The organism is Bradyrhizobium sediminis (assembly GCF_018736105.1).
Classification (GTDB): Bacteria; Pseudomonadota; Alphaproteobacteria; order Rhizobiales; family Xanthobacteraceae; genus Bradyrhizobium.
In genome coordinates this window covers 3,309,857-3,364,924 of sequence record NZ_CP076135.1, presented here as the reverse complement: position 1 = coordinate 3,364,924, position 55,068 = coordinate 3,309,857, and the positions used below count along the sequence as shown (strand labels likewise).

General features: G+C 64.1%; 58 protein-coding genes (2 of these 58 only partly in view). 29 read left to right on the top strand and 29 right to left on the bottom strand.

Annotated elements, in window-relative coordinates:
• The 4 genes from mgtE to KMZ68_RS16125 all read left to right on the top strand — a co-directional run.
• Nucleotides 1-1,110 carry the 3' portion of a magnesium transporter gene (gene mgtE / locus KMZ68_RS16140; RefSeq protein WP_215612237.1) on the top strand. It extends 312 nt beyond the left edge of the window, so 1,110 of the gene's 1,422 nt are visible here — the last part of the coding sequence; the start codon falls outside the window, past its left edge; its stop codon occupies nucleotides 1,108-1,110.
• A gap of 85 nt (nucleotides 1,111-1,195) precedes the next feature.
• On the top strand, nucleotides 1,196-1,498 hold the full coding sequence (locus KMZ68_RS16135) for a helix-turn-helix domain-containing protein (protein WP_215612236.1): 303 nt from the start codon (nucleotides 1,196-1,198) through the stop codon (nucleotides 1,496-1,498).
• A gap of 192 nt (nucleotides 1,499-1,690) precedes the next feature.
• On the top strand, nucleotides 1,691-2,509 hold the full coding sequence (locus KMZ68_RS16130; protein WP_215612235.1) for an aldo/keto reductase: 819 nt from the start codon (nucleotides 1,691-1,693) through the stop codon (nucleotides 2,507-2,509).
• Entirely contained in the window at nucleotides 2,506-3,351 is an 846-nt protein-coding gene (locus KMZ68_RS16125) for a hypothetical protein (RefSeq protein WP_249779374.1), read from the top strand. Before KMZ68_RS16130 ends, KMZ68_RS16125 begins: the two co-directional genes overlap by 4 nt.
• 284 nt (nucleotides 3,352-3,635) lie before the next feature.
• On the opposite strand, the gene KMZ68_RS16120 is transcribed toward KMZ68_RS16125, so the two are convergent.
• The gene (locus tag KMZ68_RS16120) at nucleotides 3,636-4,517 is read right to left on the bottom strand and encodes an AraC family transcriptional regulator (RefSeq protein WP_215612234.1); all 882 of its coding nucleotides are present in this window, start codon (nucleotides 4,515-4,517) and stop codon (nucleotides 3,636-3,638) included.
• Between the two features lie 191 nt (nucleotides 4,518-4,708).
• Complete coding sequence (locus KMZ68_RS16115; RefSeq protein ID WP_215612233.1) at nucleotides 4,709-5,386, bottom strand: DUF599 domain-containing protein; 678 nt, start codon at nucleotides 5,384-5,386, stop codon at nucleotides 4,709-4,711.
• Nucleotides 5,387-5,516: 130 nt separating this feature from the next.
• Here KMZ68_RS16115 and KMZ68_RS16110 point away from each other — a divergent pair, with 130 nt between their 5' ends.
• The 4 genes from KMZ68_RS16110 to KMZ68_RS16095 all read left to right on the top strand — a co-directional run bounded on the left by KMZ68_RS16110 (nucleotide 5,517) and on the right by KMZ68_RS16095 (nucleotide 8,208).
• Nucleotides 5,517-6,176, top strand: coding sequence for a glutathione S-transferase family protein (locus KMZ68_RS16110; protein ID WP_215612232.1), 660 nt, complete (start codon nucleotides 5,517-5,519; stop codon nucleotides 6,174-6,176).
• 221 nt (nucleotides 6,177-6,397) lie between these two features.
• Nucleotides 6,398-6,601: a hypothetical protein gene (locus tag KMZ68_RS16105; RefSeq protein WP_215612231.1), complete on the top strand. Its 204-nt coding sequence runs from the start codon at nucleotides 6,398-6,400 to the stop codon at nucleotides 6,599-6,601.
• Nucleotides 6,602-6,757: 156 nt separating this feature from the next.
• A complete protein-coding gene (locus tag KMZ68_RS16100) occupies nucleotides 6,758-7,729 on the top strand; it encodes a hypothetical protein (protein WP_215612230.1) in 972 nt (323 codons plus the stop codon).
• Nucleotides 7,730-7,767: 38 nt separating this feature from the next.
• Entirely contained in the window at nucleotides 7,768-8,208 is a 441-nt protein-coding gene (locus KMZ68_RS16095) for a DUF1489 family protein (protein ID WP_215612229.1), read from the top strand.
• 113 nt (nucleotides 8,209-8,321) lie between these two features.
• On the opposite strand, the gene panC is transcribed toward KMZ68_RS16095, so the two are convergent.
• A complete protein-coding gene (gene panC, locus KMZ68_RS16090) occupies nucleotides 8,322-9,173 on the bottom strand; it encodes a pantoate--beta-alanine ligase (RefSeq protein WP_215612228.1) in 852 nt (283 codons plus the stop codon).
• 281 nt (nucleotides 9,174-9,454) lie between these two features.
• On the opposite strand from panC, the gene KMZ68_RS16085 reads away from it, so the two are divergent.
• From KMZ68_RS16085 to KMZ68_RS16070, 4 genes are all read left to right on the top strand, one after another.
• A complete protein-coding gene (locus KMZ68_RS16085) occupies nucleotides 9,455-10,378 on the top strand; it encodes a division plane positioning ATPase MipZ (RefSeq protein WP_215612227.1) in 924 nt (307 codons plus the stop codon).
• Between the two features lie 365 nt (nucleotides 10,379-10,743).
• Nucleotides 10,744-11,619 carry an alpha/beta fold hydrolase gene (locus tag KMZ68_RS16080; RefSeq protein ID WP_215612226.1) on the top strand — a complete coding sequence of 292 codons (876 nt, stop codon included), beginning with the start codon at nucleotides 10,744-10,746 and terminating at the stop codon, nucleotides 11,617-11,619.
• A gap of 121 nt (nucleotides 11,620-11,740) precedes the next feature.
• The gene (locus KMZ68_RS16075) at nucleotides 11,741-12,508 is read left to right on the top strand and encodes a VWA domain-containing protein (protein ID WP_215612225.1); all 768 of its coding nucleotides are present in this window, start codon (nucleotides 11,741-11,743) and stop codon (nucleotides 12,506-12,508) included.
• 77 nt (nucleotides 12,509-12,585) lie between these two features.
• On the top strand, nucleotides 12,586-13,314 hold the full coding sequence (locus KMZ68_RS16070; RefSeq protein ID WP_215612224.1) for a DnaJ domain-containing protein: 729 nt from the start codon (nucleotides 12,586-12,588) through the stop codon (nucleotides 13,312-13,314).
• A 229-nt stretch (nucleotides 13,315-13,543) separates the two neighbouring features.
• On the opposite strand, the gene KMZ68_RS16065 is transcribed toward KMZ68_RS16070, so the two are convergent.
• Entirely contained in the window at nucleotides 13,544-15,370 is a 1,827-nt protein-coding gene (locus KMZ68_RS16065) for a serine hydrolase (RefSeq protein ID WP_215612223.1), read from the bottom strand.
• A 407-nt stretch (nucleotides 15,371-15,777) separates the two neighbouring features.
• Between KMZ68_RS16065 and KMZ68_RS16060 the strand changes: the two genes are divergently transcribed.
• Nucleotides 15,778-16,119: a phasin family protein gene (locus tag KMZ68_RS16060; protein WP_215612222.1), complete on the top strand. Its 342-nt coding sequence runs from the start codon at nucleotides 15,778-15,780 to the stop codon at nucleotides 16,117-16,119.
• 75 nt (nucleotides 16,120-16,194) lie between these two features.
• Here KMZ68_RS16060 and KMZ68_RS16055 read toward each other — a convergent pair whose 3' ends face one another.
• Entirely contained in the window at nucleotides 16,195-17,553 is a 1,359-nt protein-coding gene (locus KMZ68_RS16055) for a vWA domain-containing protein (protein WP_215612221.1), read from the bottom strand.
• A gap of 504 nt (nucleotides 17,554-18,057) precedes the next feature.
• On the opposite strand from KMZ68_RS16055, the gene clpS reads away from it, so the two are divergent.
• Entirely contained in the window at nucleotides 18,058-18,390 is a 333-nt protein-coding gene (gene clpS, locus KMZ68_RS16050; RefSeq protein WP_215612220.1) for an ATP-dependent Clp protease adapter ClpS, read from the top strand.
• A 234-nt stretch (nucleotides 18,391-18,624) separates the two neighbouring features.
• Nucleotides 18,625-21,045 (top strand): ATP-dependent Clp protease ATP-binding subunit ClpA, encoded by a 2,421-nt coding sequence (clpA, locus tag KMZ68_RS16045; protein WP_215612219.1) that lies wholly within the window; start codon nucleotides 18,625-18,627, stop codon nucleotides 21,043-21,045.
• 86 nt (nucleotides 21,046-21,131) lie between these two features.
• On the opposite strand, the gene KMZ68_RS16040 is transcribed toward clpA, so the two are convergent.
• Together KMZ68_RS16040 and KMZ68_RS16035 are read right to left on the bottom strand one after the other, a co-directional pair.
• Nucleotides 21,132-21,491, bottom strand: a complete 360-nt coding sequence (locus KMZ68_RS16040) for a PilZ domain-containing protein (RefSeq protein WP_215612218.1) — start codon at nucleotides 21,489-21,491, stop codon at nucleotides 21,132-21,134.
• Between the two features lie 160 nt (nucleotides 21,492-21,651).
• Complete coding sequence (locus tag KMZ68_RS16035; RefSeq protein WP_215612217.1) at nucleotides 21,652-21,825, bottom strand: hypothetical protein; 174 nt, start codon at nucleotides 21,823-21,825, stop codon at nucleotides 21,652-21,654.
• Between the two features lie 45 nt (nucleotides 21,826-21,870).
• On the opposite strand from KMZ68_RS16035, the gene KMZ68_RS16030 reads away from it, so the two are divergent.
• From KMZ68_RS16030 to tsaA, 5 genes are all read left to right on the top strand, one after another.
• Nucleotides 21,871-22,170 (top strand): hypothetical protein, encoded by a 300-nt coding sequence (locus KMZ68_RS16030; protein ID WP_215612216.1) that lies wholly within the window; start codon nucleotides 21,871-21,873, stop codon nucleotides 22,168-22,170.
• Nucleotides 22,171-22,474: 304 nt separating this feature from the next.
• Entirely contained in the window at nucleotides 22,475-23,473 is a 999-nt protein-coding gene (locus KMZ68_RS16025) for a lytic transglycosylase domain-containing protein (protein ID WP_215612215.1), read from the top strand.
• Between the two features lie 96 nt (nucleotides 23,474-23,569).
• A complete protein-coding gene (locus tag KMZ68_RS16020) occupies nucleotides 23,570-24,307 on the top strand; it encodes an AzlC family ABC transporter permease (protein WP_215612214.1) in 738 nt (245 codons plus the stop codon).
• Nucleotides 24,304-24,648, top strand: coding sequence for an AzlD domain-containing protein (locus KMZ68_RS16015; RefSeq protein WP_215612213.1), 345 nt, complete (start codon nucleotides 24,304-24,306; stop codon nucleotides 24,646-24,648). Before KMZ68_RS16020 ends, KMZ68_RS16015 begins: the two co-directional genes overlap by 4 nt.
• Nucleotides 24,649-24,693: 45 nt before the next feature.
• Nucleotides 24,694-25,185 carry a tRNA (N6-threonylcarbamoyladenosine(37)-N6)-methyltransferase TrmO gene (gene tsaA, locus KMZ68_RS16010; RefSeq protein ID WP_215612212.1) on the top strand — a complete coding sequence of 164 codons (492 nt, stop codon included), beginning with the start codon at nucleotides 24,694-24,696 and terminating at the stop codon, nucleotides 25,183-25,185.
• Here tsaA and KMZ68_RS16005 read toward each other — a convergent pair whose 3' ends face one another.
• The 4 genes from KMZ68_RS16005 to KMZ68_RS15990 all read right to left on the bottom strand — a co-directional run bounded on the left by KMZ68_RS16005 (nucleotide 25,186) and on the right by KMZ68_RS15990 (nucleotide 28,254).
• Nucleotides 25,186-25,614 carry an HIT family protein gene (locus tag KMZ68_RS16005; protein WP_215612211.1) on the bottom strand — a complete coding sequence of 143 codons (429 nt, stop codon included), beginning with the start codon at nucleotides 25,612-25,614 and terminating at the stop codon, nucleotides 25,186-25,188. It lies immediately after the preceding gene.
• A gap of 48 nt (nucleotides 25,615-25,662) precedes the next feature.
• Entirely contained in the window at nucleotides 25,663-26,916 is a 1,254-nt protein-coding gene (locus KMZ68_RS16000; RefSeq protein ID WP_215612210.1) for a GNAT family N-acetyltransferase, read from the bottom strand.
• Between the two features lie 106 nt (nucleotides 26,917-27,022).
• Complete coding sequence (locus tag KMZ68_RS15995; RefSeq protein ID WP_215612209.1) at nucleotides 27,023-27,775, bottom strand: glycerophosphodiester phosphodiesterase; 753 nt, start codon at nucleotides 27,773-27,775, stop codon at nucleotides 27,023-27,025.
• Nucleotides 27,776-27,786: 11 nt separating this feature from the next.
• Nucleotides 27,787-28,254 carry a RidA family protein gene (locus tag KMZ68_RS15990; RefSeq protein WP_215612208.1) on the bottom strand — a complete coding sequence of 156 codons (468 nt, stop codon included), beginning with the start codon at nucleotides 28,252-28,254 and terminating at the stop codon, nucleotides 27,787-27,789.
• A gap of 257 nt (nucleotides 28,255-28,511) precedes the next feature.
• Here KMZ68_RS15990 and KMZ68_RS15985 point away from each other — a divergent pair, with 257 nt between their 5' ends.
• Entirely contained in the window at nucleotides 28,512-29,390 is an 879-nt protein-coding gene (locus tag KMZ68_RS15985; RefSeq protein WP_215612207.1) for a cell envelope integrity EipB family protein, read from the top strand.
• A gap of 376 nt (nucleotides 29,391-29,766) precedes the next feature.
• Here the strand turns inward: KMZ68_RS15985 and KMZ68_RS15980 are convergent, their stop codons facing one another.
• The 5 genes from KMZ68_RS15980 to KMZ68_RS15960 form a co-directional block, all read right to left on the bottom strand.
• Nucleotides 29,767-30,519: an SDR family NAD(P)-dependent oxidoreductase gene (locus KMZ68_RS15980; RefSeq protein ID WP_215612206.1), complete on the bottom strand. Its 753-nt coding sequence runs from the start codon at nucleotides 30,517-30,519 to the stop codon at nucleotides 29,767-29,769.
• An 80-nt stretch (nucleotides 30,520-30,599) separates the two neighbouring features.
• Nucleotides 30,600-30,764 carry a hypothetical protein gene (locus KMZ68_RS15975; RefSeq protein ID WP_215616485.1) on the bottom strand — a complete coding sequence of 55 codons (165 nt, stop codon included), beginning with the start codon at nucleotides 30,762-30,764 and terminating at the stop codon, nucleotides 30,600-30,602.
• A gap of 298 nt (nucleotides 30,765-31,062) precedes the next feature.
• Complete coding sequence (locus tag KMZ68_RS15970; protein WP_215612205.1) at nucleotides 31,063-31,809, bottom strand: cytochrome b/b6 domain-containing protein; 747 nt, start codon at nucleotides 31,807-31,809, stop codon at nucleotides 31,063-31,065.
• 916 nt (nucleotides 31,810-32,725) lie between these two features.
• Nucleotides 32,726-34,012, bottom strand: a complete 1,287-nt coding sequence (locus KMZ68_RS15965) for a DNA polymerase IV (RefSeq protein ID WP_215612204.1) — start codon at nucleotides 34,010-34,012, stop codon at nucleotides 32,726-32,728.
• 8 nt (nucleotides 34,013-34,020) lie between these two features.
• Nucleotides 34,021-34,320, bottom strand: coding sequence for a DUF3572 domain-containing protein (locus KMZ68_RS15960; protein ID WP_215612203.1), 300 nt, complete (start codon nucleotides 34,318-34,320; stop codon nucleotides 34,021-34,023).
• Nucleotides 34,321-34,550: 230 nt separating this feature from the next.
• On the opposite strand from KMZ68_RS15960, the gene KMZ68_RS15955 reads away from it, so the two are divergent.
• Together KMZ68_RS15955 and KMZ68_RS15950 are read left to right on the top strand one after the other, a co-directional pair.
• Nucleotides 34,551-34,916: a response regulator gene (locus tag KMZ68_RS15955; protein ID WP_215606327.1), complete on the top strand. Its 366-nt coding sequence runs from the start codon at nucleotides 34,551-34,553 to the stop codon at nucleotides 34,914-34,916.
• 12 nt (nucleotides 34,917-34,928) lie between these two features.
• Nucleotides 34,929-36,302, top strand: a complete 1,374-nt coding sequence (locus KMZ68_RS15950) for a PleD family two-component system response regulator (RefSeq protein WP_215606328.1) — start codon at nucleotides 34,929-34,931, stop codon at nucleotides 36,300-36,302.
• An 87-nt stretch (nucleotides 36,303-36,389) separates the two neighbouring features.
• On the opposite strand, the gene KMZ68_RS15945 is transcribed toward KMZ68_RS15950, so the two are convergent.
• Nucleotides 36,390-36,989: a TetR/AcrR family transcriptional regulator gene (locus KMZ68_RS15945; protein ID WP_215612202.1), complete on the bottom strand. Its 600-nt coding sequence runs from the start codon at nucleotides 36,987-36,989 to the stop codon at nucleotides 36,390-36,392.
• A gap of 162 nt (nucleotides 36,990-37,151) precedes the next feature.
• Here KMZ68_RS15945 and KMZ68_RS15940 point away from each other — a divergent pair, with 162 nt between their 5' ends.
• The gene (locus KMZ68_RS15940; RefSeq protein ID WP_215612201.1) at nucleotides 37,152-38,384 is read left to right on the top strand and encodes an MFS transporter; all 1,233 of its coding nucleotides are present in this window, start codon (nucleotides 37,152-37,154) and stop codon (nucleotides 38,382-38,384) included.
• Nucleotides 38,385-38,453: 69 nt separating this feature from the next.
• Here the strand turns inward: KMZ68_RS15940 and ccoG are convergent, their stop codons facing one another.
• Nucleotides 38,454-39,893, bottom strand: coding sequence for a cytochrome c oxidase accessory protein CcoG (ccoG, locus tag KMZ68_RS15935; protein WP_215612200.1), 1,440 nt, complete (start codon nucleotides 39,891-39,893; stop codon nucleotides 38,454-38,456).
• Nucleotides 39,894-39,908: 15 nt separating this feature from the next.
• Nucleotides 39,909-40,079: a hypothetical protein gene (locus tag KMZ68_RS15930; RefSeq protein WP_369810103.1), complete on the bottom strand. Its 171-nt coding sequence runs from the start codon at nucleotides 40,077-40,079 to the stop codon at nucleotides 39,909-39,911.
• Between the two features lie 227 nt (nucleotides 40,080-40,306).
• Here KMZ68_RS15930 and KMZ68_RS15925 point away from each other — a divergent pair, with 227 nt between their 5' ends.
• Nucleotides 40,307-40,825 carry a YeeE/YedE thiosulfate transporter family protein gene (locus KMZ68_RS15925; protein WP_215612198.1) on the top strand — a complete coding sequence of 173 codons (519 nt, stop codon included), beginning with the start codon at nucleotides 40,307-40,309 and terminating at the stop codon, nucleotides 40,823-40,825.
• Nucleotides 40,826-40,842: 17 nt separating this feature from the next.
• Nucleotides 40,843-41,460, top strand: coding sequence for a YeeE/YedE thiosulfate transporter family protein (locus KMZ68_RS15920; RefSeq protein ID WP_215612197.1), 618 nt, complete (start codon nucleotides 40,843-40,845; stop codon nucleotides 41,458-41,460).
• Nucleotides 41,461-41,532: 72 nt separating this feature from the next.
• On the opposite strand, the gene rpmG is transcribed toward KMZ68_RS15920, so the two are convergent.
• The 6 genes from rpmG to KMZ68_RS15890 form a co-directional block, all read right to left on the bottom strand.
• On the bottom strand, nucleotides 41,533-41,700 hold the full coding sequence (gene rpmG / locus KMZ68_RS15915) for a 50S ribosomal protein L33 (RefSeq protein ID WP_045008041.1): 168 nt from the start codon (nucleotides 41,698-41,700) through the stop codon (nucleotides 41,533-41,535).
• Between the two features lie 212 nt (nucleotides 41,701-41,912).
• Nucleotides 41,913-42,665 (bottom strand): NUDIX hydrolase, encoded by a 753-nt coding sequence (locus KMZ68_RS15910; RefSeq protein ID WP_215612196.1) that lies wholly within the window; start codon nucleotides 42,663-42,665, stop codon nucleotides 41,913-41,915.
• Nucleotides 42,666-42,701: 36 nt separating this feature from the next.
• A complete protein-coding gene (locus tag KMZ68_RS15905) occupies nucleotides 42,702-43,130 on the bottom strand; it encodes a DUF983 domain-containing protein (RefSeq protein ID WP_215612195.1) in 429 nt (142 codons plus the stop codon).
• Nucleotides 43,131-43,134: 4 nt separating this feature from the next.
• A complete protein-coding gene (gene rnr / locus KMZ68_RS15900; protein WP_215612194.1) occupies nucleotides 43,135-45,477 on the bottom strand; it encodes a ribonuclease R in 2,343 nt (780 codons plus the stop codon).
• Nucleotides 45,478-48,228 carry a type I DNA topoisomerase gene (gene topA / locus KMZ68_RS15895; protein ID WP_215612193.1) on the bottom strand — a complete coding sequence of 917 codons (2,751 nt, stop codon included), beginning with the start codon at nucleotides 48,226-48,228 and terminating at the stop codon, nucleotides 45,478-45,480.
• A 233-nt stretch (nucleotides 48,229-48,461) separates the two neighbouring features.
• Nucleotides 48,462-48,938 (bottom strand): winged helix-turn-helix transcriptional regulator, encoded by a 477-nt coding sequence (locus KMZ68_RS15890; RefSeq protein WP_215616361.1) that lies wholly within the window; start codon nucleotides 48,936-48,938, stop codon nucleotides 48,462-48,464.
• A 107-nt stretch (nucleotides 48,939-49,045) separates the two neighbouring features.
• On the opposite strand from KMZ68_RS15890, the gene KMZ68_RS15885 reads away from it, so the two are divergent.
• Nucleotides 49,046-49,819 (top strand): SDR family NAD(P)-dependent oxidoreductase, encoded by a 774-nt coding sequence (locus tag KMZ68_RS15885; RefSeq protein WP_215612192.1) that lies wholly within the window; start codon nucleotides 49,046-49,048, stop codon nucleotides 49,817-49,819.
• Between the two features lie 169 nt (nucleotides 49,820-49,988).
• Nucleotides 49,989-50,132: a hypothetical protein gene (locus KMZ68_RS15880; protein WP_215612191.1), complete on the top strand. Its 144-nt coding sequence runs from the start codon at nucleotides 49,989-49,991 to the stop codon at nucleotides 50,130-50,132.
• Between the two features lie 33 nt (nucleotides 50,133-50,165).
• Here KMZ68_RS15880 and dprA read toward each other — a convergent pair whose 3' ends face one another.
• On the bottom strand, nucleotides 50,166-51,281 hold the full coding sequence (dprA, locus tag KMZ68_RS15875; protein WP_215616360.1) for a DNA-processing protein DprA: 1,116 nt from the start codon (nucleotides 51,279-51,281) through the stop codon (nucleotides 50,166-50,168).
• 232 nt (nucleotides 51,282-51,513) lie between these two features.
• Between dprA and KMZ68_RS15870 the strand changes: the two genes are divergently transcribed.
• Entirely contained in the window at nucleotides 51,514-52,755 is a 1,242-nt protein-coding gene (locus KMZ68_RS15870) for an amidase (protein WP_215612190.1), read from the top strand.
• 130 nt (nucleotides 52,756-52,885) lie between these two features.
• Here the strand turns inward: KMZ68_RS15870 and plsY are convergent, their stop codons facing one another.
• The 3 genes in view from plsY to KMZ68_RS15855 are tightly spaced (at most 41 nt apart) and all read right to left on the bottom strand, a layout consistent with a single transcriptional unit that may run on beyond the window.
• Nucleotides 52,886-53,479 carry a glycerol-3-phosphate 1-O-acyltransferase PlsY gene (gene plsY / locus KMZ68_RS15865; RefSeq protein ID WP_215612189.1) on the bottom strand — a complete coding sequence of 198 codons (594 nt, stop codon included), beginning with the start codon at nucleotides 53,477-53,479 and terminating at the stop codon, nucleotides 52,886-52,888.
• 41 nt (nucleotides 53,480-53,520) lie between these two features.
• Nucleotides 53,521-54,822, bottom strand: coding sequence for a dihydroorotase (locus KMZ68_RS15860; RefSeq protein ID WP_215612188.1), 1,302 nt, complete (start codon nucleotides 54,820-54,822; stop codon nucleotides 53,521-53,523).
• A gap of 4 nt (nucleotides 54,823-54,826) precedes the next feature.
• Nucleotides 54,827-55,068: the 3' portion of an aspartate carbamoyltransferase catalytic subunit gene (locus tag KMZ68_RS15855; protein WP_215606344.1), read on the bottom strand. It continues 712 nt past the right edge of the window; only the last 242 of its 954 coding nucleotides appear in the window; its start codon lies beyond the right edge, outside the window; the stop codon is at nucleotides 54,827-54,829.

Here is a 55,068-nt window from a genome sequence, read left to right as displayed (position 1 = left end):
CCGGAGACGGTCGCGGAGGGCGTCCGTGAACTGGAATCCGACGACGCCGTCGAATTGCTGGAGGCCCTCGACGAGGAGGACCAGGAGGAAATCCTCGAGAAGCTGCCGCCGTCGGAGCGCGACGCGCTCGAGCGCAGCCTGGATTATCCGGAGAATTCCGCCGGCCGGCGGATGCAGACCGAATTCATCGCGGTGCCGCCCAATTGGACCGTGGGGCAGGCGATCGACTACATGCGCGAAACGCCCGACCTGCCCGAACGGTTCTACGAAATCTACGCCATCGATGCCGCCCAGCACTGGCAGGGCGCGGTGTCGCTGGATGCGCTGTTGCGCGCGCGCCGGCCGGTGTTGCTGGCCGAACTGATCGACGAGAACCGCCGCCGCGTCTCGGTCATGGACGACCAGGAGGAGGTGGCGCGGCTGTTCGGCAAATACAATCTGGTCGCGGCTCCCGTCGTCGATACCGAAGACCGGCTGGTCGGCGTCATCACCATCGACGACGTGGTCGACGTGATCGAGGAAGAAGCGGATGAAGACCTGAAGGCGCTGGGCGGCGTCACGTCGGACGAAGAACTGTCGGACAGCGTCTGGACCATCGCCAAGGGCCGCTTCAACTGGCTGCTGGTCAACCTGGCCACCGCCTTTCTGGCCTCCTCGGTGCTCGGCCTGTTCGAAGGCCAGCTCGAAAAGATGGTGGCGCTGGCGGTGCTGGCGCCGATCGTCGCCAGCCAGGGCGGCAATGCCGCGACCCAGACCATGACGGTCGCGGTGCGCGCCCTGGCGACCCGCGAACTGGGCCCGAACAACGCCTATCGCGTGGTGATGCGCGAAGGCTTGGTCGGCCTCGTCAACGGCCTTGCCTTTGCCGTCATCACCGGGATCGCCGCGGTGGCCTGGTTCCAGATCCCGGGGCTTGGCGTGGTGATCGGCCTTGCGATCATCTGCAATCTGGTTGCCGGCGCGCTCGGCGGCATTCTGATTCCGATGGTGCTGGAGCGGGTGCGCGCCGATCCGGCGGTGGCATCGGGCACCTTCGTCACGACGATTACCGACGTGGTCGGCTTCTTTTCGTTCCTCGGCATCGCCACGCTGTGGTTCGGGCTGAAATAGCGCGTTTTCGGGTCGCCGCACGGTGCCGGTATCGTTAATCAAGACTTAACGCGCATCGCCGACAATCCTGCGCAGGGGATCGGACATGCGGCGCTTACGGCTGAAGGCGGACGGACGGATCGTCGAATTGCGGGACGGGCAGGAGTTTCCGCTCGCGCCGGCCTTGCTCCCGGCCGGGCCGGCAGAGGCGGCGCCGCCGGTGGTCCGCGACCTTCGCCAGCGCGCCCGCCTGACCCAGCTTGAATTCGCCGCGCGGCTCGGGGTGCCGGTCGAAACCATCCGCAACTGGGAGCAGGGCAAACGCATGCCACGCGGACCGGCGCGGGCGCTGCTCGCCGTGATCGCCGCCGCTCCCGAGACGGTTTTCGCCGCCTTGGCAAGGACCTGATCGAGACCTGATCGAGACCCGATCAGGGCGTGATTAAGCAGAGCTTGATCACGGCAGGCGATTTCAACGGACGATCGCCCGCACAATCTTAAGACCGCGTTCGGACAATCCATCGCAACTTCGCGGGCCGATGTTGGCAGCGCGATCCCGGCGGGACATAATCGCGGTCGGATTTGGCATGAGTATCGGTCCATGCAATTCATCGAGGCCAACGGCGCCAAAATCCCCGCGATCGGGCTCGGCACCTCGGAATTGCGCGGGAGGACCTGTGCGCGCGTGGTCGAGCAGGCGATGCGGCTCGGTTATCGCCACATCGACACCGCGCAGGTCTATGAGAACGAACGCGAGGTCGGCGAGGGCCTGCGCGCGTCGCGGATCCGCCGCGACGAGGTGTTCGTCACGACCAAGATATGGACCACGCATTTCGCGCCGAACGATCTCGAGCGCTCCACCAAGGAAAGCCTGACCAAGCTGCGGCTGTCCGAAGTCGATCTCTTGCTGCTGCACTGGCCCAATCCGCAGGTGCCGCTTTCGGAGACGCTGGGCGCGCTGGCGCATGTCAGGCAACTCGGCATGGCGAGGCATATCGGCGTCTCCAACTTCACCGTGGCCTTGATCGATGAGGCCGTCGCCAAATGCCCGGAACCGCTGGCGTGCGATCAGGTCGAATACCATCCCTATCTCGACCAGACCAAGGTGAAGGAGGCTTGCGCCCGTCACGGCATGGCCGTCGTCGCCTATAGCCCGATCGCGAAGGGCCGCATCAAGACCGATCCGGCGCTGGCGGCCATCGGAAAAAACCACGGCAAGACGCCGGCGCAGGTTTGCCTGCGTTGGCTGGTGCAGCAGAATGTCGCCGCGATACCGCGGACCTCGAAAATCGAGCGGCTGTCGGAGAATATCGAGATCTTCGACTTCGTGCTGTCCGATGACGAGATGGACCGGATCTCCGGGCTGGGCAGCGCCAGCGGCCGGCTGACCGATTATGGCTTCGCGCCGAAATGGGATTGAGCCTGCCGCGGCGTCCGCTATTCTCCGGTACGGTGGAACCCAGGCAGACCATACGCACAGGCATCGCGGCATCGGCAATCGCGCATCTGTCGGTTCTGATACTGGTGCTGCTGTTTGGCGAGGTGCATCCGTTCGGCGCGGTGACGGCCGAGCCGATCGCCGTCGATATCGTCACCGCGGAGGAAGTCGCGGAGAAAAAATCGGAGCCGGCTTTGGCGCCCGAGGCAAAGCCTTCCGATGCCTTCGATCTTGCGGCGAAATCCGCCGCTGAGAACTCACCGGCGCCGGCCGCCGCCCCGCAAGAGGCGGCCGCTCGGTCTAAAGAGCCAGCGGCGCCGTCGCCGCCGCCTTCCGCCGGAAAGATGGCGGCAGCCCAGCCGCCACCGCAGCCGCCATCGAAGCCGGCCTACGCGCCTGCCGAGCCCGATCTGTCCGTCAAGTATCAAGTGGTGCTTGGCTTGCCGCAGGACCTGTCCCCGGCGGGATCCGGCAGCAAGCCCGGCGATTCCTTCGACGCTCCCGCGTCAATATCGGCCGACATCGCATCCAATCTCGTCGCGGAGTTCCGGCGGCATCTGAGGACATGCTCGAGGCTGCCGCAATCGATCGCGCCATCGGACCGCCTCCGGATCAAGCTGCGGGTGTACCTGTCGCCCGAAGGCAGGCTCGCGGCGGATCCTGTGCTGATCGAAGCCAGCGCGTCGGCAAAGGGGCCGGCGCTGATGCAAGGCGCCATCGGCGCGCTGCAGGCATGCCAGCCCTATGCGATGCTGCCGGCGGACCGCTACGGCGAATGGAAGGTGCTCGACCTCAGTTTCACGCCGCAGGATTTTTCGGGCTAGGCGAGCTGGTGGGTTGGAGTTGAATTAATTCGCCGCAAGCGCGAAGCACCAACGATATGCGCCGCGGACGCGGCGCAGCGCCCACCGCAGCGCCGCTACAAAAAATCGCGAAAACAACCCCATGCAAAGTAGAATTCCTCGGCTCGCAGCACTCGTACCGCTTGGCGTCCGGGCCCGCGACGAAGGTCCGCCGTTGTGCGGGGAAGCCGGGAACGGCGAGGGGTGGTGGATAGCGGCCTGTTCGCTTCTCGCGATCGGAAGGGACAAGCCGCCATCCGAGGGCGTTATTTCAGCGGCAGAAACAGTTCCGCGACCGCTTCATGCTCCGGCACTTCCGGGAAAAACCTGAGCCGTTGGCAGTAGATCGGGAAGTCTCGCGCCTCTTCGCCGCTCGCCGGCAGCCAATCGTGATAGAGGTAGAGCGCCGCGGGCTCCAGATTGTCGGTGTTGCCGACGATGCGCAGCACCGCGCAGCGTCCGCCAGGGATCTCGCCGGCTTTGATCTGTTCGCCGTTCGCCTCAATCGGCCGGTCGGTCCCGACACACAGGTCCATGCTATAGTCGGCAGGCGACGCAGGACGCCGCTCGGAACGCCAGACATTGAAGGTCGGACTTGTCTTGGGGTGCAGGCCAGCGGCCTTGCGCCACGCGATGAACCGCTGGATGGTGGCGCTGATCGTCGCCGGGTCGCCCCGATGCTCCATGATGGCCACCGGCGTCGGTGCCACATCGCGGATCGTCACGTCGTCAGTGGTAAAAGTCTTCTGCATGAGCTTGCTCCTCGCGTTGTCGAGAGGCCCGAAGGCCGCAAGCCACGGCTCCCAGTCGGGAGACTTCCGGAACGACGAAGGCGATTGCCCAAAGCGTTGCCGAAAGGCGCGGGCGAAGGCATCCGGTGCGTCATAACCGGCGTCCATCGCTATGTCCGTGACGCTTTCGTCGTCCCTGTAGGCCAGCCGGTGCGAAGCACGCTTCAAACGGGCAAGCTGGACATAACGATGCAAGGACAACCCGAAGGTAGCCGTAAACTGCCGGTGGAAATGGAACTTGGAGAAGGCCGCGACGCGGCTCACCGTTTCCAGGTCAAGATCACCGTCAAGATGCTGGTCTATGTAGTCCAGCACCCGCTGCATCCGGGCATGGTAGTTTTGAACCGCCGCCTTCATCGTTCCTCCGTGGCGGCACCAGCTAGTCGCTCATGGCCATAACGTGCTCGACCGATATTGCGGTTTGGGATGGGTTGACTGGAAACCTCCCACGACCGCTTGCAGGCGAGCATCGGCATTCGCGGAATGACCGCAACTGGGTTGGCAGCGCTCGGAAAGGGCGCGGGGTACCAAGCGTCGGATTTTGACCACTAGCTGCCCATCGCGCGCCAGGCGTTCGAGGCGAATTGGCGGCGCCAGGTGACGATCACGACCGCCGCGGTCGTGACGAACAGCACCCAGGGGCTGACGAACCAGCCGAGATAGCCCAGTGCAAAGAAGAACGCGCGCTGCCCGCGGTTGAAATGCCTGCCTGCGGCTTCGAACAGGCTTGTGGTCCTGACGACATGCGCTTCGGCTTCCGCGGTGTCGCGCTGCTGGGCCGGCGGCATTGCGCCGAGCAGGATGGCGACGTAGTTGAACAGCCGGTACGCCCAGGCGAACTTGAAGAAGGCGTAGACGAAAATCAGGATCAGCCCGACGCATTTGATTTCCCACAGCGCGGGTGTGGGCGTGAGATCGACCGGCAGCGCGCCCAGCACGGCAAGCGCTTCGTTGGTGGCGCGCAGCAGCGCCAGCGCGCCGCCGATCGCGATCAGGCTGGTGGAGGCAAAAAAGGCGGTGCCGTTCTGCAACGCCGCCATGATCTGCATGTCGACCATGCGGGCCTCGCGATCGAGCATGCGCCGGACCCAGACCCCGCGATAGACGTTCATGCGGGCAGAAAGGCTGTCGCGGCCGTAGGCGGTATGCTCCAGCGTGATGGCGTAGACCGTCCATTCCAGGACGAAGAAGCCGAACGCCAGAATATCGACCCAATAAGCCGCCATGCATCATCCCCGCGTTTCTCGAATGCTGCCACGTGAGGTGCCATCGCGGCAACCGGTGCGACGACGGTCGCTGCGGTTGAAGTGGCGCCGAGCGCTGTGGCAAGCTGGCCCGCCAAACAGGAATCATCGCATGGCTCTGAAACTCGTGATCGGTAACAAGAACTATTCGTCGTGGTCGATGCGGCCGTGGCTGGCGCTGCGCGCCAACGGCATCGCCTTCGAAGAAGTGTTCATTCCGCTCTATACCGACGACAAGGCCGACAAGGAGCGGATCCTGAGTTTCACCCATTCGGGCAAGGTGCCGGCCTTGATCGACGGCGACGTCACCGTCTGGGATTCGCTGTCCATCATCGAATACGTCGCCGAACGGTTCCCGGAAGCACGGCTGTGGCCCGAAGACCGCGCGCACCGTGCGCATGCGCGTTCGATTTCGGCGGAGATGCATTCCGGCTTCATGCCGTTGCGCAACGAATGCGGCATGAACCTGCACCGGCCGGTCCGCGCCATGGAGTTGTCGGCCGACGCACGCGCCAATGTTGCGCGCATCCAGGAGATCTGGATCGATTGCCGCGGGCGCTATGGAAAATCCGGGCCTTTCCTGTTCGGAGCTTTCGGCGCCGCGGACGCCATGTTTGCGCCGGTGGTGCACCGCTTTCGCACCTATGCGATCCCGGTGGCGCCGGCGGCAAAGGCCTACATGGAGACCATGATGTCGGTGCCGGCGTTTCAGGAATGGACGCAGGCGGGGCTCGCCGAAACCCTCCTGATCGCGAAGCTCGAGACGGTGTGAGGCAGGGAACTGCAGGGAGGCACGGTTCCGGCAGGGCAGTCGCGCAAATTAGTCCAGAACCGGCGAATTGGCAACTATCTCACTGAAAAATCTGCATAATCTGTGCATTTGCCATGCCCGGATGTGACTGGCCATCGCATTTACCCCTGTGCTATGTTGCCACAGCGTTTTCAGTCGGCCGTTGCAGCGGGGACCGTGGGCATGGCCGACGTTTTTGCGTGATGGAGAGGGCGTTGAAGCACAAATTCACCGTTGGAGAGACCGTTTATTTCACTGCCAGCAATGTCGCGCGTCCGGCCGCCAGCGGCACCTATGAAGTGATCAAGCTGCTTCCGACCGATGGCGACGACTGCCAGTACCGGATCAAGAGCTCGACCGAGGCTTTCGAGCGGGTGGCCAAGGAAAGCCAGCTCCACGTCTCCTGACCGAATTGCGTGCAAGGCCGGGTGCAGCGGTTCCCGTTTCGCTCGCCGTCAAAAGGCCCCGTTCGCGGAATCATTCTACGCAAGCCGAGTGCGAAGGAATCATCGTTCGCGTTCGCTGGTTGAATGCATTTGTTGCTGCGTGAGGGGACATCGCGCATGAACTGGGCCTGGGCTACATCGCTCGATCACTTCTGGCGATCGCCATCGTTTCCGTTGTGGCTGACCTTGGCCGCAGCGGGATTTTTCGCGATCATCGCCCTGGTCACGCTGATGCGGGCCGAGAAATCGGTCGCCAACGGCGCGCTGACGGTGATCACGCTTTTGGCCATCGGCATCGCAAGCGCCGCCACCCTTCGCGGGTCCGGGGAATACGGCCGCAGCGCATCCGGCGAGACCCGATCTCCGCCGCCGATGGTCACGGCGCTGCCGGCGTTGTCGTGCATCGACGATCTGGCGGGCGATGCCGTTCTGACGGCCTGCGAGAAGACGCTGTTCGGTTCCGCCGAGAACGCCGCCGCCGCGCTGGCCTATGCGGCCTCGCAGATCATCCGGCTGACCGCGTCAGGCGACGTCGCCGCCGCAAACAAGAACCTGACGCCGGAACTCGCAAGCTTGCGCCGCGCGGTCGAGCGCGACCGCTACGGGCTGATGGCCTATGTGCTGACTGCGCGCGACCATTGCACGCCGTCGGACTGCGCAGTTTTCCGGGCGCTGACCGAGCGCCGCCAGATCGTGGCCAATATGGACGAGCGGACTTATGACGGCCTGATCGCGCGTTATTCGCCGACATGGAACGCGCCCGGGCCCGCGGCGGCGGCTGCCCCCGTGGCGGCGCTCGCGCCCACGATGCCGACCGGCAAACCCACCAACGCCGATTTTCCGTCGGCGGCCTCGACCCCGCCGGTCAACATCATGACGCCCGAGCCGGGTACCGCGCCGGCGGCGCCGCGCGCGCCCGCAGCGGCGGCCAATGCGCCGCTACCGTCACCGCGCCCGGCATCGACTGCCGGGGCGGCGCCGGTGGCGGCCAAGAAACCGCCCGCGCCGAAATCTGCCCGCGCTGCGCCGGTCCAGTTGGCGCCTGCGGCACAGGCTCCTGCGGCTCCCGCGGCGGCCGACAACGAATGACGCTTTTAAAAGCAGGCACCGGCCGCTAACTTCCTTCCATGCCACTTCATCTCATCAAGCTCGCGGTCGGCTGCGAGTCCGTCAAGGAACTCAAGGGTTGGGTCGCCGAGCGCATGCAGACGGCCAGGAAAAAAGGCCTGCCGCTCCATCATATTCACGTCACCCGGATGACGCCCAAGCGCGTCGAGGAATTGCTCGCCGGCGGCTCGCTGTACTGGGTGATCCGCGGCGAGATCGCGGCGCGGGAAAAGATCATCGCGGTCGGGCCGTTCCGCGACAAGGACGGCATCGGACGCTGCCGGCTGGTGATGCAGCCGAAGGTGATCGCGGTGTCGCCGCGGCCGATGCGTCCATTCCAGGGCTGGCGCTATCTGACCGAAGATGCCGCGCCGCCCGATCTCGGCAAAGCGACCGCTGCCAGCGTCGCGGCGATGCCCGAGCCGATGCGCAGGGAACTGCGCGACCTTGGACTGCTTTAGAGAGCGCTTTCAAGCGAAGTGGCTACCGGTTCGCGTGAAGAAAACGCGTCAAAACAAAAAGATTGAGCTCCGTTCCGATTCAATCGGAACGGAAAAGGCTCAAGCTCGGCCACCTAAACCGCGATGTTGTCGATCAGGCGGGTCTTGCCGAGCCTTGCCGCCACCAGAATTCGCACCGGTCCATCCTTGACCGAGGCGACCGGCGCCAGCGTTTCGGCGTGCCGGGCCTCGAAATAGTCGAGGATAAAGCCGGCCGTCGTGATCAGCGCGGCGCCGCCGGCCATCGCGGCGGCGAGGTCGTCGCCCGCGCGCAAGCGCGCCGCACTTTCCTTCATGGCGCGGTACAGCACCGGCGCCGTCAGCCGTTCTTCCGGCGACAGATAGACGTTGCGCGAGGACATCGCGAGGCCGTCGCGTTCCCGCACCGTGCGCGAGCCGATCACCCTGACGCCGAGGTCGAGATCCCGCGCCATCCGCGTCACTACCCGCAGCTGCTGGAAATCCTTTTCGCCGAAGATCGCGAAGTCCGGCCTGACCTGCGTGAACAATTTGCCGACGACCGTGGCGACGCCGCCGAAGAAGTGCGGCCGGAAGCGGTCTTCGAGTCCCGCAATGGCCGGCCCCTCCGGCACGATCCGGGTGGCGAAGCCGTCCGGGTACATGGTCTTGACGTCCGGATTCCAGATCAGGTCGACTTCTTCGGCGGCAAGCTTGGCGACGTCGGCCTTCCAGGTGCGCGGGTACGAGCCGAAATCCTCAGACGGCGCGAACTGCGTGGGGTTAACGAAGATCGAGACGATGACCTTCCTGGCGCGGCGTTTCGCCAGCCGGACCAGCGACACATGGCCGTCATGGAGCGCTCCCATGGTCGGCACCAGCGCGGTGATGGCCTTCTTCGCGCGGATGCCGTCGAGGGCGCGACGCAGCGCGGGGACCGTGCGGACGATCATGGGGTTTCGTGACATCTGGACTCGATCTGTCGGGGGTAAGGAGGCCGAGGCTTCCGGCCTTGCGGAGGAGAACGCGATCTTACCAAGGACGGGGCTTGGTCGCCAAGCGGATCGCTGCTCGCAGGAGGGTGGACGGTCCTTCAGATAACCACGGGACGTGCGGCCGATCACAGACGTCGCCGATCCGGGCATGAGATTCATGATTAAGGCAGACAGTCAGTGATCCTGGAGTGCCATCGCGCATTTCACTTGACCGCAGTCGCGCGGAATTTGAAGATATCCACAGGGGCTGAATCATGTTGGTGCAGACTAGTCAGGGTCAGTCGGGTTCGGCGCACGTGGTTGTGCTGGGCAACGAAAAGGGCGGGTCGGGAAAATCCACCACGGCCCTGCACATCGCCGTCGCCCTGATGAAAGCCGGCCAGCGCGTCGCCACCATCGATCTGGACTGCCGCCAGCAAAGCTTCACTCGCTACATCAACAACCGAAGCGCCTGGGCGCGCCGCACCGGCCTCGATCTCGAGATCCCCGTGCATCGCTGCATCAAGCTCGGCGAGACCATGCAGATCGCCGACAACGAGACGTCCGAATTCCAGCAATTCATGGACGCCGTCAGTGCGGTCGAGCGCACCTTCGATTTCATCGTGATCGATACCCCGGGGTCGGACAGTTACCTGATGCGGCTGGCGCATTCGATGGCCGACACGCTGGTGACGCCGATCAATGACAGCTTCCTCGATTTCGATGTGCTGGGCACCGTCGACCCCGCCACTTATTCCGTGACCGGCGAGAGCCACTATGCGGAGATGGTGCGCGATGCACGGCGCAAGCGCCGCCAGCTCGACGGCGCCACCACCGACTGGATCGTGGTCCGCAACCGGTTGTCGATGCTGGGATCGCGCAACAAGCAATTGGTCGCCGACGGTCTCAATGAGTTGTCGTTCCGGCTCGGCTTCCGCTCGATCGATGGCTTTGCCGAGCGCGTGGTGTACCGCGAATTCTTCCCGCGCGGGCTGACGGCGCTGGACGACCTCGACGAGGCGACGCTCGGCACCCGTCCGAGTCTCGGCCACGTGACGGCGCGCGAGGAGGTGACGAGCCTGCTGCGCCAGTTGAAGCTGCCGCTCGACGAACGCGGCCGGCGCCGGGCCGCCAACCGGGCCGAATGGTTCACCCAGGTCGACAAGCCGCTGGAGCTCCACGACATCCTCGGCGCCTGAACCTTGCGGTGGACGGCTACCGCTGGCTGTCGGCCACCTCTAGCGGCTTGGCGGTGAGAGCGGTACCGGGCGACCGGCGACGGCGCGGCTTGCTGGAACGGATCACCGCGCAGCGCGTTTTTAATAGGTTTTTGACTTACACTTGAACGGGACGTTGATTGGCCGCGTCATAACAGGGAGGACCGGATTTTGGCGTCTTCGGCTGAGCGGGTGCACAATATCAGGGTGCAACGCACAACGTTCAGGCGGAAAATTCACAACATTTGGTCTTCCTGTCACGTCGGCGTGACATATATCATGGACAACGGCCGAGAGAGTCCCGACCATTAAGATAGTCCCATTCGATGGGGAGCCTGAGGACGAACATGAAACGTGGAATTGCAGTTCTACTTTCACTTTGCGTGTTGGTTGCGGTCGGTTACTTCACCGCAAGCAAATGGGCGATCCGTCACGAGACGGTGACGTTCCTCGATCCGGCGCGGGGCAACCGTCCGGTTCCGGTCCATATCGCCGTGAGGTACGACAAGGAAATGCAGGCCGATGCCGGCATGATCACGCTGCCGGTGGCGGTCCTCAACCACGGCAACACCGTCAAGAACACCGAGTATTCATTCCTGGCCAACGTGTTTGCCGCGCGCGGCTATATCGCGCTCAGCCCGCAGCACGATCTGCCGGGCGACCCGCCGATGGTGACCAAGCCCGGCGAGCTCTATGTCGGCCGGTTGCCGCAAATGCAGCGGGGCGTCGACAATATCCATTTTGCCCTCGCGGAAATGAAGAAGCTTCAGCCCAACGCCGACTACGCCAAGGTGACGATGGTCGGACATTCGCTGGGCGGCGACATCTCGATGCTTTTCGCCAAGGAGCATCCCGACCATGTCAAGAAGGTCGTGACGCTCGACAATCTGCGCGTGCCCTTCGTCACCGAAGGCAAGTTCAAGATCCTGTCGTTCCGCTCGAAGGATACCCAGTTCAAGCCGGACCCCGGCGTCGTTCCCGATGCCGAACAGTGCGAGAAGTCGGGTATCACCGTCGTGGACACCGGCTTCCAGCACAACGATATGCGCGACACCGGTCCGGACACGGCGAAGGCCTCGATCCAGAGCATGCTCGACAAGTTCCTGAGCGAGACCGACAGCGAACTCGGACCGGTCGATACCAAGGCGCCGAAGATCGGCCAGCCCGGTCCGGTCTCGCAGCTGACTCCGGCGCAAAAATCGTCGCGGCCGGTGGCGAACTGATCGTCGCCAGAATCCGGAAGGCGTAGTTCGACGTAACCTGCCGCAGGCCGGCGCGATGGCGGCGCATTGACCGCCCGCCGATCCCGGCCCACATAAGGCTCGCTGCAATTTGCGAGTGCTGATGTCAGGCGAACCCACCAAACCGAAATCCGCAGGCGAGGTATTCGCATCGCAGAAGGCTGCGTCCGGCAAGGCCGGTCCGCTGCCCGAGGCGAGGCCATCGGCTTCGGAAGATATCGCCGCCTTCGTCGCCAAGGCCCGCGCGATGTCGCCGCATGCGGCCGGCGCGCGGGGCCGGCTGGTATTCGCGCTCGACGCCACCATGAGCCGGCAGCCGACATGGGACATGGCTTGCGCACTGCAGGCCGACATGTTTCGCGAGGCGGCCTCGCTCGGCAGCCTCGATATCCGCCTCGTCTACTATCGCGGCCTCAACGAGTGCCGGGCCACCGGCTGGATCTCCGACAGCGCGCAACTGGCGAAGCTGATGGGCAAGATCGATTGCCGCGGCGGTAACACCCAGATCGGCAAGGTGCTGTCGGAAGCGCGGCGGGAGGCGGTTTCCTCCGGGGTGCGCGCGGTAGTGTTCGTCGGCGATGCCATGGAGGAAGGGGTCGACGATCTCTGCGCCAAGGCCGGCGAACTCGGGCTGCTCAAGGTGCCGGTCTTCATGTTCCAGGAAGGGCACGACACCGTCGCCGAGCAGGCGTTCCGCGAGATCGCGCGGCTGACCGGCGGCGCGTGGTGCAGGTTCGATCCTGGCGCCGCCGCGCAACTGCGCGAGTTGCTGCGCGCCGCGGCGGCCTACGCCGCCGGTGGACGCGAGGCGCTGCTGCGGCTGTCGAAGACCGGCAGCGGTGCGGCCAAACTGCTCGGCCAGATGAAGTGATCGGGTTTCCCCGCTTCCGGAGCGAAGCGGCGGATACCCGGCATGCTTTTTGTCGCTGACCCCACTATATTGGACGGATGCCAACCCTGATCGCCGGCGTCGTCGCCGTTATCCTGCTCTATTCGCTGCTGCAGATGTTTCGTGCGGCCAACCCGGTTATTTTGGCCCGCGCCATCAAGATCGGCGGCGGCATCGTGGCGCTTGCGGTGGCCGCCTTTACCGGCCTCAAGGGTGAACTGGCCGTGGCGATCCCGCTTGGCATCTTCGGCGCCGGGCTGCTCGGCTGGTCGCCGTTCGGGCCCTCGGGTTTCGGCAATATCGGCGGGATCTTCGGCGCCGGCGCGAAACGCTCCGCCGGGCAGACCTCGCGGGTCCGTTCGCAATACCTCGACATGACGCTCGATCACGACAGCGGCGAGCTGACGGGCCGGATTGTGGCCGGGCCTCACGCCGGCCATTCGCTGGACGAATTCGATCTGCCGCAGCTGACGGCGATGATTTCAGGCTTCGATGCCGAGAGCGTCGCGCTATTCGAAAGCTATCTGGACCGCCGGTTTCCCGCCTGGCGTCAGGACACGCAGGGACACGCGGCAGGGGGGCAGAGCCGCCCGGCGCCGAGCGGCAAAATGACGGACGAGGAGGCCTACCAGATCCTTGGCCTGCAGCCGGGGGCGGGGCGCAGCGAGATCGGAAGGGCGCATCGCGCGCTCATGAAGAAACTGCATCCCGACCAGGGGGGGTCTACGTACCTCGCCGCCCGTGTAAACGAGGCCAAGGATACTTTGCTTCGCACGCATCTAAGCTAACTCCGGGCAACGCACCAAACGCTACAAGCCGAGAGTCGCTTCTGGTCTTCTCCGTCCAACGCCCCGTTGCCGCCCGCCGTTGTCCGGCGTGGTCGATCTTTGGTCATTTAGTATTAACCGCAAATTCTTGACGAGAAGTTTGCAAGCGCAGGATTTGCCGTGCGATCCCGCCAAATACGAAAATGCCGGCGCGCGGCGCCGGCATCGCGACCTCAAACGAGGTGAGGGATCAGTTGCGTACGGTGATGCAGGAGATGTCGGAGCGCTTCAGGGTCCGGCATACCGCTTCGGCCTGGTCGCGGTCGAGGCCGGCAAAGCGGGCCCGGTACAGCTTCCGGTCACCCTTGGCGACCACCGGCTCGGTGAACGGCTCGGCCTTGGCCAACAGGCCGCGGGCCTGGCCGCGGGCGGCTTCGATACGCGCGCGCGCTTCGCTTTCGCTTTCCAGCGCACCGACCTGAACGATCCATCCGGTGTGGGCGGCGGCCGGCCTGATGGCGGCGTTCTGCTGAACGGTCTGCGGCTGCGCGCGGGGCGCCGGCTCGGCATAGGCCATCGCCTGCGAGGCGGGGGCGGGCGGGGCGCTCGCGGCCGGCAACACGCCGAGGATTCCGTTTCCGGTGCCGTGGTTGGCCGGCTGCGGCGGCATTTCGGGTTTGACGATTTCGGTCCTGGCGACCTGGGTCTTGGCGACCTCGACCTTGCCGGTTTCGGCTTTGGCGACCACCGCGCCGGAGGTCTCCGGGACTTCCACGCGCGCCGGTGGGATCGCATTGGTGACCGGGGTTGCCGGCTGCGCCGGACCGGCGGAGGCCAGTTTGATCGCTCCGGCCTTGACCTGGACCGTCTTGACCCGGACCGGCTTCATCGGCTCGGACGAGCCGGGGATCGCGGCGATCTGCTGGGTTTGAATGACGCCGTTGGTCAAAGGCGCGGGCTCGGCCTTGGCGCGCGGCGGCACGGCTGCGGCAGCGGCGGCGAAGATGGACGGCTTTGAAGCCGGCGCGATCGAACGGGTGGTAGGCGTTGCGGCGGGCTCCGACAGCGCGGCGGTAACCTGGACGGCAGCCTGGGGCGGCACCATCGGGGTCGGCCGCTCGACGGCCTCGGCCACATCCGCATTGGCGCCCGAGGCGTTGCGCTCGGCGATCGCGGCAACGGTGCGCTTGGTTGAAGCCTTTTCGAGATTTTCAGCAAGCAAATTGCGCATGATGGCGTCACGCGAACCGCCGCTGCGGCCTCCGAGCACCACGCCAACGAGGTGACGGTTGCCGCGGCGCATCGAGGTCACGAGGTTGAAGCCCGAGGCGCGGGTGTATCCGGTCTTGATCCCGTCGACGCCCTCGACGTTGCCGAGCAGGCGATTGTGGTTGCGGATCGAATGGCCGCGATAGTTGAACGATGCGGTGGCGAAATAGCGGTAATAGCGCGGAAAGCGGTCCTGGATGGCGCGGCCCAAGGTCGCCTGATCGCGCGCTGTGGTGATCTGCGCGTCGTTGGGCAGGCCGGAGGCGTTGCGATACACCGTCTTCGTCATGCCGAGCGCGCGCGCCTTGCGCGTCATCAACTGGGCGAAATCGTCTTCGTCGCCGGCGATGGCTTCCGCGATCACGACGGCCGCGTCGTTGGCGGAGCGTGTCACCAGTCCCTTGATGGCGTCTTCGACCCTGATGGTTTGACCCGGGCGCAGGCCGAGTTTGGTCGGCGCCTGCTCGGAGGCGTGCTCGGAAACTTCCATTTCGGAATCGAGCTTCAGCTTGCCGGCTTCGAGGCGCTCGAACAGCATATAGAGCGTCATGATCTTGGTGAGTGAGGCGGGATGCCGGCTGGCGTCGGGATTGTTGGCTGTCAGCGTCGCGCCGGAATTGGCGTCGACGATGATCGAAGCGAAAGCCGGGCTGTAGCTTTGCCGCGCCTCATGGTGGCGCACATGGTGCCGTCGATAGCGGCGGGCATCGGCGGCGTCGGTGGTGAAAATGACCGCAGTGGTGACGGTGGCCAGACCGAGTATGCAAACTCGCAAAATACGCGAGGAAGCCCAGGTTGTGCGAAGCATAAACTTCCCCGTCCCAATTTCCGTCTTGATCACCGGTTCGTGAGGCCAAATTATGCCCAACGGCCGGCAACGTTTCCCTGCTCGAAGTCCTTGTCCCGACCTGCATTTTTGCCGGAATGGCCGGTCAGGCCGCCGTTCTGGCTAAGACGCTGTTCACAAATAATTTTTCAGGTTGCTGTCCGGAACGCGAACAACTCCGGGAATCAGGTTAGGCGGGCTGAGTTTCCAAAAGATTAAGCAACCGTTGCTTAATCCCCAGGTGTTCGTGGCAAATTTCCCCTATTTGTGCGTTGCACAAAGATTCTTGACTTTATTGTGCGGTGCACTATACATAGGGCGTCAGGGAGCCGGGGACCTCCCGGCAGATCGACCGGTTCATCACACATCAGTCTGGGAAGGACTCCATCATGGTCAAAGTTGAAGACATTCAGCAGTACGGCAAAGAGCAGTTCGAGACGGTCGTTGCCTCCGCGACCACCCTGCAGAACGGCATTCAGGCGATCGCCAGCGCCTATGGCGATTACACCAAGAAGTCGTTCGAGGATACCAAGTCGATGGTCGAGAAGCTTTCCGGCGTGAAGTCGCTGGACAAGGCGATCGAAGTGCAGACCGAATTCGCGAAGTCCGCCTACGAGACCTTCGTGGCCGAGTCGCAGAAGATCGCCGGGCTCTATACCGATCTTGCCAAGCAGACCTTCAAGCCGTTCGAAGGACTGGTTTCGAAGTTCACCCCGGCGGCCACGCACTAAGCGCCGCTGACCTTTCAGGAATCAAAAAGCCCGGCCGCGTTGGCCGGGCTTTTTCTTGTTCGGATCGGCGAAGACTTATTTCGCGACGCGCAGTTTCGACAGCGAGGTCCCGATCGAGTTGAAGACCGATACGGTCTGGCTGGCCGAGGTCACCAGGAAGAACTTGTCGGTCGTGCTGGCGCAGTATTGCAGCACCGCGGAGACCGGGTCGGGCGGTGAGCCGGTATTGACGTGGACCGTGTAGATCGTGATGCCGGCGGCCTTGGCGTTGTCGCACAGGATCTTCTGGCGGGCGTCGATCTGGGACGCATTGCTGTACCAGCGATTCTGCGTGTTCAAACCGTCGGACAACAGGATGATGGCGTCCTTGTAGGTGTAGTTCGGGTCTTTGGCGGGCGCATTGAACGGCGCTCCAGCACCCAGCGTCATCCATGCCCATGCCAGGCCGATGCCCTGGTTGGTATTGCCGGTCGGCTCCAGGCCGTCGATCGACGTTTTCAGCTGGGTCCAGTTGTAGCTCAGCGGCATGATCGTTTGCAGATAGGGGTTACTGGTCGACTTGCAGTATGAATATTGTTCGGCCGGGAACAGCGTCGACGGAGTGGCCGAGGTCGGCGTCGTATTCATCGTGTCGTAATTCTGGTCGCGGTCGGTGAGGCAACCGCTCCAGGTGTTGTGGTTCGCCGGCGTCCAGTTCTTGCCGTTCGCCACGCAGGTGCTTTGCTTCTTGTATGTCGTGTTGCTGCACTTGCCGTTGACGGCGTCCCAGTCGGTCCAGTTGATCCAGGGCTCGTTGTAGTAGCTGGCGCCCATGTTGACGTCTTTGGCGAAGGGAACGATCGAAATGTAGATGTCGCCGGGAGTCTTGGCGAGCCCGCTCAATTGATCGATCAGGGCTTTGGCCGCCTGCTGCAGCGCCGGCATCTTGCCGTCCCACGCCATCGATCCGGTAACGTCGAGCGCCATCGCCACCCGCATCCGAACGTTGCCCCAGGCCGACGTGGAAGAGGTGTTGAAGCTCATGGTCGGAAAGCCGGCGACCTTCATGAACTGGGTCGTGATCGCGCCGGAGCCGTTGACCTGGACGGTGGAGCCCATGCTGGTGCTGGGCGTGTAGACCGCATTGATCGAAACGGAATTGGCGTCGGTATTGGTGTAGAGCGCGGCGAAATAGGCCTGAGCCTTGGCATTGATCAGGGATTGGTCGATGAGCCCTTCGGACAGGTCCTTCGAGAGCATCAGGGCGGTCGAGTCGAGCGCGGCCTGCATCGAGGAGCGCGCAGCATTGGCGCGGGTATAGTCGATCGCCGCGCCGATGAAGCTGATGATGGGCACGAGCGCGATGGCGAAGATCACCGCGATATTGCCCTGGTTGGCGGCGGCGAAGCGGCGGGCCGCTCCGCGAACCTGGCTGGCAATGGATGTAGCGGGCATGATTGTCACCGAAATGGGGGTTGCGCGGCCATTTCGGTTCGGGCGGCTAAACAGGTGGTGAATCCGTCCGGTGAAATCCGGCTCAATCCCCGGATAGGCCCGAATCGGCCGACGGAAGCATTTGCTATCCTCAATGTCCGCTAAACGGCCACCAGCCTGGCTTTGTCAAATCCGGCAGAATTGATTAACCTTGAGGGATCGCCGGGCCCAGGGAATCGGTCCGCCGCTGCTCGCATTTGGCTGAAATCTGCGTGCTTGCGGCGAGCCGAAGCCGGACCCATATTTGGAGCTATCGACCCAGCTGGTGGGGCCGAGCCGTCCGGGAGCGGCGATTGGAAAGTGTCTGGGAACCCGTTCGATGGCTCCGGAAGGGGACATCAAGCGAGGCCGTCTCCGGTCGCTGCCTGGTTTCCCGTGGGGATTTCGAACGCCTGTGCCATGCTGCAATTGAATTCCAGATTTGACTCCGCCGCCGCGCCCGCTGTCGCCGCATCTGCTCCCCGAATGGGCAATGATGAGAGCAATACCGGGGGGACCGGTGGCCCCGCCACGTCCGTCATCGCCAAGGTCAAGCCGAAGACCAAGCGCCCGAATCTCTATCGCGTGCTGATATTGAACGACGACTACACGCCGATGGAGTTCGTCGTTCACGTCCTCGAGAAGTTCTTCCAGAAGGACGTCGAAGCGGCGACCAAGATCATGCTCCACGTCCATCACCATGGAATCGGGGAGTGCGGGGTGTTCACCTACGAAATCGCCGAGACCAAGGTGACGCAGGTGATGGATTTTGCGCGCAAGCACCAGCACCCCCTGCAATGCGTAATGGAAAAGAAGTAGCGTCGCGCCCAAACCCGCCAAAATGGGAACGGGTTTTGCATCGTGCTGGGGGCGGGCCGGCGTCTGCAGTTCGCAGGAGCCGGTTTCGGGGCAAAAGTGCCGCATCCATCCGGAGCAAAAACCGCTCTTGCGGAACCGGCCTTTCGCCATGATCGTGCGTAACTATATGACAAAGGTTGTTGTTGCCTGACCGGGCAACGGCGATCATGATGGCGGGGGCCATAGAGGACGCGAATGCCAACTTTTTCTCAGAGCCTGGAACAATCCCTGCATCGTGCGCTCGCGATCGCAAACGAGCGTCACCATCAATATGCGACGCTGGAACATCTTTTGCTGTCGCTGATCGATGATAGCGATGCGGCAGCCGTCATGCGTGCCTGCGGCGTCGATCTCGACAAGCTGCGCACCAGCTTGGTCAACTATCTCGAGACTGAATTCGAAAATCTGGTAACCGACGGCGCCGACGATGCCAAGCCGACGGCGGGCTTTCAACGCGTGATCCAGCGCGCGGTGATCCATGTGCAGTCGTCCGGCCGCGAGGAAGTGACCGGCGCCAATGTGCTGATCGCAATCTTCGCCGAGCGCGAGAGTCATGCCGCTTATTTCCTGCAGGAGCAGGACATGACCCGTTACGACGCGGTCAATTACATCAGCCACGGCATCGCCAAGCGGCCCGGAGTCTCGGAGGCGCGCCCGGTACGCGGCGTCGACGAGGAAACCGAGACCAAGGGCAATGAGGATTCCAAGAAGAAGGGCGAGGCGCTCGATACTTACTGTGTGAACCTCAACAAGAAGGCGCGCGACGGCAAGATCGATCCGGTGATCGGCCGCAATTCCGAGATCAACCGCGCCATCCAGGTGCTGTGCCGGCGCCAGAAGAACAATCCGCTGTTCGTGGGCGAAGCCGGCGTCGGCAAGACCGCGATCGCGGAAGGACTGGCGAAGCGCATCGTCGACAGCGAAGTGCCCGAGGTATTGGCGGCGGCCACGGTGTTCTCGCTCGACATGGGCACGCTGCTGGCGGGCACCCGCTATCGCGGCGATTTCGAGGAGCGGCTGAAACAGGTCCTGAAGGAGCTCGAGGCGCATCCCAACGCGATCCTGTTCATCGACGAAATCCACACCGTGATCGGGGCTGGGGCCACCTCCGGCGGCGCGATGGACGCGTCCAATCTGCTAAAGCCGGCGCTGGCTTCGGGCACCATCCGCTGCATGGGCTCGACCACCTACAAGGAATACCGCCAGCACTTCGAGAAGGACCGCGCGCTGGTGCGCCGGTTCCAGAAGATCGACGTCAACGAGCCGACGGTGGAAGACGCGATTGCGATCCTCAAGGGTTTGAAGCCCTATTTCGAGGACTATCACCGGCTGAAATACACCAACGAGGCGATCGAGGCCGCGGTGCAGCTGTCGTCGCGCTACATTCACGACCGCAAGCTGCCGGACAAGGCGATCGACGTGATCGACGAGTCGGGTGCGGCGCAGATGCTGGTCGCCGAGAACAAGCGCAAGAAGACCATCGGCATCAAGGAAATCGAGACCACGATCGCGACCATGGCGCGGATTCCGCCCAAGAGCGTGTCGAAGGACGACGCCGAGGTGTTGAAGCATCTGGAACAGACGCTGAAGCGTGTGGTGTTCGGCCAGGACAAGGCGATCGAGGCGCTGGCCGCTGCGATCAAGCTGTCGCGCGCCGGCCTGCGCGAGCCGGAAAAGCCGATCGGTTCCTATCTGTTCTCGGGTCCCACCGGCGTCGGCAAGACCGAAGTGGCAAAGCAGCTCGCGGCCTCGCTCGGCGTCGAACTGATCCGCTTCGACATGTCCGAATATATGGAGCGGCATACGGTGTCGCGCCTGATCGGCGCGCCTCCGGGCTATGTCGGCTTCGACCAGGGTGGTCTGCTCACCGACGGCGTCGATCAGCATCCGCATTGCGTGGTGCTGCTCGACGAAATCGAGAAGGCGCATCCGGATCTCTACAACGTGCTGCTGCAGATCATGGACCACGGCCGGCTCACCGACCACAACGGCAAGCAGGTCAATTTCCGCAACGTGATCCTGATCATGACCACCAATGCCGGCGCCGCCGATCTGGCGCGTCAGGCGTTCGGATTCACGCGCAACAAGCGGGAGGGCGACGATCACGAAGCGATCAATCGCCAGTTCGCGCCCGAGTTCCGCAACCGGCTCGACGCCATCGTCTCGTTCGCGCATCTCAATCCCGATGTGATCGGCATGGTGGTCGAGAAGTTCGTGCTGCAGCTCGAGGCACAGCTCGCCGACCGCGACGTCACCATCGAGCTGTCGGATCCGGCCAAAGCCTGGCTGATCCAGCACGGCTACGACGAGCAGATGGGCGCGCGGCCGATGGCGCGGGTGATCCAGGAGCACATCAAGAAGCCGCTGGCGGACGAGGTGCTGTTCGGCAAGCTCAAGGGCGGCGGCCATGTTCGCGTCGTGCTGGTCAAGGACGAGGCGAGTGCGGAAGCCGGCGCCGAGAAGATCGGGTTCGAATTCGTCGAGGGCCCGGTGACGCCGAAACCGGAAAAGCTGCCGGGCACGCGCAAGCGCAACGTCCCGCGCAAGCCGAAACCGGGCGGTCCCGGCGGCGGCTCGAAAGGCCCGGCCTCGCGAGGTCCGCTGGTCAAGGTCTGAGCGGCCGATACCGCGAATTTGGAAAGCCGGCGTGTCGCAAGACCGCCGGCTTTTTTGATGGATCGAGCGCGCGTCGCGCGGGTGTTTCAGTCTTCGCCGATCAGCTCCTTGATGCGGCGCTGCAACTGGCGCTTCTTCTGCTCGCTCTTGCGCAAGCGCTCCTCGAGGTCGGAGACCGGCAGTTCGACGGGGGCTTCGTCGCGGAAGGCCACGCCGACGAAATTGTCGCGCCACCAGACGACTTTGGCGAGGAAGGAACGGCCTTTTCGCGCGATCTTCAGCGACATCTGCTGCTTGGGCAGCTTGACGACATTGCTGAACTCGAGATGAGCGCCTTTTTCGGAGATGTTGCGGACGACGCAATCCGTGGCCGCGCCATTGTCGCCGATCCCGGCGACGCCGCCATAGATGACCTTGTCGCGTCTGCTTTGGCGTCGTTCCGGCATCGGATAATCTCCCAATATGGAGGGAGGACTTTACCGGGGTTCGCCGCGCGCGAAAGCCCGCGCCCGGCACTATGCGGCGTTAACGTAAACTGACGATGGGCAGATCGGTCCGCATCCCGCAAAGCCGGCCGCTTCGCGAGACGCCCTCGGTGCAGCCGGTCTAGTTGTTCTGGCGTTTCAGGGCCGCGGCGACGGCTTCGTACTTCCCGGCGACGCCGCCCCCGACCACATAGAGGGTCGCGGAAAGCGCCAGTCCGACGCCGGCTGCGATAATGACAAATTCGAGTCCGGTGCCGCCGCCCTCGGCCGCAAGGAAAGCCCGGAACGTTTGCATGCTTCGCCGCATCGAGGGCCGCGCCATTCAATGCTCGGACAAGAGTTGAGCGATCCGGCTCTGCAATTCGCGCCGCTCGGACTCGCACCGCCGCAACCGCCGCGCCATATCGAGGCCAATCGGTTCGTTGCGCGATACCGGGCGGAACGTCAGACCGGCCAGGTTGGAATTGGCCCAGACCATCTTCGCGCGAAACGTGCGGTTCTTCTTCGGAATGAACAGATCGATCTCCTCCGGCAGCAGCGCCGGATTTTGAACTCGATCTTGGCGCCGTCGTCGGAAAAATTACGGACGATGCACTCGATCGTGGAGCGCCGCTCGTTGAAGGCGACCACGCCGTTGTAAATCACACGCGAGCGCTGGGTTTGGCGTTGTTCGATCATGTCCGCAGCCTCCGATTAACGAATTGCCAATCATATACCCGCGGTTGTCGAGCGTGGGAACGGTGAACTCTGGATTGCTGTTCTTAAGGTAAATCAGCGCGGCGGGATCAGGCCGCCGCTTCGGGCAATCCGCGCGCGATTTCCTCCTGCGCGTCGAATTCGCGCCGCAGCCGCGCCGGCGCCATCATTCTTGCGGATAGCTGCAGCTCGATAGCTGGATGGTGGGTTCCCCGTGTCAGGCTCGGCCTGCGATGAATAGAGCTATCATGCGAACAGTCACTGCCCTGCGACACGTGCTTTGCATTGTGATAGTGGCGCTGCTGCAGCCCGTGGCGCGGGCGACGGCCGAGGATGCGGCTGCCGGCAGCGAAGCGGCAAAGCCGGGCGCCGAGGGACCCGCCACAAGAGATGAGGATAAGGGCAGGGCCCAGAAGCCAGCGGACAACACGCGGGAAAGCGACACAAGCGAGGCGATGTGCCTGATGATCGAATCGGCGGCGAGGGCCAACGACCTGCCGCTCGAATTCTTTGCCCGCGTGATCTGGCAGGAGAGCCGGTTTCAATCCGATGCGGTCGGACCGGTCACGCGCAACGGCCAGCGCGCGCAGGGCATCGCGCAATTCATGCCGGGAACCGCCAGTGAGCGGCGGCTGCTCGATCCCTTCGATCCCGTGCAGGCGCTGCCGAAATCCGCTGAATTCCTGCGCGAATTGCGCGGGCAATTCGGCAATCTCGGGCTTGCCGCGGCTGCCTACAATGCCGGCCCGCGGCGGGTGCAGGAGTGGCTGGCCGGCTCCGGCATGATGCCGCAGGAGACGCGCAATTACGTCTCGGCCATCACCGGCGCGACGGTCGATGCGTGGGCGAGGCCCGGCACGAAAGACAAGTTGCCGGATCGTGCCCCGAACGCCTCTTGCCGCGAGTTGACGGCGCTGCTCAAGCGCGCGCCCAATCCCTTCGTCACCGAGCTTGAGCAGCATGTGAAACTCGGCGCGGCAAAACTCTGGGGCGTGCAGCTCGCCGCCGGCTTCAACCGCGACCGGGCGCTTTCGATGTATGCCCGCGCGATGAAGCGATTGAGCGCCGTGATCGGCGACCAGGACCCGAGCCTCCTGGGATCGACCTTCCGCAGCCGCGGCACCCGCACATTCTACCAGGTGCGGATCGGCGCCGACACGCGGCCCGCCGCCGACGAACTCTGCAATCGCATCCGCAGGGCGGGTGGGGCGTGTTTTGTATTGAGGAACATGAGGGGCAGGGGTTGAACCGGCGGCTGCATGCCAGCCCTGAGGTCGGGCTTCCTTGACGCAAGCCCCTTTCGTCAGCGTTATGCGCGCGCGACTCAAACTGGCAGGCTGCCCTTGGCCCTTCCTCCGCTCGTCTCCCCGAGTTGGCAAAGTCCCGTGCGGGCGTTCGCGTGGGGCGTGCGCTCGGTTGCTTCGACGGTGCTGACGCTGGTGTTGTTTGCGACCTATCTCGGCATCGGCGCGCTGGCGCATGACACCCATTTCAGCCTGGGTTGGGTGTTGGCGAGCACGGCCTTGGTCTGGGCGGGGCCGGCGCAGATCATCCTGATCTCGACGCTGGGTTCGGGGGCCACCGTGGTGCAGGCGGCCATCGCCGTGACCGTCAGCGCGATCCGGCTGTTCCCGATGGTGGTCTCGGTGCTGCCGATGATGCGCACGCCGACGACAAAACGGCGGCATCTGGTGCTGGCAACGCATTTCATCGCGGTCACCCTGTGGGTCGAATGCTTCCGGCTGTTTCCGAAGGTGCCGCGCGAGCGGCGCATCGCGTTTACGCATGGGCTCGGCATCGGGCTGTGCACGGTATGCCTTGTCGCCACCACGCTCGGCTACGGGCTTGCCGCCAACCTGCCGCAACTGTTCGCCGCCGCGATCCTGCTGCTGACGCCGCTGGCCTTCCTGCTGTCGACCGCGCGCAACTGCCGGCAACTCTCCGATATCCTGGCGCTGGTGCTGGGACTAGCGCTGTTTCCGCTGGTATCCCTGCTGCACACCGGCGTCGACATACTGATCAGCGGCGTTTCGGCCGGCACCATTGCCTATGGCGTTCACTGGTGGCGGGAACGCCAATGAGCACCTTCATCGGCGATTGGCATGCGCTATTGGTGCTCGTGATCGCGGGCTTCCTGCCCAATGAGGCTTGGCGGATGCTCGGACTCTGGTTCGGCGGCGGCGTCGACGAGGGCTCCGAGCTGCTGGTCTGGGTGAGGGCGGTGGCGACCGCGATCCTGGCCGGCGTCATCGCGCAGATCCTGGTGCTGCCGCCGGGCGCGCTGGCCAGCGTGCCGGACTGGTTGCGCTATGGCGCGGTGGCCGCCGGATTTGCCGCCTTCATGCTGACGCAGCGGTCGATTTTTGCCGGCGTGGTCTGCGGCGAAATCGTGATGCTGGCTGGCAAATGGGGGCTGGGCTGATACTGTCCGGCAGCTCACAATGCATCATCTCACTGGACTGGCGACATGGTTACAAAGACTGAAGTTCGCGAGGGAGAGCTCGCGGTCGATCTGCCCAAAGCGAGCAACGCTACGCTCTACTTCATCGGCCGCATCCGCACGCCCTGGACCTCGCGCGATATGACGCCGCGGCAGGGCCGCCAGGACGGTCCGGTGTGCCGGCTGGAGATTTTCGAGCCGTGGGTGCCGGCGCTGAAGGGCGTCGACTTCTACTCAAATCTCGAGGTGATCTACTGGCTGCACCAGTCGCGCCGCGATCTGGTGCTGCAGAGCCCGAAGAACAACAGGAATACGCGAGGCGCGTTCTCGCTGCGCTCGCCGGTGCGCCCCAATCCGATCGGCACCTCGATCGTCAAGCTGGTCGGCGTCGAAGGCAATGTGGTGCTGGTGCGCGGCCTCGATTGCCTCGACGAGACGCCGCTTTTGGATATCAAACCCGACCGCTGCGAATTCACCCCGCTGGCGCAGCCGCACCCCGGGGATTTCGAGGCGGAGTGACTACCCGCCCTTTAGCGCCGCGATCAGCTTGGTCGCATTGTCTTCCAGCACCTTGGCGTCTTCCCGTCGGCTGGCCGGCGGCAGCAGCGCGACGCCGTTGTGGCGGGGCATCACGTGCATGTGCAAATGAAACACCACCTGTCCGCCGGCGGCTTCGTTGAACTGCTGCACGGTGATGCCGTCGGCCTTGAAGGCGATCATCGCCGCTGCGGCAATCCTGTGGGTGCCGCGCGCGACATGGGCGTAATCCTCGGGCTTGATGTCGAGGATGTTGCGGGCAGGGGCCTTCGGAATCACCAGCGTGTGGCCGGGCGCACGCGGCATGATGTCGAGAAAGGCCAGTACGTGGTCGTCCTCATACACCTTGTGGCAGGGAAACTCGCCGCGCAGGATTTTCGCGAAGATGTTGTTGGCGTCGTAGGCGGGCATGGCAGTCTCCTGATATCGAATCCTGATCGCACTTCATGATGTCGATCGTCAAGGCGCCTCTTCGGCGGCCTTGCGGAATGGCCCGGCCTCGGTGAGTTCGCGCGCGGCCTCGGCGACATAGGCGCGTTCGCGCCGCAGATATTCGTCGATGGCGCGGGCGAGGCCGGGGTCGGCGATGTAGTGCGCGGAGTAGGTGGTCTGCGGCAGGTATCCGCGCGCGATCTTGTGCTCGCCCTGCGCGCCGGCCTCGACCGTTTTCAGGCCGCGGGCAATCGCAAAGTCGATCGCCTGATAATAGCAGACCTCGAAATGCAGGAACGGATGGTGTTCGATCGCGCCCCAGTGGCGGCCGAACAGGGTATCGGAGCCGATGAAGTTGATGGCGCCTGCGATCCAGCGGCCATTGCGTCTGGCCATCACCAGCAGCACGTCTTCGGCCATGCCTTCGCCGATCAGCGAATAGAACGCGCGGGTGAGATAGGGGCGGCCCCACTTACGCGAACCGGTCTCCATGTAGAAGTCGAAGAACGCGTCCCAGGCGTCTTCGGTGATGTCGTTGCCGGTCAATGCGTGGATCGTGATGCCCTCGGCGGACAACGCCTCGCGGCGTTCGCGCTTGATGGCCTTGCGGTGTCGCGAGTTCAGGGTGGCGAGGAAATCATCGAAGCAGCGGTAGCCCTGATTGTGCCAGTGGAATTGCTGGTCGGTCCGCTGCAGGAAGCCGTATTCGGCCAGGAACTTCCACTCCGCTTCGCGCGCAAAGGTGACGTGGACCGACGAGGCGTTGGTCGCCTTGCACAGCGCGATCAGGCCGCTCGCGAGCGCGGTGCCGATCCGCTCGCGATCGACGCCGTCGCGGATCAACAGGCGCGGTCCCGCCGCGGGCGTGAACGGAACCGAGGCCTGCAGCTTCGGATAATAACGGCCGCCGGCGCGTTCATAGGCATCGGCCCAGCCGCGGTCGAACACGTATTCGCCCTGCGAGTGCGATTTCAGATAGCAGGGCACGATGCCGGCGATGCTGCCGTTGAGCTTGGCGACGAGGTGACGCGGACCCCAGCCGGTCCGCGCGCAGGCCGAGCCGGATTCCTCCAAGGCCTTGAAAAAGGCGTGTGAAATGAATGGGTTATAGGGGTGCCTTAAAGCGGTGCCGGACTCGCTTGTGGTATCGCGTGAAGCCAGCGTGTCGAGTCCATTGAGGCTGTCCGGACCGCAGGCCGGATTGGCGCAGGCATCCCAATCCGAAGCCGGAATCTGGTTCACAGACGGCAGCGATTCGAGGGTGATTTCGGTTGACGCCATCGCCAATTCGGACCGGTCACGGGTTGCGATCAGCCATCGCACATGGTGACCAACACCGCTAAAGATCGGGCATTGCGCCCGCGACTTCAAGGGTTTGCGGAGCGCATCAGGTATCCGGGCGAAACCCCTCGAAAATCATCTGATCGGCGTAGCGCGCGGCCCGCTGGCGCTGCTCCGGGGTGCGCACGGTCCAGGTCAAGAGCGGCAGGCCGAAGACGTGGCGGGCGATCCAGGGGGCGGGGGCCGGCAACTGGTTGACCCAGAATGCCACGAAATGCGGCCGGGTGCGGAAGGCGTGACGGAGATGCAGCATGCCGTGGCGCTGCTCCGGGGTCAGCTTCTTCCAGTAGTCGTCGTCATAATTGCGCTGGGCGATGATGCCGCGCGGACGCTCCGGGATCTTTTCGCGCAGCGCCAGCACCTGGTCCGGATCGAACGACATGACGGCCGCGGGCCCGGAATAGCTGGCGAGCACTTCGGCCATCCGCGCCACCAGCTTGCGGTCGCCGTCATAGTGGCTCTTCACCTCGATCACCAGCGGCACGCGGCCAGCTACCAGCGCGCAGAGATCGCCGAGCGACATCATCCGCTCGGCGGTGTCCTTGAATTTGACCGCCTTCAGTTCGGCCGCGGTCTTGCCGAGCAGGGGGCCCGAGCCCTCGGTGAGGCGGCCGAGGGCATCGTCATGATGCACCATCGCCTCGCCGTCGGCGGTGAGCTGGACATCGCATTCGATGCTGAAATGGCCGTCGATCGCAGCCTGAAATGCGCCCGGCATGTTTTCGATGATGCCGCGGGCGGCGTCGTGCAGTCCGCGATGGGCCACCGGCCGCGCCGTCAGCCAGTCAGGTGCGCGCACTTGGTGTCTCCTTACGAGACCTCGAACACGCCATCGACCTCGACCGCCGCGTCCGATGGCAGCGAGGCGACGCCGACCGTGGTGCGGGCATGGCGGCCCTTGTCGCCGAAGGCCGCGACCATCAGGTCCGAAGCCCCGTTCATCACCTTCGGCCCCTCGAGAAAGTCGGGCACGGAGTTGATGAAGCCGCCAAGCCGGACCACGCGCACCACCTTGTCGAGGTCGCCGAGCGCGGCCTTGATCTGCGCCAACAGGTTGACTCCGCAACTTTGCGCCGCGGCGTAGCCTTGCTCGATGGTGACGCCGGCCCCCAACTTGCCCTTGGCGGTCAGCTTGCCCTCCGCGTTGGCGCACACCTGGCCGGAAACGAACAGCAGGTTTCCGGTGCGCACGAAGCCGACGTAATTCGCCATGGCGGCGCGGGGCTCCGGCAGGACCACGCCCTGTGCCGCCAGTTTCTGCTCGACCGTACCCGCCATGCTGCGTCCCCGTTTGAATTGACCGACGCCCGGTTTCGCTTGCGATCGGGCCGCTTTGTTTCGCGCATCGTGCCGTCACATGCAAGCGAGCCTGCGGACCGGCGGCGAATGCCGTAGCGGGCCGTGATTTGGCGCGGGAACATGCCAAAAAACACGGCGGCCCGGCCGCCGTTTCGCGCATTTTCGTGAAGCGGCCCTAGTTGCGGCGCAATAGGACGGTCACTATTGTGACGATTCAGACGCAGGAAAGACAACATATGGCTCGAAGGTTCCGGATTTCGTCGCGTGACATCCGCTCGGTGCTGCTGGCGACGGCCGCGGTTGCCGTCGTCTCGGGTTTTGCCGGCGGCAGGGTGCAGGCCGCGGCGAGCGGACCGTTTCTCGCGCACCAGGCGCTTTATGAACTCAAGCTGGTGAAGTCGCGCGGCTCCAATTCGATCAACAATGCGCGCGGCCGCATTCTCTATAATTTTTCCGGCAGCGCCTGCGAGGGCTACACCTCGGAGTTCCGCCAGGTCTCGGAACTCGACAGCGGCGAGGGCAAGCTGACGCTGAGCGACCTGCGTTCCACCTCCTGGGAGGACGGCGCCGGCAAGAGCTACCGCTTCAAGATCGCCACCCGGATGAACGATACCGACTCCAGCCCGGTCGACGGCGTCGCCGAGCGCAGCGGCGATCATATCACGGTCAAGCTGAAGCAGCCCGAGGCCAAGACCTTCACCCTCGACGGCTCCACGGTGTTCCCGACCGAGCAGATCCAGCGCATCATCGCCGCCGCGCGCGAGGGAAAATCCCTGCTGGAACTGACGGTCTATGACGGTTCCGACAACGGCGAGAAGGTCTACAACACGCTGTCGGTGATCGGGCAGCCGATCCCGGGCGACCGCAGCATCGCTTCGCCCGATCCCTCCACCGCCAACGACGTCATGAAGCCGCTGACGCGCTGGCCGGTCACGGTGAGCTATTACGACCGCGACGCCAAGGCCAAGGACGGCGAGCAGACGCCGGTTTATGCGATGTCGTTCGAGCTGTTCGAGAACGGCGTCTCGCGGGCGCTGGTGCTCGACTACAATGACTTCGTCATTTCCGGCGCGATGGGCAAATTCGACGTCAGGGATTCCAAGCCGTGTAAGTGATGGCGGTCGTTGTGGATGGGCAAGAGGCGCTTGCGCCGGCCGATCGCCTGACAACTCGTTATCGTCGTCCCTGCGAACGCAGGGACCCATACGCCGTGTCGCTTGTTTAGAAAGATGCTGTAGGACGGCTTTGCCGATTTGCTGGCGGTCGTGGTTATGGGTCCCTGCGTTCGCAGGGACGACGTTGAGTTTTTTGTCCGAGCCACGATTCAATTTTCAAACTTAAGACACACCTCCCGCGGCTCGATACGCCCGAGGTTTTGCAAATCTCTCCGCCCAAAGAGGGCGTGGGGAATGCCGGGCACGAGCGCTTTCGCGCCTTCAGGCAACGATATCCGCGGCGAAGCCGAGCAAGTTGAATTCTGGTTGCGCGTGATCAGCCAAGCGACTGGCCGCCATCGACCGTCAGGGTTTGTCCGGTAATCCACGACGCCTGATCGCTGCATAGAAACAGTGCCGCGTTCGCAACCTCTTCCGGCTTGCCCATGCGGCCCCACGGAATGGACTTGAAGACCGCATTGTACAGCTGCGGATTCGACGTCTTGTTCGTCTCCCACAGACCACCGGGAAATTCGATCGAACCTGGCGCAATCGCGTTGACGCGAATTTTCTTCGGCGCCAGCATCAAGCCCTGCGACAGCGTGTAGTTGATGACGGCGGCCTTGACCGCCGCGTACGAGGCCGACCTGGCGCTCGCGCCAAGCCCGGAGATCGAGGAGATATTGAGGATCGCGCCGCCGCTGCTGCGCTCGATATGCGGGATCGCCGCGTTCGACGCGCGGACCGTTGCCATCACATCGATATCAAGCCCCTTCCTCCAGCCATCCTCCGTGTCGCCGCCGCCGAAGCCGGAAGCGTTGTTGACGAGGATATCGATGCCGCCGAGCGACGCCGCTGCGGCGGCGACATAGACCGCGATGGCTTCCTTGTCCGCGAGATCACATGGAACGGCATGGACCTCTGCACCAAGCGCCCTGATATCGCCCGCGGTCGCATCGAGTCCGGCTTGTCCTCGTGCGCAGATCGACACCGAGGCTCCGGCGCCTGCGAAGCCCAACGCAATCGATCTGCCGATTCCCCTGCTGCCGCCGGCGACCACCACGCGCTTGCCCTTGAAACTGATCTGCATCGTTCTTCCTGCTACTGCCATGAATGCCGCGGTCCCGTCATAGCACGGCCGCCGTCGGCCGCATGCAGGGATCCCGATCGTCAACCTGACTTGTTGATCTTCTTCACCTTCGCGTCGGTGGCCTCTATCGATGCGGCCAATTCCAGGATTGCCTTCGCAAGAAGGTCGGCGGCTTCCTTCGCGTCCTGAGATCGCTCGGCTCGAAGCGCATAATTTCTGGCTGACGATAGTGACATCGGTGACATGGCCTTTCCGCCGGAAAACCCACCCGGCTGAGGACTACTTCTTACGGCCTCTGCGGTGATCCACGAATGACCAAGACCTAGCGGTCGGCGGTTAATTTTTCTCCAGCATGGATGACCTCGACGCCCGGCGGTCCGCTTGTTCCCCGATAGCGGACATCGTCAGGCCGCCTGTCAAAGTCCGCTTTGAGCCCAACAAGAGACATACGCATCACAATGGGCTCGACCATCGGAGCCGAGCTTTAAGGTGCAAATGGCAGAACAGTTGAAATGCGCGCAGGCGCGCCGGACTTTTTCGAGCCTAAACGTCTTGCGGTGGGCGGTTGAGAATTTTTCGGCCGGTAAACATGGCCGACGTGATGCTCCCACCCTCGTGAATTTCGGTCACGATCACCGCTATCAGATGCAGCAGGATGACGCCCGCGAGCACATAGAACGCATAGAGATGGATCGTCACGATCGGGCTTCGAAACGCACGCATGGCCTTGTAGGCGGTCTGATCCAGCGTCTCCGCGGCGAGGGGCGAGACCATTGCCGGATCAATCCCGGCCGCGGCAACCCAACTGGCGAACCATCTTCCGAACGGTGGCCAGAATAGATCGGTGCCCGCCAGGACCGCACCGGTCACGGCTTGCAGCACGAGCAGCAGCAGGAGAACTGCAATTGCGAGACGTGCCGCGGGATTATGCCCGACATATTCTTGCGGCTCTCCGCTAAGAAAGGCGCTGCCGTAAGCGCGCAGTTTGCCCCAAAAGCTGGAACCATAAGGCAGGATGGCGCTCCATCTGGTATAGCGGTTGCCGAAAAACGCCCAAACGAAGCGCCAGATCAAATTCAGCCCCATGACGTAGCCGAGCACGACATGGATTTCCTTGAGCAGGATCTTGCCGTTGGCGGAGAGCCCCAGCGCGTCGTCGTTGAGCAGGATAACTCCAATAATAATCAGACCGAGCACGGCGAGCGCGTTGATCCAATGGAACCACCGCGTCGGGGCATCCCATACATCGTAGGCGTGAAGGCGCTCGGCTGACGCTGGGGGCTGCGGCATTGTCGGACACCTTGCTACCTTGTCACTGCGATTGGAACAAAATGAATATTTCCACGCAAATAGCTCCCCAATGGTTGATTTGGATCAATGGAACAATTCCGCATGGGTGCTGCCGCCGGTCAGGCAGCGGAGCCTCGACTCCCAACCATACGCTTGCGCCAGCTTTGTTAAGCGGGCGTTATCGTTGTCCGCGCCGATTGTCCGCTTCGCGTCAAACTCGGAAGTGCGGTCCGCATCCTAAGTCCGCTTTGTCCCCGCACCGAGTCATCTGCCTGCTGGGTCGCACCGCAACAACGTTAGGGACACGCTAACACCCCTATGCGTGTCCCATGAGCCTCAATAGGAATGCGGCACGACTGTTTGCGGGCCGCCACTATATCCGTGCGACCTCCTGGCATTCGGTGCCATGGCGAAGGCATCGCTCGCGCGTGTCGTTTGTCTGGTCGCGTGGGGAATACTTGTTTTGGGTCCGCCCTGGTAAACATGCTGGTCAAGGCGGACCGCATCCTGCGCCATGCTGGATACTGTCATGAATGGCGCGACGAGGACTAATGCGAGGACGTATTTCATAGCGATCCTCCGTAGCTTGATCGACCAAAAAAGAGATCACAGAAATCGGCCAGCGCCGTGATGCAGATCAATGGGTCAGCAGCGCTGATCGAGTGTTCCAACCGGGACATCGCTCCCACCCTCTTGTCTGCTTTGGGTCCTATGGGCGTCCTGGGTGCGGACAACGCATGGCCCAAGTCCGCTCCGGGTCATTTCCGGAAGTGCGACAGCGCAGCTCCCAGGTCCGTTTTCGCTTTTCTTAGCGGATGTCGCAGACGATTCCGTCAGGTCCGCAAATTGCCCGATGGGCGCGTTACCTGAGGAGCAATGGCTGTGAGCCTTCTTGGCCTCCATCCCGGTTACACGTCTATCCCTCTTCCGCCTTCTCCGGCCCGTCATAGGCGATGCCGCGGATCACGGCGGCGTTGCCGAATTTTTTGCGCAGGTCGTCGATGGCGCGTTCGGCGTGGGCGGAGCGGCGGTCGAGCATGTCGGTGTCGTCGGCCTGCGAACCTTCGCGCAGCGCGCTGACGCCGGCGCCCATCAGGCGGAACGCGGTGCCGTCGATTTCCTTTGCCAGCATCTCGCGGGTCACGGCGAAAATCTTCGCCGCCAGTTGCGTCGGCGCGTGGATCGATTGCGAGCGGGTGCGCTGCCGGAAATCGGCGGTCTTCAGTTTCAGGGTGATGGTCAGGCCCGAAAGATCGCTGCTCTTCAGGCGCGAGGATACCTTTTCGCACAGCCGCCACAGCGTCTTCTCCAGGGTGGCAAAATCGCGGATGTCAGTGTCGAAGGTGGTCTCGTTGGAAATGGTCTTGGCGCCGCGGTCGGGCACCACGGGCCGGTCGTCGATGCCGCGCGCCAGCCGCCACAGCCTGCGCCCCTCGGCCGCGAACTGCCGCATCAGCTCGATCTCGTCGGCGCGCTGCAGGTCGGCGATGGTGCGAAAGCCGCGCTGTAACAGCTTTTCCTGGGTCGCCGGCCCGACGCCGTAGATGAAGCCGACCGGCCGGTCCGCCAGCATCTTCACCGCTTCGTCCTGGTCGAGCGCGGCAAAGCCGCGCGGCTTGTCCAGGTCGGAGGCGATCTTGGCCAGGAATTTGTTGCAGGACAGGCCGACCGAAACCGTGATGCCGATGTCGCGCTCGACTTCGCGGGCAAAGCGCGCCAGCACTTTTGCCGGGATCATGCCGTGGACGCGCTGGGTGCCGGCGAGATCGAGAAACGCCTCGTCGATCGACAGCGGCTCGACCAGCGGCGTCAGCGCCTGCATGGCATGGCGCACCTCGCGGCCGACCCTGACATATTTCGCCATGTCGGGCCGGATCACGACCGCGGACGGGCACAGCGCCAGCGCCTTGAACATCGGCATCGCCGAGCGGATGCCGAAGGTGCGGGAGATGTAGCAGGCCGCCGACACCACGCCGCGCTTGCCGCCGCCGATGATGACCGGCTTGTCGGCGATGTCAGGATTGTCGCGCTTCTCGACGGTGGCGTAGAACGCGTCGCAATCGATATGCGCCAGCGTCAGCGCAGGCAGCGCGTGGTGATGGACGAGGCGAGGGGAGCCGCAGTGGTTGCATCGCCGGGCCACGAAATCCAGATCATGGAGGCAGTCCCGGCAAAAGCAGGTCGGTCCCTCCAATTCTGGCATGGTCAGGTTCACGGCACGTCGCGCTCCCACCGGGGATCGTTGAGCGCCTGATGGGCCGCGGCAATGTTGGTGGGATGGAGCTGCGAGGCGCTCGCAAAAGCCTTCACGGTTGCGTCATCGCGCATGACAAAATCGAGCACGGAAGCGAGAAATTGCGGGTCGGAGGCGGCGTTGCGCAGGGTCTCCGGACCGATGCCCGATTCGGCCAGGAACAGGCCCAGCCGCTCGGGGTCGCCGGCGATGAAGGACAACGCCTGAACTGCAACGATTTCAGCTACTTCCCGGGGGTTGTGAACAGGCTTTTTCAACTGGTCCGTTTGCCTTTCCGTTAACTTATGGTCTCTAATTTGGAATCATCATGCCCGAGTCTGCAGAACGTGTTCAAGCAAGTGGAAACCACTTCGCATAAAGATGGCATGTCGGCTTAACGGGTTAGAGCGAATCTGGCGCTAGTTTGAATTCACTTTTCGACACGCCCGCCGGCAGTGCCTGACGCACCGCCGGCCGGCCTGTTTCCTAGGGGATTGGGAGGGACGGGATGGCTAAAACCGTCCTGATCGTGGAGGACAACGAGCTGAATATGAAGCTCTTTCGCGATCTGTTGGAAGCGCATGGCTATCAGACCTCGGGCACCAGTAACGGTTTCGAGGCGCTCGATCTCGTGCGCAAGCTGCGTCCCGATCTTATATTGATGGATATCCAGCTGCCGCAGGTGTCCGGCCTCGAGGTCACGCGCTGGATCAAGGACGATCCGGAGCTGCGTTCCATACCGGTGGTCGCGGTAACGGCCTTCGCGATGAAGGGCGACGAGGAACGCATCCGCGAGGGCGGCTGCGAAGCCTATTTATCGAAGCCGATTTCGGTCGGCAAATTTATTGAAACCGTCAGGCGATTTATCGGCTAGGAGTAATTTGAGATGTCAGCGCGTATTCTCGTCGTCGATGATGTCCCCGCCAACGTCAAGCTGTTGGAGGCGCGGCTGTCGGCCGAGTATTTCGACGTCCTGACCGCGTCCAACGGCACCGAGGCGCTGGAGATCTGCGCGCGCGCCGAATGCGACATCATCCTGCTCGACGTGATGATGCCCGATATCGACGGCTTCGAGGTTTGCCGCCGGCTGAAGTCCAATCCGGCAACGCATTTCATCCCGGTGGTCATGGTCACCGCGCTCGACAGCCCGGCCGACCGCGTGCGCGGGCTCGAGGCCGGCGCCGACGATTTCCTGACCAAGCCGGTGTCCGATATCGTGTTGATCGCGCGGGTGCGCTCGCTGACCCGGCTGAAGATGATGACCGACGAGCTGCGCATGCGCGCCATCACCTCGCTTGAGATCGGCGTGCAGGCGCCGGAGCGCAGCGCGGTGGCCGACACCGGCAAGGGCGGCCGCATCCTGCTTGTCGACGACCGGCCGTCGTCCTATGAGCGGCTGGCGCCGGTGCTCTCAACCGAGCACACCGTCGACGTCGAGACCAATCCATCGGAAGCACTGTTTCACGCCGCCGAGGGCAATTACGACCTGCTGATCGTCTCGCTCGGCCTCGATAATTTCGATGGTTTGCGGCTGTGCAGCCAGGCGCGCTCGCTGGAGCGCACCCGGCAGGTGCCGATCCTCGCCATTGCCGATGCCGACAACAATGCCCGGCTGCTGCGCGGGCTCGAGATCGGCGTCAACGACTATCTGCTGCGGCCGGTCGACAAGAACGAGTTGCTGGCGCGGGCGCGTACGCAAATCCGCAAGCGGCGCTATACCGACCATCTGCGCGACAACGTGCAGAACTCGATCGAGGCGGCGATCACCGACGCGCTGACCGGCCTGCATAACCGTCGCTACATGGAAAGCCATCTGGGAACGCTGGCCGAGCAGGCCTCGAGCCGCGGCAAGCCGCTGGCGCTGATGATGCTCGATATCGATTTCTTCAAATCGATCAACGACAATTACGGCCACGACGCCGGCGACGACGTGCTGCGCGAATTCGCCGTCAGGATCCGCAAGTCGATCCGCGGCATCGATCTCGCCTGCCGCTACGGCGGCGAGGAATTCGTCATCGTGATGCCGGAAACCGACCTGCATGTCGCGGGCATGGTGGCCGAACGGCTGCGGCGCTCGATCGCGGGCGAGCCGTTTGCGGTCAACAAGGGCACCAAACGCATCGAGGTCACGATCTCGATCGGGCTGTCGACCCTGGATCGCAAGGGCGAGTCGGTCGCAGACGTGCTCAAGCGCGCCGACACCGCGCTCTATCGCGCCAAGCACGACGGCCGCAACCGCGTGGTTTCGGCGGCGGCGTAGGTTCTCTCCGTGTCGTCCCGGCGAACGCCGGAACCCATAACCACCGGCGGTTATGGTTGAAAGAGAATCTCGCAACAGCCGCCTGTTCTACACCGCGCCGCCGCGGCGTATAGGTCCCGGCGTTCGCCGGGACGACGAGGGTGGTGTGCTTGAATCAACCTTCACCCCCGCATTCGCCAGCAACACTCTTGCCGCCTCCTTTGCGGCGCGCGCCATCGAGGGATCGTCGCGCACCAGGTCCTGCGCGATCGAGCCGTCGACCAGCAGCGTCAATTGGGTCGCAAGGCCCTCGGCATCGGCGACGCCCAGCTGCTGCAACAGGTCGCGGAACCAGAGGCGGCGGCTTTCCTTGAAGGCGATCGCGATCTTCTTGACCGAGCGATCCTCGGTACCCAGTTCGGCCACCGCGTTGACGAATGGGCAGCCGCGAAAACCCTTGCTGGCGAAGCCGCGCTCCAGCCGGTCGAAGGTGCCAAGAATCTGTTCGACCGGCGGCTTGTCGGACGCGGGGGCCTGCGTGAAGCGCCGCTGCAGGTAGGCGGCTATCAATTCGTCCTTGGACGGGAAGTGGTTGTACAGCGTGCGCTTAGAGATGCCGATTTCGGCGGCGATGGTGTCGACGCCGACGGCGCGGATGCCGCGCAGATAGAACAGGCGGTCGGCGGTTGCGAGAATCCGCTCCTTCATGGCCGGTTTTTCGTGTGGCGGCATATCCCGTGGAAAACCTTTCTCCGGCTGCCTTGACAGCAGCGTCGCCTTGCATGCTAATTACACAGATCGGTGTAATCAAGTCCGATGCGACGGCAGGGCGGCCATTTTGGGCTGCGGCCCAACGGGAGAACAACAAAAATGCCCCTGCTGCAGATCCTCCGCCCCACACTCCCGATCCTGATCGGCGCCTCGTTGATGCTCACGCTGAGCATGGGCCTGCGGCAAAGTCTCGGCATCTTCCTGCAGCCGCTGACGCAGGACATCAAGATATCGGTGTCCGATTTCACGCTGGCGCTGGCGGTGCAGAACCTCGCTTGGGGATTCCTGCAGCCGCTCGCCGGTGCGATGACGGTGCGGTTCGGCTTTCGCCCGATCATGATCGCAGGCTCTGCGCTTTACATTGTCGGCCTTGCGCTGATGGCGAGCGCGCAGGGGATGCTCAGCATCATGATCGGGGCGGGCGTGCTGATCGGGATGTCGCTGGCCTGCACCGCCAACGCCATCGCCATGTCGGTAGCGGCGCGTGCGGTGCCTGCGGCGGTGCGCAGCACCGTGATGGGCATCGTTTCGGCGGCGGGATCGCTCGGCGCGCTGCTGTCGGCGCCGATCGGACAGGTTCTGAACGAGGGCTATGGCTGGCGGACGGGCCTGACCGGCTTTGTGATTCTGTCGCTGCTGATGCTGCCGGCGGCCTGGTATGCGGGCCGGGTCGACAAGGTTCCGCTGCCGCCCAAGGGAGTGGACGACATCGCCGACACCTCGGCCGCCGTGGCGGTGAAGATCGCGTTCGGCAACGCGTCGTTCGTGGTGATGACGCTGGCCTATTTTGTCTGCGGCATGCAGCTGGTGTTCCTCACCACGCACCTGCCGTCGTATCTGGCGATCTGCGGCATGGATCCGATGCTGAGCGCGCAGACGCTCGGCATGATCGGCGGCTTCAACGTGCTGGGCAGCCTGTTCTTCGGCTGGGCCGGCGAGCGCTGGAACAAGCTGGCGCTCCTGGGTGCGATCTACATCTCACGCTCGCTGATTCTGGCTTGGTATTTCACGCTGCCGGCGTCGCCGGCGACGACGCTGCTGTTCGGCGCACTGATGGGCTTCCTGTGGATGGGTGTCGGACCGCTGGTCGCCGGCGCGGTCGCCGAAATGTTCGGGCTGCAATGGCAGGCGATGATCCAGGGCCTCGCCTTCATGAGCCATCAGCTCGGGAGTTTCCTCGGCGCCTATGGCGGCGGACTGCTGTACGACCAGCTCGGCTCCTACACCATGGCGTGGCGGATCGGCGTGGCGCTCGGGCTGGCCGGCGGAATCATCCAGGTGGCGTTTGCGCTGATCCGACCATCGGCGCCGCCGATGGTCGCGGCGCGATAGGCATGGCGTTTTCGAGCGAAGTGGGTACCGGTTCGCGTAAAGAAAACGCGTCCAATAAAAGCTATCGCGTCAGTGACCGGCTGGAACGAAGTGATCGCGCACCGAAGCGGTCTGGCCGGTTGCGGTTTCGGCAGCCCTGAACTCGATGTCGGTTGCCTCCTTCGGTAACTTCGCCGCCGGCACCTGCACGGACACCCTGACTTCCCTGGTCTGGTCGGGCCCGACCTCGACGATCAGTTTCCCGTCCGCGCCGCGTTCGATCCCTGAAGTACGAATCTCGGCGGCGGGAAGACCCAGCACTTCCAGCGCGAAGGAGCGGGACACCCCGGCCTTGTTGAGGAAGCGGATCGTAAAATCGTTGCGGACGCTGCCGTCGCTCAAGGTGACGAACAGCGGGCTGCGTTCATGCAGGGCGCTGATCCCCATCGAGCTGCGGGTCGCCAGCGTATACAGCATGATGCCGCCGACCACGGCGATGATGGCGGCATAGAGCACGGTGCGCGCCCGGATCAGGCGGTAGACCGGCGGCTTGCCGGCGAGCCGGCGTTCGGCGTTGATGTCGGTGTCGTAGGCGATCAGCCCGGTCGGCCGGTTGGTCTGCTGCATGATCGCGTCGCAGGCGTCGATGCAGAGCCCGCATTGAATGCAGCCGAGCTGGATGCCGTTGCGGATATCGACGCCGGTCGGACAGACATTGATGCATTGGTGACAATCGATGCAGTCGCCGGCAGGCTCGCCGGCGAGGCGCAGCTGCTCGGCCTTCTTGACCGAGGTGCGGGGCTCGCCGCGGTCGCGCCGGTAGGTGACGTTGAGCGCCCATTCGTCGGTCAGCGCCGCCTGGATGCGCGGCCATGGGCACATATAGATGCAGACCTGCTCGCGCGCGTGGCCGGCGAACACATAGGTGGTCGCGGTCAGGATGCCGATCCAGAGATAGGCGACGAACGGCGCCTGCAGGGTGGCGAGTTCCTTCACCAGCGTCGGCGCATCGGCGAAATACAGCACCCAGGCGCCGCCGGTCCACCAGGCGATCATCAGCCACAGGAAGTGCTTGGTGGCGACTTCGCGCACGTGGCTGAAGGTCCATGCCCGCTTGTCCTTGAGGATGCGGTCGCGGCGGTCGCCCTCGACCCAACGCTCGACGGCGTAGAACAGGTCGGTCCAGATGGTCTGCGGGCAGAGATAACCGCACCAGATGCGGCCCGCGACCGCGTTCATCAGGAACAGCACCATCGCCGCGATGATCAGCAGGCCGGTGAAGTAATAGACCTCCTGCGGCCACAGCTCGATGAAGAAGAAATAGAAGCGGCGATGCGGCAGGTCGAGCAGCACCGCCTGGTTAGGCAGGCCGGGTCCGCGGTCCCAGCGCACGAAGGGCAGCAGGTAGTAGAGCGCCAGTCCTACCGCCAGCAGCGTCCATTTGATCCGGCGAAACCGGCCATGGACGGCCTGCGGATAGACCTTCTTGCGGGGCGCATAAAGCGGCCCTTCGATGATGGTTTCGCCCATGACTTTGCTTTCGGGTTATCGCGCCGCGGAGGCACCGATCATTCTTGCGACCAGATAGGACAGCGGCATTGCCACGGCGAAGCCGGACAGCACCGCGAACGGAATGTTCTTCATCGCCTCGGTGGCGAAGGAGGGGACGGCCAGCACCGCGATCACCGCGGAGCCTGCGAGCGCAGTCCCGAGCATTATCCAAACGAGGAGTGAGATCTTGAACACAGCCCCACCTTTCCTGCTTGTAGAAAAACGTACTGCTCCAGCATATCGATCGACGCATCGATCGGCAGCCAATCACCGCTGCATTGCAACATTCTATTCGCAGCGTCCGGCGAAACCGGTTGATCCATATCAATAAGGCATTGCCCTTCGACGATATATTATGCAATGCTAATATACCGACTTGAGGGAGGTTGCTGATGTCGCCTTTTGACAAGGCCTGGTCGCCTTACGCCGCGGGTATTCTGATAGGCCTGTTGCAGATCCCGGCATTCCTGATCATCGAGACCGCACTTGGGGCATCGTCTTCATATGTCACTGTGGGCGCGGCGATTACCGGCCTGTTCGATCCGTCGCTGCTCAAGATCGATTATGCGGCCAAGCATGTCGTGGCCAACGCCAAGAATCTCTGGCAGGTCGCGCTGGTCGCCGGCATCGCCGTGGGCGCCTTCGCATCGATGAAGCTGTCGGGCGCGGTCCGCGCTCCGGTTTCGCCGATCTGGGCAAAAGCGCTCGGCTCGCCGTCGCACGGCTTGCGCTATGCGGTGGCGTTTGGGGCCGGCTTTCTGATGCTGTTCGGCGCACGGATCGCCGACGGCTGTACCAGCGGGCATGGGCTGTCGGGAATGGCGCAATTGTCGGTCGGCTCCACGGTCGCGGTCGCCGCGATGTTTGCCGGCGGCATTGCCACTGCCCTACTGCTGCTGCGTCGCATTTAACCTCGGGAGGGATGGTCATGTCATCCGTTGCAGTCGGAATTCTGAGCGGCGTGCTGATGGGGATCGTGTTCGGCTTCGCGCTGGAAAAATCGCGGGTGTTCGAGCCCGGAATGATCGTCGGCCAGATGCAGTTGCGCAACTGGATCATGCTCAAGGTGTTTCTGAGCGCGGTCGCGACCGGAGCCGTGGTGCTGGCGTTTCTCCATGGCTTCGGCTTCATCAAGCTGCAGCCCAAGGCGGCGCTGTATGCCGCCGATATCGTCGGCGGGCTGATCCTCGGCGCCGGCATCGCGCTGGCGGGCGCGTGCCCCGGCACCACGCTGGCGCAGATCGGCGTCGGCTATCGCGACGCGATCTTTACGCTGCTCGGCGGGTTGTCCGGCGCGGTGGCGTTCTCCTACGCCCAACCCTGGCTTGCCAAGTCGCTGATCGGCACCGGGCCGAAACTGATCTTTTCGGATCTCGCCGGCATCCCCTATTGGCAGGGCGCGCTGGCCTTGGCCGCGGTCATCATCGTCATCCTCGCGATGATCGAGAGGTTGCGGCCGTGGCGCGACGATCTCGGTGCCGACGTCGACGGCGACGTTGCGGAGAAGGGGCCGCAGCCGCGTGAGCGTCTGGCGCCTGCGGAATGACCTGACGCTGCTTCAAAAAACGAAAACGGGGCCCGCAAGGCCCCGTTCGGAAGTCAGTAACGTCCCGCGATGTTACTTGATCTTGGACTCGCGGAATTCGACGTGCTTGCGCGCGACCGGGTCATACTTCTTCTTGACCAGCTTGTCGGTCATGGTGCGCGAATTCTTCTTGGCGACGTAGTAGAAGCCTGTATCCGCTGAGGAAACGAGCTTGACCTTGATGGTGACCGCTTTGGCCATGTTCAGGACCTCAAATGATTGGGAATCGGAAGCCGGCCCATCAGGCCCGCATTTGCCGCGCAACCTAGCTTCTGATCGTCCAAAGTCAAGGTTCTAGCGGCCAAAAACCCTCGCAAAACCAGCGATTAACCCTCAAAGAAGCGGTTTTTCGGCCGGGGCAGGCCGGGATTTTCGCTGACGCTGCCTGCATTGACGGGAGGAGGGGCCGGCACTCAAGCCTCGCCCAACACATCCTTCTGCATCTTGCCGCCGTAGAAGTGGAAGAACGGCACCGGGGCGTCGTGGCTGAGCGGACCGGTGGCGAGACGCCTTTCCAGTTCGTTCAGAACGTTCCTGGTCATCGGATGCGCGTCGGCGAGGTGCTTGGAGCCGAGATCGACCCAGACCAACTCGACCAGTTCGGCCTCGGCATGGACCACGCCTTCGACGCGGTGGGCGATGGCTGACGCGTCCGCGGTAAAGAATCGGGTATCGAAACGGCGGACGCGGCCGGGCGGGGTGATGGCCCGCGCAATCAGGAACAGGCCGGAGGGATCTGGCAACAGGCCCGCTTCGGTGAAGGGTTTCCATGCGCCTTGCAGCGCCGGCGTCTTGCCCTCCGTCTTGCGCCCGAGACAGAGCCCGGTTTCCTCGCAGGCCTCGCGGATCGCTGCGACCGCAAGCGATTTCGCGCGCGACGGCGTGATCCTGGGGCTGCCCTTGAGCAGGTTGGTTTCCAGCGCCTTCGTAATCGGGGCCGCCACCGGAACGCGGTTGTCCGATTTGTCGACGCGGCCGCCCGGAAACACGAATTTGCCGGGCATGAACACCACCTTGTCGTGGCGCTTGCCGACCAGCACTTTTGGGGTGGCTTTGGTGCGATCGACCAGGATCAGCGTGGCGGCGTCTTTCGGCCGGAAATAAGGGTGGTGATCGGCCTCTTTCTCTTCTTTTGCCGTCTTCTCTTGTTTTGCCGTCTCGCTCATTTCACCCCTGTTTCTTCTTGCTTGTAGGAGCTCACGCTACTGGTCGGGATTTTGCTCGTCAAATCCGTGCATACGCAACGCCCATTGGAACCCGACCACGGCGCCTTTCACCGGTTGCAGCAACAGCAGGGAGGCGATCAGGGTGCCAGGCAAATAGATCGACAACTGCAGCGGCACGGGAGGCGAAAAGTGGGTTTCGATCGTCAGCGCCAGCGGCACCATGAAGTGACCGACGATGACGATGACGAGATAGGCCGGAAGATCGTCGGCGCGATGCGGCGTGAAATCCTGTTTGCAGACCGAGCAGTGATCGTCCACTTTCAGGAACGCGCGAAACAGCTTGCCTTCGCCGCAGCGCGGGCAGCGGCCGCGCAATCCGCGTGTCAGCGCGGTCCAGACGTTGCGCTTGGCGGCCGGCGCCGAATCTGCCGTCCAGATCTTCGCATGTGCAGTGACGGTATCCATCATCTCATCCTTTGAAGGGCTTGCCCTTCTTCGATTTGCCGGACTTGCCGCCTGGCTTGGCCTTGCCCGGCCTGCGGTCTTTCTTGCGCGAGCTGCGGCCGGGATGCGCCTTCGCCTTCGCGCGCGTGGCATCATCAGTGCCCGGGCGTCGGTGCCCGCGCGGTGCGATTTTGCCTTCCGACAGCAGTTCGAACCGCAGTGCGCCCGCGACTGGGGCTGCTTCTACCAGACGAACGTCGACAACGTCACCCAGCCGGTGCATGGCACCGCTGCGTGTGCCGACCAGCGCGTGGCGCGCCTCGTCATAGTTGAAATATTCAGTGCCGAGCGTCCGGATCGGGATCAGCCCGTCGGCACCGGTATCGCTCAGTTTCACGAACAGTCCGGAGCGGGTGACGCCGGAGATGCGGCCCTGGAACGTGGCCCCGATGCGGTCGGCGAGGAAATGCGCGATCAGGCGGTCGGCGGTTTCGCGTTCCGCCTTCATGGCGCGGCGCTCGGTGACGGAAATCTGGGCAGCGACCTCGGCCAGCGTTTCCACCGTCTCGGTCTCCGGCAACGCGCCTTCGCCGAGGCCGAGACCGCGGATCAGGGCGCGATGCACGACGAGGTCGGCATAACGGCGGATCGGCGATGTGAAATGCGCATAGCGCCGCAAGTTGAGGCCGAAATGGCCGTAATTCTCGGCGGCGTATTCAGCCTGGGATTGCGAGCGCAGCACCACTTCATTCACCAGCTGTTCGGCATCGTGCCCCCTGACCTGCGCCAGCACGTAGTTGAACAGCGAGGGACGCAACGCGCCGCTCTTGGCGAACGGCAGATTCAGCGTCTTGAGGAATTCCTGCAGGTTATGAACCTTCTCCAGCGTCGGTTCATCGTGCACCCGGTAGATCAGCGGCAGCGCCTTTTTTTCGAGCATTTCCGCCGCGGCGACGTTGGCGAGAATCATGAACTCTTCGATCAGCTTGTGTGCATCCAGCCGCTCCGGCACGACCACGCGGTCCACCGTGCCGTCGGGCTTCAAGAGGATCTTGCGCTCGGGAATGTCGAGATCGAGCGGCTCGCGTTCGTCGCGCCCCTTCTTCACGGTCGCATAGGCGTCGTAGAGCGGTTTGAGGATCGGATCGAGCAGGGGACCGGTGGTGTCGTCGGGCCGTCCGTCGATCGCCGCCTGCGCCTGCGCGTAGTTCAGCTTTGCCGCCGAACGCATCAGGATGCGATGAAAGCTGTGCGAGCGCTTGCGGCCGTCACTGCCGATCACCATCCGCACCGCCAACGCGCCGCGCGGTTCGCCCGGCACCAGCGAGCACAGGTCGTTGGAGATGCGCTCGGGCAGCATCGGCACCACGCGGTCCGGGAAATACACCGAATTGCCGCGCGTCAGCGCGTCGCGATCGAGCGCCGAGCCCGGCCGCACATAGAATGCGACGTCGGCGATCGCGACGCTGACGATGTAACCGCCCTTGTTGTTGGGATCGGCGTCCGGTTCGGCATGCACCGCGTCGTCGTGGTCCTTGGCGTCGGGCGGGTCGATGGTAACCAGCGGCAGCGCGCGCCAGTCCTCGCGGCCGGCAAGCGTCGCGGGCCTGGCCGCATCGGCCTCGCGCAGCGCTGAAGGCGCGAAGGCCTGCGGAATTTCGTGGGAGTGAATAGCGATCAGGCTGACCGCTTTTTCCGACGCCAGCGATCCCAGCCGCTCCCTGACCTTGCCGGAGGCGAGGCCGAACCCACGCGAGCGGACGAGGTCGACGCTGACGAGGTCGCCATCCTCGGCACCGCCGGTATCGGCCTTGGCGATGTTCAATTCACGCCCGGCCTGTTTCTTGTCGACCGGGATCAGCCGTCCGCCGCCGGCGGGGTTGCTGCGGAAGATACCGAGCACGCGGGTCCTGGCGTGATCGATGACCTTGATGACGCGGGCGCGATAGACCGGGCCTTCGGCATCGTCGAGTTTCTCGATGCGCAGCAATGCGCGATCGCCGACGCCGGCCGCGGTGCCCGGTTGCGGCCGTCTTGGAATATGGATGCGGAGTTTCGGCGGCTCGCCGCTTTCGACCTCGTCCCACTCGGTCGGGGTCGCGATCAGCTCGCCGTCGGCATCGCGGCCGCTGATGTCGGCCATCAGGGTCGCGGGCAGGGCGGCAGGTTCGGCGATCTTCCTGCCGCGCTTCTCGATCGTGCCGGCGTCGGCGAGTTCGCGCAGGATGCGCTTCAGTTCGGCGCGATCGGCGTTCTTCAGGCCGAACTCGCGTGCGATCTCGCGGGTGCCGACCTTTCCCGGATGCGCGCGGATAAAGGCGACGATGGCGTCCCGATCGGGAAAACCTCTGTCGCGTTGCCTGGCCACTTACCCGCGGGCCTTGCCGGCGCTTTTCTTCGCCGGCGTCTTGGGCGCGGGCTTCGCCGCCGATGTCTTGGCGGCCGGCGTTACCGGCGCGCGCGCCTTGCTGACGGAATCGGTCTTCGGCTTGGCCGCGGCTTTCTTCGCGACCGCCTTCTTGGCCGGCTTCGGCGCCTTGGCTTCCGCTTCGGCCTTGGCGGGCTTCTTCGCAGGCGCCTTCTTCTTGCCCCGCGCAGGCTTGCCGCCGCCCTTGGCCACGCGCTCGTCGATCAGCGCGATGGCTTCCTCCAGCGTGATGGTGTCCTGCGTCTTGTCGCTCGGGATCGTGGCATTGACGCCGCCGGCCGTGACATAGGCGCCGTAGCGCCCGCTCTTGACCGCGACGCCGCCGAGGGTGGGGTGATCGCCCAGCGGCTTGCCGGGATCGGCGCCGAAGCGGCGGCCGCTCGGTCCCTTGGCGATCTTCTCGGCGATCAGCGTCACCGCGCGGTTGAGGCCGATGTCGAATACTTCGTCGCCGGCCTCCAGGCTGGCATAGGTCTTCTCGTGTTTCACGAATGGCCCGAAACGGCCGAGCCCGGCGGTGATCGGCTCGCCGGTCTCCGGATGCTTGCCGATCTCGCGCGGCAGCGACAACAGTTTCAGCGCCAGATCGAGTTCCATGTCGGAAGGCGACATGTTCTTCGGAATGCCGGCGCGCTTCGGCTTCTCGCCTTCGGCATAATCCTTCTGCTCGCCGAGCTGGATATAGGGACCGAACCGTCCGGCCTTCACCACGACGTCACGATCGGTTTCGGGGTCCTTGCCGAGGATGCGATCGGCGCTGGCCTCGCTGTCGGCGGCGAGCGGGCGGGTATAACGACACTCCGGATAGTTGGTGCAGCCGACGAAGGCGCCGAATTTTCCGGCCTTGAGGTTGAGCTTGCCGGTGCCGCAGGTCGGGCATTGCCTGACATCGCCGCCATCCGCGCGCGGCGGATAGATGTGCGGGCCCAGCATGTCGTCGAGCGCGTCGAGCACCTGCGTCACCCGCAGATCCTTGATCTCGTTGACGGCGCCGATGAAGCCGGTCCAGAAATCCTGCAGCACCTGCTGCCAGGAAATCTCGTTGTTGGAGATGCGGTCGAGCTTCTCTTCGAGGTCGGCGGTGAAATCGTATTCGACGTAGCGGGCGAAGAAGTTTTCCAGGAACGCGACCACGACGCGGCCCTTGTCCTCGCCGTGCAGGCGCTTCTTCTCCAGCCTGACGTAGCCGCGGTCCTTCAGCACCTGCAGGATCGAGGCATAGGTCGAGGGACGGCCGATGCCGAGCTCTTCCATGCGCTTGACCAGCGAGGCTTCCGAGAAGCGCGGCGGCGGTTCGGTGAAATGCTGGGTGACGGCGAGATCCTGCCGCTTCAGCGCTTCGCCCTCGCTCATGGCGGGGAGGCGGCGGCTGTCCTCGTCGTCGCCGTCGTCGTCGCGGCCTTCCTGGTAGAGCGCGAGGAAGCCGTCGAACTTCACCACCTGGCCGGTGGCGCGCAGTTCCAGCACGCGGGAGCCGGCTTTCGCGGCGATGTCGACGGTGGTGCGTTCCATCTCCGCCGATTCCATCTGGCTGGCGATGGTGCGGATCCAGATCAGTTCATAGAGCTTGGCCTGATCGGTATCGAGGCGGCGGCGCATTTCGGCCGGCCGCCGCGACAGATCGGTCGGGCGGATCGCTTCGTGCGCTTCCTGGGCATTCTTGGCCTTGGTCTGGTACTGGCGCGGGGCATCGGGCACATAGGCGTTGCCGTAATCCTCGCCGATCACCTTGCGCGCCTGCGTGATCGCCGAGCCGTCGATCTGGACGCCGTCGGTACGCATATAGGTAATGAGTCCGGTGGTCTCGCCGCCGATATCGATGCCCTCATAGAGCCGCTGCGCGATCCGCATGGTGTGCGCCGGTGCGAAACCGAGCTTGCGGCTGGCTTCCTGCTGCAGGGTCGAGGTGGTGAAGGGCGCCTGCGGATTGCGGCGCGCGGGCTTTGCCTCGACGGTCGAGACTGCGAAGTTGGCCGCCTCGATCGCCTTCTTGAAGTCCTCGGCTTCGGCGCCGCTGCCGATGTCGAGCCTTTGAATCTTCTTGCCGTCGGCGCCGACCAGACGGGCCTCGAAGGCTTCGCCGCGCGGCGTCGTCAGCGTCGCCACCAGCGACCAGTATTCGCGCGGGACGAATTTCTCGATTTCGAGCTCGCGGTCGCAGACCAGCCGCAGCGCCACCGACTGCACGCGGCCGGCCGAGCGCGCGCCCGGCAATTTGCGCCACAACACGGGCGACAGCGTGAAGCCGACCAGATAGTCCAGCGCGCGGCGCGCCATATAGGCGTCGACCAGCGCGCCGTCGATCTGGCGCGGATGCTTCATCGCGTCCGTCACCGCCTGCTTGGTGATGGCGTTGAACACCACGCGCTCGATTTTGTGGTCCTTGATTGCGCGCTTTTCCTTCAAGACCTCCAGCACGTGCCAGGAGATCGCTTCGCCCTCGCGATCGGGGTCGGTGGCGAGGATCAGCCGGTCGGCTCCCTTGAGCGCCTTGGCGATATCGTTGAGCCGTCCGGCCGCCTTGGGGTCGACCTCCCAGATCATCTGGAAGTTGGCGTCCGGATCGACTGATCCGTTCTTGGCCGGGAGGTCGCGGACATGGCCGAACGAGGCCAGGACCTCGTAGGACGAGCCCAGATATTTGTTGATCGTCTTGGCTTTCGCCGGCGACTCCACAATGACGATATTCATGTCATTCCAATAGCTTACGGGAAAAATAACGGGCCGGTTCCGCGAGACTCGCGCTGGCCGTTGCGACCCGAACATGGGTGGTGAGGCCGCCCCTGTCAAATCCGCAGATGTTAAGGGGGGCTTCAGGGGGCACCTTGCGGCATCCTTATGGTTGTAAAATACGTCTTACAGTTGCGCTCTCAAAAAGAGTATTTCAAAGAAATAATCGCAATAAATGCAGCCGCCGCGAGCGCTCAGGCCGGAACGCGCCGGCGTCGGCTGGCTCTGGGATTTGGCTTCAGTGCGGTATCGCCTTGGCCAAGCAACCGGCCGTCATCGGCGCGTAGCTCCAGCTTGCGTACCGGGCGGCCCTTGTCGCGATCGACCAGCAGGGTGGCGAACCCTTGCGGCTCGCCGGAGAACTCCTCGCTCCACTGGCGCAGCGCGACCAGCACCGGAAACACCCCGCGTCCCTTCGGCGTCAGCACATATTCCTGGTAGGCGCTGCCGTCGGAGGCGGGCGCCGTGGCCAGGATGCCGTGCTCCACCAAGGCGCGCAGCCGCACCGTCAGGATGTTTTTGGCCAAGCCAATGTTCTTCTGGAATTCGCTGAAGCGGCGGATACCCAAAAAGGCGTCGCGGATAATCAGAAGCGACCACCAGTCGCCGAGCGAATCCAGCGATCGCGCGATCGGGCAGTCGGCCTTTTCAAGACTCGTTCGCTTCACGATCGTCCTCCGGCAGTCGGTCTCCCGATCACGGTACTTTGTGGTTGCATTATGAAACCAAATGCCCTAGATGGCAACATGGTTTAATAATGCAACCACTGGAGGACGGCGTGCGACTGAAGAACAAGACGGCGTTGATTACCGGCGGCAACAGCGGCATCGGCCTTGCGACCGCGCGGCTGTTCGCGGCGGAGGGCGCGCGGGTCGTCATAACCGGCCGAAACCAGGCGACGCTGCAGGCGGCGGCAGAAGGGCTGGGGCCGAACGCGCTCGCCGTGGTCGCCGACGCCACCGACATCGCGGCGACCGAGCAGGCGATCGAGCAGGCGGTCAAGACCTTCGGCAAGCTCGATATCGTGTTCGCCAACGCCGGCATTGCCGGCAGCACGCCGATCGGGGGCACAGCGCTCGTCGCCTTTGAATCGGTGCTCCGGACCAATATCACTTCGGTATTCTTCACCGTGCAGGCTGCCGCGCCGTATCTCAATGACGGCGCGTCGGTCATATTGAACAGTTCGGTGATCGCGGTGCTCGGCAATCCCGGCTATGCCGCCTATGCCGCCAGCAAGGCCGGCGTGCGCGCGATGGGGCGGGTGATGGCGTCGGAACTTGCGCCGCGCGGGATCAGGGTCAACGTGGTTTCGCCGGGGGCTGCGAAAACCCCGATCTGGAACGGTGCGGCTCCCACCGCCGAAGCGTTCGCCGTGCTCGACAAACGCATCTCGCGCAGCATTCCGCTGGGACGGCTTGGCGAAGCCGAGGAAGTTGCCAAGACAGTGCTGTTCCTCGCTTCCGACGATGCCTCGAACGTCAATGGCGCCGAGATATTCGTCGACGGCGGCACATCGGGAGCGCCGGCGGGGGCGCCGATCTATCGCGGTTAACGGGCTTCGGTCATGGCCGGGCGGAGTGCGTCTTCGCGCTGGACCTCCCGGCCATCCACGCCTCTCGTTCCTGCCGGATGCGGCAATAAGCGCACTGAACCTTCATCGCCGTTGGGCAGATATTTCCGAAAGCTGGGAGCTTTGACCCCTGATATTTGGAGAGCCTGACATGCCGAAAGCGTTTCGCGCGTCATTTCCGGCCACCAGGAAGCCCGACAATAGCCCGCTGGTTACGATCGCATTGTTTTGCGGGATCGGCCTGTTGGTGTCGCTCGTCGCCATGATGGCGGGCGTACAGGGTGCCTGGTACTAGCTACGTGCATGCTGTGGCACACGCGGTTCCTTCTTAGATCAACGACACCAGCCCGCCGCCGTGGCGTTCCAGCCGGCCGGCGAGTTCGAGTTCGAGCAGCACGGCGCGCACCACGGCCGGCGAGACACCGGCCATCCGGATCAGATCGTCGAGCAGCACCGGCGTCGGCCCGAGCAGGGTGGTGATGCGCGCGCGGTCGCCTGCATCGGCCTCGACATCCAGTGGCTCATCGTCGGGTTCGCGCAAATCGAGCGGCCGTCCCATGATCGGCTCGACCGCACTGATGACGTCGGAGGCTTCCGTGGTCAGCGTCGCACCCTGCTTGATCAGATCGTTGGTGCCGGCGGCGCGCGGATCGAGCGGCGAGCCCGGCACCGCGAAAACCTCGCGGCCCTGTTCGGCGGCGATCCTTGCCGTGATCAGAGATCCCGAGCGAAGCGCGGCTTCGACGACGACAACGCCAAGTGCTGCCCCCGAGATCAGCCGGTTGCGCCTTGGAAAATCGCGGGCGCGCGGCACATGCCCCAGCGGCATTTCCGAAATCGCAGCCCCGCCGGAGTCGAGTATCGCAGCCAGCAGGTCTTCGTGCTCGGGCGGATAGATCCGGTCATGACCGCCGGCCAGCACCGCCACGGTGCCGCCCTCGATACTGGCGCGATGCGCTGCCTGGTCGATGCCGCGCGCCAGTCCCGACACGATGACGAACCCGGCCTCGCTGAGATCCCGCGAAAGCGTGCCGGCGAACTTCAGCCCGGCGCCGGAAGCATTGCGCGAACCGACCACGGCGATCATCGGCCGCATCAGCACATCGGGCGCGCCGCGCACACCGAGCAGAGGCGGCGCATCGTCGAGGGTGGCGAGCCGCGGCGGATAGCCGGCCTCATCGGGCGCGAGCAGGCTGACGCCGATCCTTTGGCTGGCGGCGAGTTCGGCGCGCGCATCGTCCTCGCTGCAGATCCGGCCCGGACGCGCCGCACCGCCACGCCGCGCCAGCTCGGGCAGCCGCTCCAGCGCGGTGCGCGCATTGCCGAAATGATGGAGCAGGGAGCGGAAGGTGCGGGGACCGACATTGTCACTGCGGATCAGCCGCAGCCGGTCGATCCGCTCGGCGTCGGTGAGGTGGGTCGTGGTTGAGGTCTTGGTGTCCATGTCGTCCTGCCGGAGCAGCTTCGCCCAACCGGAAGGTGTGATCAACCTGATTTGCTCCCCCGTCATTCCGGGATGGTGCGTTAGCACCAGACCTCAGATGTGCAATTGCACATCGGGGAATCTCGAGATTCCGGGTTCGACGCTTCGCATCGCCCCGGAATGACCGGACATCCTTGCCCGATCCCGGCCCACTCCGTAAAAGCGGTGCGCTCTTTCACAGGAAACCGCGCCCATGATCTCGCTCGCCGACCTCCAACGCCGCATCGAAGCCGGCGAGCTCTCGTCCGATGCGGCCATCGCGCAGTCGGTCGAGGCCGTCGACGCGCAGGACAAGACCATCGGCGCCTTCGTCTGCCGCCCCGAAGATCCCCGCGCAGCCAATTCCGGCCCGCTGCGCGGCATCGCGGTCGGGATCAAGGACATCATCGAGACCTCGGAGTTTCCGACCGAGATGGGGTCATCGATCTACCGCGGTTATCGACCGCGCGCGGATGCGCCCGTGGTGATGATGCTGAAGCGGGCGGGGGCGACCATTGCCGGCAAGACCACAACGACGGCCTTCGCATTCGTCGACCCGACCGCGACGCTCAATCCGCGCAACCATGGTCATACGCCGGGCGGCTCGTCCTCGGGTTCGGCGGCGGCGGTCGCGGCCGGCATGATTCCGCTGGCGCTGGGAACGCAGACCGGCGGCTCGGTGATCCGGCCGGCCGCGTTCTGCGGGGTGGCCGCCATCAAGCCGTCGTTCCGGATGCTGCCGACCATCGGCGTGAAATATTATTCGTGGACGCTGGATACGGTCGGGCTGTTCGCGGCTGGGGTCAAAGACCTCGCGCATGGCCTTTCCGCCATGACCAACCGGCCCGAATTGATGCCGAATGCGACGATCGTGGCACCGCGCATCGGCGTGGTGACGCAGAATTTCGCCGGCGCGCCGGAGCCGGTGGGCGGCGAGGCGCTGCGGATCGCAACGCGGGCGGCGGAACGCGCCGGGGCCACCGTCCGCGAACTGGCCTTGCCCGACATCGTCGCCGAGGCGTGGCGAATTCATCCGACCTTGCAGGAATACGAGGCGCATCACGCGCTGGCCTGGGAATACCGCACGCATCGCGACGCCATGCCGCCGCTGCTGCGCGCCAGGCTCGACGAAACCGCAGGCCTGTTGCCCGCCGACTACGACGCGGCGCGCAGGGTTGCGAACCGCGCCCGCAAGGCGCTGGCGCAACTCTTCGACGATGTCGACGTGCTGCTGACTTTCTCGGCGCCGGGTGCTGCGCCGAAGGGATTGGCCTCGACCGGCGATCCCCGCTTCAACCGGCTGTGGACGCTGATGGGCGTGCCCTGCGTCAATATTCCGGCGTATGTCGCCGACGGCGGATTGCCGGTCGGCGTGCAGGCGATCTCGCGGTTCGGCAACGATTCAGGAGCGCTGGAGGCGGCGCGATTCGTGGAAGAGGCGCTGAGGCGAGGTTGAAGGATACCGTCATTCCGGGACACGCGTCTTCGCGTGGACCCGGAATCTGGAGGTTGTGGAATGAAATTCCGGGTTCGCGCTTGCGCGCGCCCTCAGACCCGCTAATTGGCGCGTCAGGGAATGACGATCCTCACTTCTCCCCGATGCGCCCCTCGGTGCCCGCCTGCAACCGCTTGATGTTTTCGCGGTGCGCATAGAACAACAGTAACGTCAGCACAGCGAACAGCGAGGCAAGGTTGTAATGACCGAACCACCAGAGGGTTATTGGCGTGACGAAACTTGCCACCAGCGCCGACAGTGACGAATAGCGGGTGGTATAGGCGGTTGCGATCCAGATCACGCCAAACATGGCGGCCGCCTGCCAGAACAAGCCAAGCAGCACACCGATATAGGTGGCGACGCCCTTGCCGCCCTTGAATTTGAGCCACACCGGGAAAAGGTGCCCAAGGAAGGCACCGAGGGCCGCGGCCATCGCCGCATTTGGTCCCCAAAAGTAGCGGGCAATCAGTACCGCGGCGGTGCCCTTGAGCATGTCGCCGAGCAACGTCGCGGCTGCGAGCCCCTTATTTCCCGTGCGCAGCACATTGGTTGCGCCAATACTGCCGGAGCCGATCGAGCGCAGGTCCTGCGTGCCGGCGAGTTTTGTCAGGATCACCCCGAACGGGACCGAACCGCAGAGATAACCGATGATCAGGGCAACCAACAAAAATGCTTCAGGTGACATCGCTGTGCCTCCCTATGTCGTGTAACCCGCTTGAGAACGCTCTAGACATGCTCAAACACCGTCCGGCCGCCGACGATGGTGCGCACCACGCGGCCCGAGAAGCGGGCTTCGTCGAACGGCGTGTTCTTGCATTGCGATTTGAGATCGGCGGGATCGAGCACCCACGGCGTGTCGGCATCGATCACGATCACGTCGGCCGGCGAGCCCGACCGCAGCGTTCCGCCGGGCAGCCCGAGCAGTTCGGCCGGGCGCGTCGACATCGCGCGGATCAGGGTCTTGAAATCGGTCTCGCCATTGTGGATCAGCCGCAACGCCGCCGGCAGGATGGTCTGCAGGCCGATGGCGCCATAGGCGGCCTCGGCAAACGGCAGCCGCTTGACCTCGACGTCCTGCGGATTGTGGTCGGACATCACGACGTCGATCAGGCCGGAGGCGACGGCGGCGACCAGCGCGAGGCGGTCGTCCTCGGTGCGCAGCGGCGGCGACAGCTTTAAAAATGTCCGGTAGGGACCGATGTCATTCTCGTTCAGGGTCAGGTGATTGATCGAGACCGAGGCGGAGACCGCGAGGCCCGCATCGCGCGCGCGCTTGAGGATTTCCAGCGACTCGATGCAGCTCAGCGAGGCCGCGTGATAGCGCCCGCCGGTCAGCGCGACCAGGCGCATGTCGCGCTCCAGCATCACGGCCTCGGCGGCATTGGGGATGCCGACCAGCCCGAGCCGTGCGGCGAATTCGCCCTCATTCATGACACCTTCGCCGACGAGGTTGGGATCTTCGGTGTGGTGCACGATCAGCGCGTCGAAGTCGCGGGCATAGGTCAGCGCGCGCCGCATCACCTGCGCGTTGGTGACGCTGCGGTCGCCGTCGGTGAACGCCACGGCGCCGGCGGCCTTCAACAGGCCGATCTCGGTCATTTCTTCGCCGCCCAGGCCCTTGGTCAAAGCCGCCATCGGGTGGATGTTGACGATCGCGGTGTCGCGGGCGCGGCGCAAGACAAAATCGACCGTCGCGGAATTGTCGATCACCGGGGAAGTGTCGGGCTGGCAGATGATGGTGGTGATGCCGCCGGTCGCCGCCGCCTGGCTCGCGGAGGCAAAGGTTTCGCGATGGCTGGCGCCGGGCTCGCCGACGAAGGCGCGCATGTCGATCAGCCCGGGGGCTATGATCTTGCCGGCGCAGTTGATGATGTCGGTGCCTTCGGGCACGCCGGCGGCGCCGATGCCGCGCCTGGAATCGCGGATCACCCCGTCGGCGATCAGGACGTCGCCGGGGCCGTCGAAATCCCTGGAGGGATCGACGACGCGGGCATTGGCGAGCAGGATCGGGCGGCGGTCGGTCAGCATGGCGTCACGCGTTCGGCAGGTTGCGGGCGAGCGCTTCGAGCACCGCCATCCGCACCGCCACTCCCATTTCCACCTGTTCACGGATCAGCGATTGCGCGCCGTCCGCCACGATCGAGTCGATTTCGACGCCGCGGTTCATCGGCCCCGGATGCATCACCAGCGCGTCGGGCTTGGCATAGGCCAGCTTCTTCTGGTCGAGGCCGAAATAGTGGAAATATTCGCCCGACGACGGCACGAACGAGCCGT

Coding starts and splice junctions, on each gene's coding strand:
- KMZ68_RS15905 (WP_215612195.1), bottom strand. CDS start 43,130: ATGGATACCGTCACTGCACATGCGAAGATCTGGACGGCAGATTCGGCG.
- KMZ68_RS16065 (WP_215612223.1), bottom strand. CDS start 15,370: ATGCTTCGCACAACCTGGGCTTCCTCGCGTATTTTGCGAGTTTGCATA.
- KMZ68_RS15965 (WP_215612204.1), bottom strand. CDS start 34,012: ATGCCAGAATTGGAGGGACCGACCTGCTTTTGCCGGGACTGCCTCCAT.
- KMZ68_RS16060 (WP_215612222.1), top strand. CDS start 15,778: ATGGTCAAAGTTGAAGACATTCAGCAGTACGGCAAAGAGCAGTTCGAG.
- KMZ68_RS16100 (WP_215612230.1), top strand. CDS start 6,758: ATGAACTGGGCCTGGGCTACATCGCTCGATCACTTCTGGCGATCGCCA.
- KMZ68_RS15930 (WP_369810103.1), bottom strand. CDS start 40,079: ATGCTCGGGACTGCGCTCGCAGGCTCCGCGGTGATCGCGGTGCTGGCC.
- KMZ68_RS15985 (WP_215612207.1), top strand. CDS start 28,512: ATGGCTCGAAGGTTCCGGATTTCGTCGCGTGACATCCGCTCGGTGCTG.
- panC (WP_215612228.1), bottom strand. CDS start 9,173: ATGTCACGAAACCCCATGATCGTCCGCACGGTCCCCGCGCTGCGTCGC.
- KMZ68_RS15910 (WP_215612196.1), bottom strand. CDS start 42,665: ATGAGCGAGACGGCAAAACAAGAGAAGACGGCAAAAGAAGAGAAAGAG.
- KMZ68_RS16110 (WP_215612232.1), top strand. CDS start 5,517: ATGGCTCTGAAACTCGTGATCGGTAACAAGAACTATTCGTCGTGGTCG.
- topA (WP_215612193.1), bottom strand. CDS start 48,228: ATGAATATCGTCATTGTGGAGTCGCCGGCGAAAGCCAAGACGATCAAC.
- KMZ68_RS15880 (WP_215612191.1), top strand. CDS start 49,989: ATGCCGAAAGCGTTTCGCGCGTCATTTCCGGCCACCAGGAAGCCCGAC.
- clpA (WP_215612219.1), top strand. CDS start 18,625: ATGCCAACTTTTTCTCAGAGCCTGGAACAATCCCTGCATCGTGCGCTC.
- KMZ68_RS15970 (WP_215612205.1), bottom strand. CDS start 31,809: ATGCCGCAGCCCCCAGCGTCAGCCGAGCGCCTTCACGCCTACGATGTA.
- KMZ68_RS15980 (WP_215612206.1), bottom strand. CDS start 30,519: ATGCAGATCAGTTTCAAGGGCAAGCGCGTGGTGGTCGCCGGCGGCAGC.
- KMZ68_RS15950 (WP_215606328.1), top strand. CDS start 34,929: ATGTCAGCGCGTATTCTCGTCGTCGATGATGTCCCCGCCAACGTCAAG.
- clpS (WP_215612220.1), top strand. CDS start 18,058: ATGGGCAATGATGAGAGCAATACCGGGGGGACCGGTGGCCCCGCCACG.
- tsaA (WP_215612212.1), top strand. CDS start 24,694: ATGGTTACAAAGACTGAAGTTCGCGAGGGAGAGCTCGCGGTCGATCTG.
- KMZ68_RS16035 (WP_215612217.1), bottom strand. CDS start 21,825: ATGCAAACGTTCCGGGCTTTCCTTGCGGCCGAGGGCGGCGGCACCGGA.
- KMZ68_RS15860 (WP_215612188.1), bottom strand. CDS start 54,822: ATGCTGACCGACCGCCGCCCGATCCTGCTCGCCAATGCCCGCGTCGTC.
- KMZ68_RS16055 (WP_215612221.1), bottom strand. CDS start 17,553: ATGCCCGCTACATCCATTGCCAGCCAGGTTCGCGGAGCGGCCCGCCGC.
- KMZ68_RS16025 (WP_215612215.1), top strand. CDS start 22,475: ATGCGAACAGTCACTGCCCTGCGACACGTGCTTTGCATTGTGATAGTG.
- KMZ68_RS15990 (WP_215612208.1), bottom strand. CDS start 28,254: ATGGCGGGTACGGTCGAGCAGAAACTGGCGGCACAGGGCGTGGTCCTG.
- KMZ68_RS16085 (WP_215612227.1), top strand. CDS start 9,455: ATGTTGGTGCAGACTAGTCAGGGTCAGTCGGGTTCGGCGCACGTGGTT.
- KMZ68_RS15940 (WP_215612201.1), top strand. CDS start 37,152: ATGCCCCTGCTGCAGATCCTCCGCCCCACACTCCCGATCCTGATCGGC.
- KMZ68_RS15955 (WP_215606327.1), top strand. CDS start 34,551: ATGGCTAAAACCGTCCTGATCGTGGAGGACAACGAGCTGAATATGAAG.
- KMZ68_RS15925 (WP_215612198.1), top strand. CDS start 40,307: ATGTCGCCTTTTGACAAGGCCTGGTCGCCTTACGCCGCGGGTATTCTG.
- KMZ68_RS16130 (WP_215612235.1), top strand. CDS start 1,691: ATGCAATTCATCGAGGCCAACGGCGCCAAAATCCCCGCGATCGGGCTC.
- KMZ68_RS16120 (WP_215612234.1), bottom strand. CDS start 4,517: ATGAAGGCGGCGGTTCAAAACTACCATGCCCGGATGCAGCGGGTGCTG.
- KMZ68_RS15975 (WP_215616485.1), bottom strand. CDS start 30,764: ATGTCACCGATGTCACTATCGTCAGCCAGAAATTATGCGCTTCGAGCC.
- KMZ68_RS16095 (WP_215612229.1), top strand. CDS start 7,768: ATGCCACTTCATCTCATCAAGCTCGCGGTCGGCTGCGAGTCCGTCAAG.
- KMZ68_RS15945 (WP_215612202.1), bottom strand. CDS start 36,989: ATGAAGGAGCGGATTCTCGCAACCGCCGACCGCCTGTTCTATCTGCGC.
- KMZ68_RS16000 (WP_215612210.1), bottom strand. CDS start 26,916: ATGGCGTCAACCGAAATCACCCTCGAATCGCTGCCGTCTGTGAACCAG.
- KMZ68_RS16105 (WP_215612231.1), top strand. CDS start 6,398: ATGGAGAGGGCGTTGAAGCACAAATTCACCGTTGGAGAGACCGTTTAT.
- KMZ68_RS16005 (WP_215612211.1), bottom strand. CDS start 25,614: ATGCCCGCCTACGACGCCAACAACATCTTCGCGAAAATCCTGCGCGGC.
- ccoG (WP_215612200.1), bottom strand. CDS start 39,893: ATGGGCGAAACCATCATCGAAGGGCCGCTTTATGCGCCCCGCAAGAAG.
- dprA (WP_215616360.1), bottom strand. CDS start 51,281: ATGGACACCAAGACCTCAACCACGACCCACCTCACCGACGCCGAGCGG.
- KMZ68_RS16115 (WP_215612233.1), bottom strand. CDS start 5,386: ATGGCGGCTTATTGGGTCGATATTCTGGCGTTCGGCTTCTTCGTCCTG.
- KMZ68_RS16015 (WP_215612213.1), top strand. CDS start 24,304: ATGAGCACCTTCATCGGCGATTGGCATGCGCTATTGGTGCTCGTGATC.
- plsY (WP_215612189.1), bottom strand. CDS start 53,479: ATGTCACCTGAAGCATTTTTGTTGGTTGCCCTGATCATCGGTTATCTC.
- KMZ68_RS16070 (WP_215612224.1), top strand. CDS start 12,586: ATGCCAACCCTGATCGCCGGCGTCGTCGCCGTTATCCTGCTCTATTCG.
- KMZ68_RS16080 (WP_215612226.1), top strand. CDS start 10,744: ATGAAACGTGGAATTGCAGTTCTACTTTCACTTTGCGTGTTGGTTGCG.
- rpmG (WP_045008041.1), bottom strand. CDS start 41,700: ATGGCCAAAGCGGTCACCATCAAGGTCAAGCTCGTTTCCTCAGCGGAT.
- KMZ68_RS16040 (WP_215612218.1), bottom strand. CDS start 21,491: ATGCCGGAACGACGCCAAAGCAGACGCGACAAGGTCATCTATGGCGGC.
- KMZ68_RS15870 (WP_215612190.1), top strand. CDS start 51,514: ATGATCTCGCTCGCCGACCTCCAACGCCGCATCGAAGCCGGCGAGCTC.
- KMZ68_RS16075 (WP_215612225.1), top strand. CDS start 11,741: ATGTCAGGCGAACCCACCAAACCGAAATCCGCAGGCGAGGTATTCGCA.
- KMZ68_RS16135 (WP_215612236.1), top strand. CDS start 1,196: ATGCGGCGCTTACGGCTGAAGGCGGACGGACGGATCGTCGAATTGCGG.
- KMZ68_RS15920 (WP_215612197.1), top strand. CDS start 40,843: ATGTCATCCGTTGCAGTCGGAATTCTGAGCGGCGTGCTGATGGGGATC.